The sequence below is a fragment of the Arcobacter siniprincipis (SeqCode) genome, assembly GCF_048571125.1.
In the GTDB taxonomy this organism is placed as follows: Bacteria; Campylobacterota; Campylobacteria; order Campylobacterales; family Arcobacteraceae; genus Arcobacter; species Arcobacter siniprincipis.
The window spans coordinates 2302008-2359678 of sequence record NZ_CP182343.1; the positions used below are offsets into that span (position 1 = coordinate 2302008).

General features: G+C 27.4%; 61 protein-coding genes and 4 tRNA genes (2 of these 65 cut by a window edge). 28 read left to right on the forward strand and 37 right to left on the reverse strand.

The features are described 5' to 3' along the window. On the forward strand, positions 1 to 322 hold the end of the coding sequence (locus ACNI3D_RS11635) for a TRAP transporter large permease (RefSeq protein ID WP_129100695.1). Its footprint begins 962 nt before the window's first position; 322 of the gene's 1284 nt are visible here — the last part of the coding sequence; the start codon falls outside the window, past its left edge; it ends in the stop codon at positions 320 to 322. A 71-nt stretch (positions 323 to 393) separates the two neighbouring features. Here ACNI3D_RS11635 and ACNI3D_RS11640 read toward each other — a convergent pair whose 3' ends face one another. Then, complete coding sequence (locus ACNI3D_RS11640; protein ID WP_419767131.1) at positions 394 to 1878, reverse strand: cache domain-containing protein; 1485 nt, start codon at positions 1876 to 1878, stop codon at positions 394 to 396. A gap of 126 nt (positions 1879 to 2004) precedes the next feature. Between ACNI3D_RS11640 and ACNI3D_RS11645 the strand changes: the two genes are divergently transcribed. After that, entirely contained in the window at positions 2005 to 2688 is a 684-nt protein-coding gene (locus tag ACNI3D_RS11645; RefSeq protein WP_129100696.1) for a response regulator transcription factor, read from the forward strand. Here the strand turns inward: ACNI3D_RS11645 and ACNI3D_RS11650 are convergent. Beyond that, positions 2677 to 3462: an EI24 domain-containing protein gene (locus ACNI3D_RS11650; protein WP_419767132.1), complete on the reverse strand. Its 786-nt coding sequence runs from the start codon at positions 3460 to 3462 to the stop codon at positions 2677 to 2679. The genes ACNI3D_RS11645 and ACNI3D_RS11650 overlap by 12 nt on opposite strands. A gap of 9 nt (positions 3463 to 3471) precedes the next feature. Then, positions 3472 to 4347, reverse strand: a complete 876-nt coding sequence (locus tag ACNI3D_RS11655; RefSeq protein WP_129100698.1) for a radical SAM/SPASM domain-containing protein — start codon at positions 4345 to 4347, stop codon at positions 3472 to 3474. A 138-nt stretch (positions 4348 to 4485) separates the two neighbouring features. On the opposite strand from ACNI3D_RS11655, the gene ACNI3D_RS11660 reads away from it, so the two are divergent. Further along, positions 4486 to 5757 (forward strand): DEAD/DEAH box helicase, encoded by a 1272-nt coding sequence (locus tag ACNI3D_RS11660; RefSeq protein WP_419768995.1) that lies wholly within the window; start codon positions 4486 to 4488, stop codon positions 5755 to 5757. Between the two features lie 3 nt (positions 5758 to 5760). Beyond that, positions 5761 to 6090: a hypothetical protein gene (locus ACNI3D_RS11665; RefSeq protein ID WP_419767133.1), complete on the forward strand. Its 330-nt coding sequence runs from the start codon at positions 5761 to 5763 to the stop codon at positions 6088 to 6090. Between the two features lie 12 nt (positions 6091 to 6102). On the opposite strand, the gene ACNI3D_RS11670 is transcribed toward ACNI3D_RS11665, so the two are convergent. From ACNI3D_RS11670 to ACNI3D_RS11685, 4 genes are read right to left on the reverse strand one after another with little or no spacing between them, the layout of a single operon-like run. Next, on the reverse strand, positions 6103 to 6621 hold the full coding sequence (locus ACNI3D_RS11670) for a 3'-5' exonuclease (RefSeq protein ID WP_419767134.1): 519 nt from the start codon (positions 6619 to 6621) through the stop codon (positions 6103 to 6105). After that, entirely contained in the window at positions 6618 to 8543 is a 1926-nt protein-coding gene (locus ACNI3D_RS11675; protein ID WP_419767135.1) for an EAL domain-containing protein, read from the reverse strand. The genes ACNI3D_RS11670 and ACNI3D_RS11675 overlap by 4 nt, the downstream gene beginning before the upstream one ends. Further along, entirely contained in the window at positions 8533 to 9000 is a 468-nt protein-coding gene (locus ACNI3D_RS11680; protein ID WP_419767136.1) for a hypothetical protein, read from the reverse strand. The genes ACNI3D_RS11675 and ACNI3D_RS11680 overlap by 11 nt, the downstream gene beginning before the upstream one ends. After that, a complete protein-coding gene (locus ACNI3D_RS11685) occupies positions 9000 to 10895 on the reverse strand; it encodes a TonB-dependent receptor plug domain-containing protein (protein ID WP_129100704.1) in 1896 nt (631 codons plus the stop codon). Before ACNI3D_RS11685 ends, ACNI3D_RS11680 begins: the two co-directional genes overlap by 1 nt. A gap of 183 nt (positions 10896 to 11078) precedes the next feature. On the opposite strand from ACNI3D_RS11685, the gene ACNI3D_RS11690 reads away from it, so the two are divergent. The 3 genes from ACNI3D_RS11690 (at position 11079) to ACNI3D_RS11700 (ending at position 13503) form a co-directional block, all read left to right on the forward strand. Continuing rightward, complete coding sequence (locus ACNI3D_RS11690) at positions 11079 to 11642, forward strand: DJ-1/PfpI family protein (protein WP_419767137.1); 564 nt, start codon at positions 11079 to 11081, stop codon at positions 11640 to 11642. A gap of 67 nt (positions 11643 to 11709) precedes the next feature. Further along, positions 11710 to 12441 (forward strand): IclR family transcriptional regulator, encoded by a 732-nt coding sequence (locus tag ACNI3D_RS11695; RefSeq protein WP_375724295.1) that lies wholly within the window; start codon positions 11710 to 11712, stop codon positions 12439 to 12441. Between the two features lie 75 nt (positions 12442 to 12516). After that, positions 12517 to 13503, forward strand: a complete 987-nt coding sequence (locus ACNI3D_RS11700) for a hypothetical protein (protein WP_419767138.1) — start codon at positions 12517 to 12519, stop codon at positions 13501 to 13503. Positions 13504 to 13507: 4 nt separating this feature from the next. Here ACNI3D_RS11700 and ACNI3D_RS11705 read toward each other — a convergent pair whose 3' ends face one another. Continuing rightward, positions 13508 to 14611, reverse strand: coding sequence for an ion transporter (locus ACNI3D_RS11705; protein ID WP_419767139.1), 1104 nt, complete (start codon positions 14609 to 14611; stop codon positions 13508 to 13510). 732 nt (positions 14612 to 15343) lie between these two features. Between ACNI3D_RS11705 and ACNI3D_RS11710 the strand changes: the two genes are divergently transcribed. Further along, complete coding sequence (locus ACNI3D_RS11710; protein WP_419767140.1) at positions 15344 to 15751, forward strand: NUDIX domain-containing protein; 408 nt, start codon at positions 15344 to 15346, stop codon at positions 15749 to 15751. Positions 15752 to 15922: 171 nt separating this feature from the next. Further along, a complete protein-coding gene (locus ACNI3D_RS11715; protein ID WP_164969755.1) occupies positions 15923 to 16888 on the forward strand; it encodes an HD-GYP domain-containing protein in 966 nt (321 codons plus the stop codon). 8 nt (positions 16889 to 16896) lie between these two features. On the opposite strand, the gene ACNI3D_RS11720 is transcribed toward ACNI3D_RS11715, so the two are convergent. From ACNI3D_RS11720 to ACNI3D_RS11730, 3 genes are all read right to left on the reverse strand, one after another. Next, a complete protein-coding gene (locus ACNI3D_RS11720; protein WP_419767141.1) occupies positions 16897 to 17355 on the reverse strand; it encodes a DUF2780 domain-containing protein in 459 nt (152 codons plus the stop codon). Between the two features lie 58 nt (positions 17356 to 17413). Then, positions 17414 to 17749: a hypothetical protein gene (locus ACNI3D_RS11725; protein WP_419767142.1), complete on the reverse strand. Its 336-nt coding sequence runs from the start codon at positions 17747 to 17749 to the stop codon at positions 17414 to 17416. A 122-nt stretch (positions 17750 to 17871) separates the two neighbouring features. After that, positions 17872 to 19122: a uracil-xanthine permease family protein gene (locus ACNI3D_RS11730; protein WP_419767143.1), complete on the reverse strand. Its 1251-nt coding sequence runs from the start codon at positions 19120 to 19122 to the stop codon at positions 17872 to 17874. A gap of 131 nt (positions 19123 to 19253) precedes the next feature. Between ACNI3D_RS11730 and upp the strand changes: the two genes are divergently transcribed. Further along, positions 19254 to 19877, forward strand: coding sequence for a uracil phosphoribosyltransferase (gene upp, locus ACNI3D_RS11735; RefSeq protein WP_129100715.1), 624 nt, complete (start codon positions 19254 to 19256; stop codon positions 19875 to 19877). Between the two features lie 42 nt (positions 19878 to 19919). Continuing rightward, positions 19920 to 20780, forward strand: coding sequence for a DUF808 domain-containing protein (locus ACNI3D_RS11740; protein WP_419767144.1), 861 nt, complete (start codon positions 19920 to 19922; stop codon positions 20778 to 20780). A gap of 23 nt (positions 20781 to 20803) precedes the next feature. Here the strand turns inward: ACNI3D_RS11740 and ACNI3D_RS11745 are convergent, their stop codons facing one another. The 3 genes from ACNI3D_RS11745 to ACNI3D_RS11755 are packed head-to-tail and all read right to left on the reverse strand — an operon-like array spanning position 20804 to position 24976. After that, positions 20804 to 22354: a DHA2 family efflux MFS transporter permease subunit gene (locus tag ACNI3D_RS11745; RefSeq protein ID WP_419767145.1), complete on the reverse strand. Its 1551-nt coding sequence runs from the start codon at positions 22352 to 22354 to the stop codon at positions 20804 to 20806. 14 nt (positions 22355 to 22368) lie between these two features. Further along, positions 22369 to 23502 (reverse strand): HlyD family efflux transporter periplasmic adaptor subunit, encoded by a 1134-nt coding sequence (locus tag ACNI3D_RS11750; RefSeq protein ID WP_419767146.1) that lies wholly within the window; start codon positions 23500 to 23502, stop codon positions 22369 to 22371. Further along, a complete protein-coding gene (locus ACNI3D_RS11755) occupies positions 23489 to 24976 on the reverse strand; it encodes an efflux transporter outer membrane subunit (protein ID WP_419767147.1) in 1488 nt (495 codons plus the stop codon). The genes ACNI3D_RS11750 and ACNI3D_RS11755 overlap by 14 nt, the downstream gene beginning before the upstream one ends. Positions 24977 to 25082: 106 nt before the next feature. Here ACNI3D_RS11755 and ACNI3D_RS11760 point away from each other — a divergent pair, with 106 nt between their 5' ends. Then, positions 25083 to 25691, forward strand: coding sequence for a TetR/AcrR family transcriptional regulator (locus tag ACNI3D_RS11760; RefSeq protein WP_419767148.1), 609 nt, complete (start codon positions 25083 to 25085; stop codon positions 25689 to 25691). 45 nt (positions 25692 to 25736) lie between these two features. Here ACNI3D_RS11760 and ACNI3D_RS11765 read toward each other — a convergent pair whose 3' ends face one another. The 15 genes from ACNI3D_RS11765 to ACNI3D_RS11835 all read right to left on the reverse strand — a co-directional run bounded on the left by ACNI3D_RS11765 (position 25737) and on the right by ACNI3D_RS11835 (position 37131). Further along, complete coding sequence (locus ACNI3D_RS11765; protein WP_419767149.1) at positions 25737 to 26579, reverse strand: hypothetical protein; 843 nt, start codon at positions 26577 to 26579, stop codon at positions 25737 to 25739. After that, a complete protein-coding gene (locus ACNI3D_RS11770) occupies positions 26566 to 27528 on the reverse strand; it encodes a hypothetical protein (protein ID WP_419767150.1) in 963 nt (320 codons plus the stop codon). Before ACNI3D_RS11770 ends, ACNI3D_RS11765 begins: the two co-directional genes overlap by 14 nt. Continuing rightward, positions 27516 to 29201 (reverse strand): OmpA family protein, encoded by a 1686-nt coding sequence (locus ACNI3D_RS11775; RefSeq protein ID WP_419767151.1) that lies wholly within the window; start codon positions 29199 to 29201, stop codon positions 27516 to 27518. Before ACNI3D_RS11775 ends, ACNI3D_RS11770 begins: the two co-directional genes overlap by 13 nt. Positions 29202 to 29440: 239 nt before the next feature. Further along, positions 29441 to 29529, reverse strand: a tRNA-Ser gene (locus ACNI3D_RS11780). An 83-nt stretch (positions 29530 to 29612) separates the two neighbouring features. Then, positions 29613 to 29689: transfer RNA gene (locus ACNI3D_RS11785), tRNA-Gly, on the reverse strand. 39 nt (positions 29690 to 29728) lie between these two features. Then, positions 29729 to 29805, reverse strand: a tRNA-Ile gene (locus ACNI3D_RS11790). 15 nt (positions 29806 to 29820) lie between these two features. Next, a tRNA-Ser gene (locus ACNI3D_RS11795) sits at positions 29821 to 29910 on the reverse strand. A gap of 102 nt (positions 29911 to 30012) precedes the next feature. Continuing rightward, the gene (gene pyrF, locus ACNI3D_RS11800; protein ID WP_419767152.1) at positions 30013 to 30699 is read right to left on the reverse strand and encodes an orotidine-5'-phosphate decarboxylase; all 687 of its coding nucleotides are present in this window, start codon (positions 30697 to 30699) and stop codon (positions 30013 to 30015) included. Then, positions 30699 to 31097 carry a transcription antitermination factor NusB gene (gene nusB, locus ACNI3D_RS11805; protein WP_129100730.1) on the reverse strand — a complete coding sequence of 133 codons (399 nt, stop codon included), beginning with the start codon at positions 31095 to 31097 and terminating at the stop codon, positions 30699 to 30701. Before nusB ends, pyrF begins: the two co-directional genes overlap by 1 nt. 1 nt (position 31098) lies before the next feature. Next, positions 31099 to 31569 carry a 6,7-dimethyl-8-ribityllumazine synthase gene (gene ribH, locus ACNI3D_RS11810; RefSeq protein ID WP_419767153.1) on the reverse strand — a complete coding sequence of 157 codons (471 nt, stop codon included), beginning with the start codon at positions 31567 to 31569 and terminating at the stop codon, positions 31099 to 31101. Positions 31570 to 31600: 31 nt separating this feature from the next. Continuing rightward, positions 31601 to 32401: a 3-deoxy-8-phosphooctulonate synthase gene (kdsA, locus tag ACNI3D_RS11815; protein ID WP_258238663.1), complete on the reverse strand. Its 801-nt coding sequence runs from the start codon at positions 32399 to 32401 to the stop codon at positions 31601 to 31603. Beyond that, on the reverse strand, positions 32398 to 34089 hold the full coding sequence (locus tag ACNI3D_RS11820) for a potassium channel family protein (RefSeq protein WP_419767154.1): 1692 nt from the start codon (positions 34087 to 34089) through the stop codon (positions 32398 to 32400). Before ACNI3D_RS11820 ends, kdsA begins: the two co-directional genes overlap by 4 nt. Positions 34090 to 34133: 44 nt before the next feature. After that, entirely contained in the window at positions 34134 to 34511 is a 378-nt protein-coding gene (locus ACNI3D_RS11825) for a DUF6394 family protein (protein WP_129100734.1), read from the reverse strand. Then, positions 34498 to 36240, reverse strand: a complete 1743-nt coding sequence (locus ACNI3D_RS11830) for a glutamate synthase-related protein (protein WP_419767155.1) — start codon at positions 36238 to 36240, stop codon at positions 34498 to 34500. Before ACNI3D_RS11830 ends, ACNI3D_RS11825 begins: the two co-directional genes overlap by 14 nt. A 9-nt stretch (positions 36241 to 36249) precedes the next feature. Continuing rightward, positions 36250 to 37131 (reverse strand): DMT family transporter, encoded by an 882-nt coding sequence (locus ACNI3D_RS11835; protein WP_419767156.1) that lies wholly within the window; start codon positions 37129 to 37131, stop codon positions 36250 to 36252. Between the two features lie 122 nt (positions 37132 to 37253). Between ACNI3D_RS11835 and murA the strand changes: the two genes are divergently transcribed. The 3 genes from murA to ACNI3D_RS11850 all read left to right on the forward strand — a co-directional run bounded on the left by murA (position 37254) and on the right by ACNI3D_RS11850 (position 40343). After that, a complete protein-coding gene (gene murA, locus ACNI3D_RS11840; RefSeq protein ID WP_419767157.1) occupies positions 37254 to 38519 on the forward strand; it encodes a UDP-N-acetylglucosamine 1-carboxyvinyltransferase in 1266 nt (421 codons plus the stop codon). A gap of 78 nt (positions 38520 to 38597) precedes the next feature. Next, positions 38598 to 39719 (forward strand): DUF5644 domain-containing protein, encoded by a 1122-nt coding sequence (locus ACNI3D_RS11845; protein WP_419767158.1) that lies wholly within the window; start codon positions 38598 to 38600, stop codon positions 39717 to 39719. 9 nt (positions 39720 to 39728) lie between these two features. Further along, the gene (locus ACNI3D_RS11850; protein ID WP_129100739.1) at positions 39729 to 40343 is read left to right on the forward strand and encodes an HNH endonuclease; all 615 of its coding nucleotides are present in this window, start codon (positions 39729 to 39731) and stop codon (positions 40341 to 40343) included. On the opposite strand, the gene ACNI3D_RS11855 is transcribed toward ACNI3D_RS11850, so the two are convergent. Further along, the gene (locus ACNI3D_RS11855; protein WP_419767159.1) at positions 40344 to 41216 is read right to left on the reverse strand and encodes an AraC family transcriptional regulator; all 873 of its coding nucleotides are present in this window, start codon (positions 41214 to 41216) and stop codon (positions 40344 to 40346) included. Positions 41217 to 41338: 122 nt separating this feature from the next. Between ACNI3D_RS11855 and ACNI3D_RS11860 the strand changes: the two genes are divergently transcribed. After that, positions 41339 to 42022, forward strand: coding sequence for a hypothetical protein (locus ACNI3D_RS11860; protein ID WP_419767160.1), 684 nt, complete (start codon positions 41339 to 41341; stop codon positions 42020 to 42022). A gap of 3 nt (positions 42023 to 42025) precedes the next feature. Here ACNI3D_RS11860 and ACNI3D_RS11865 read toward each other — a convergent pair whose 3' ends face one another. Continuing rightward, complete coding sequence (locus tag ACNI3D_RS11865; RefSeq protein ID WP_419767161.1) at positions 42026 to 43432, reverse strand: type II secretion system protein GspD; 1407 nt, start codon at positions 43430 to 43432, stop codon at positions 42026 to 42028. Positions 43433 to 43494: 62 nt separating this feature from the next. Beyond that, complete coding sequence (locus tag ACNI3D_RS11870; RefSeq protein WP_419767162.1) at positions 43495 to 44076, reverse strand: YigZ family protein; 582 nt, start codon at positions 44074 to 44076, stop codon at positions 43495 to 43497. A gap of 14 nt (positions 44077 to 44090) precedes the next feature. Between ACNI3D_RS11870 and tlyA the strand changes: the two genes are divergently transcribed. The 12 genes from tlyA to darH all read left to right on the forward strand — a co-directional run bounded on the left by tlyA (position 44091) and on the right by darH (position 54256). Further along, positions 44091 to 44813 carry a 23S rRNA (cytidine-2'-O)-methyltransferase TlyA gene (gene tlyA / locus ACNI3D_RS11875; RefSeq protein ID WP_129101842.1) on the forward strand — a complete coding sequence of 241 codons (723 nt, stop codon included), beginning with the start codon at positions 44091 to 44093 and terminating at the stop codon, positions 44811 to 44813. Next, on the forward strand, positions 44810 to 45637 hold the full coding sequence (locus tag ACNI3D_RS11880) for a bifunctional riboflavin kinase/FAD synthetase (RefSeq protein ID WP_419767163.1): 828 nt from the start codon (positions 44810 to 44812) through the stop codon (positions 45635 to 45637). The genes tlyA and ACNI3D_RS11880 overlap by 4 nt, the downstream gene beginning before the upstream one ends. Before the next feature lie 36 nt (positions 45638 to 45673). Then, entirely contained in the window at positions 45674 to 46384 is a 711-nt protein-coding gene (gene cmoA, locus ACNI3D_RS11885) for a carboxy-S-adenosyl-L-methionine synthase CmoA (RefSeq protein ID WP_419767164.1), read from the forward strand. 11 nt (positions 46385 to 46395) lie between these two features. Further along, a complete protein-coding gene (gene bcp, locus ACNI3D_RS11890) occupies positions 46396 to 46902 on the forward strand; it encodes a thioredoxin-dependent thiol peroxidase (protein WP_129101846.1) in 507 nt (168 codons plus the stop codon). An 8-nt stretch (positions 46903 to 46910) separates the two neighbouring features. Next, a complete protein-coding gene (locus ACNI3D_RS11895) occupies positions 46911 to 47987 on the forward strand; it encodes a plasminogen-binding N-terminal domain-containing protein (RefSeq protein ID WP_419767165.1) in 1077 nt (358 codons plus the stop codon). Further along, positions 47974 to 49362 carry an FAD-binding oxidoreductase gene (locus ACNI3D_RS11900; RefSeq protein WP_419767166.1) on the forward strand — a complete coding sequence of 463 codons (1389 nt, stop codon included), beginning with the start codon at positions 47974 to 47976 and terminating at the stop codon, positions 49360 to 49362. Before ACNI3D_RS11895 ends, ACNI3D_RS11900 begins: the two co-directional genes overlap by 14 nt. Before the next feature lie 9 nt (positions 49363 to 49371). Then, a complete protein-coding gene (locus tag ACNI3D_RS11905) occupies positions 49372 to 50163 on the forward strand; it encodes a YihY/virulence factor BrkB family protein (protein ID WP_419767167.1) in 792 nt (263 codons plus the stop codon). Between the two features lie 90 nt (positions 50164 to 50253). Beyond that, a complete protein-coding gene (locus tag ACNI3D_RS11910) occupies positions 50254 to 50649 on the forward strand; it encodes a hypothetical protein (RefSeq protein ID WP_419767168.1) in 396 nt (131 codons plus the stop codon). Positions 50650 to 50779: 130 nt separating this feature from the next. After that, positions 50780 to 51727, forward strand: a complete 948-nt coding sequence (locus tag ACNI3D_RS11915) for a dialkylrecorsinol condensing enzyme (RefSeq protein WP_375724329.1) — start codon at positions 50780 to 50782, stop codon at positions 51725 to 51727. Next, the gene (locus ACNI3D_RS11920) at positions 51728 to 52873 is read left to right on the forward strand and encodes a beta-ketoacyl-ACP synthase III (RefSeq protein ID WP_129101852.1); all 1146 of its coding nucleotides are present in this window, start codon (positions 51728 to 51730) and stop codon (positions 52871 to 52873) included. After that, on the forward strand, positions 52873 to 53280 hold the full coding sequence (locus ACNI3D_RS11925) for a DarG family dialkylresorcinol biosynthesis protein (RefSeq protein ID WP_419767169.1): 408 nt from the start codon (positions 52873 to 52875) through the stop codon (positions 53278 to 53280). The genes ACNI3D_RS11920 and ACNI3D_RS11925 overlap by 1 nt, the downstream gene beginning before the upstream one ends. Beyond that, positions 53264 to 54256: a BtrH-related acyltransferase DarH gene (gene darH / locus ACNI3D_RS11930; protein ID WP_419767170.1), complete on the forward strand. Its 993-nt coding sequence runs from the start codon at positions 53264 to 53266 to the stop codon at positions 54254 to 54256. The genes ACNI3D_RS11925 and darH overlap by 17 nt, the downstream gene beginning before the upstream one ends. Here darH and ACNI3D_RS11935 read toward each other — a convergent pair. The 5 genes in view from ACNI3D_RS11935 to ACNI3D_RS11955 are tightly spaced (at most 1 nt apart) and all read right to left on the reverse strand, a layout consistent with a single transcriptional unit that may run on beyond the window. Continuing rightward, positions 54253 to 55092: a hypothetical protein gene (locus ACNI3D_RS11935; RefSeq protein ID WP_129101855.1), complete on the reverse strand. Its 840-nt coding sequence runs from the start codon at positions 55090 to 55092 to the stop codon at positions 54253 to 54255. The genes darH and ACNI3D_RS11935 overlap by 4 nt on opposite strands. 1 nt (position 55093) lies before the next feature. Continuing rightward, positions 55094 to 56242: a beta-ketoacyl synthase N-terminal-like domain-containing protein gene (locus tag ACNI3D_RS11940; protein WP_129101856.1), complete on the reverse strand. Its 1149-nt coding sequence runs from the start codon at positions 56240 to 56242 to the stop codon at positions 55094 to 55096. After that, a complete protein-coding gene (locus ACNI3D_RS11945) occupies positions 56242 to 56493 on the reverse strand; it encodes a phosphopantetheine-binding protein (RefSeq protein ID WP_129101857.1) in 252 nt (83 codons plus the stop codon). The genes ACNI3D_RS11940 and ACNI3D_RS11945 overlap by 1 nt, the downstream gene beginning before the upstream one ends. Beyond that, entirely contained in the window at positions 56490 to 57653 is a 1164-nt protein-coding gene (locus tag ACNI3D_RS11950; RefSeq protein WP_419767171.1) for an ABC transporter permease, read from the reverse strand. The genes ACNI3D_RS11945 and ACNI3D_RS11950 overlap by 4 nt, the downstream gene beginning before the upstream one ends. After that, positions 57653 to 57671: the final stretch of an ABC transporter ATP-binding protein gene (locus ACNI3D_RS11955; protein WP_419767172.1), read on the reverse strand. It continues 842 nt past the right edge of the window; only the last 19 of its 861 coding nucleotides appear in the window; its start codon lies beyond the right edge, outside the window; its stop codon occupies positions 57653 to 57655. The genes ACNI3D_RS11950 and ACNI3D_RS11955 overlap by 1 nt, the downstream gene beginning before the upstream one ends.

Sequence of the window (57671 nt, forward strand, 5' to 3'; positions counted from 1 at the left end):
TCTTTTAATTATCGCTGGGTCATTTATGGAACCTAGTGCAATTATTATGATTATGGTACCTTTATTACTTCCAGTTGCTGTTGCACTTGGAATTGATCCTATTCACTTTGGTATTGTTATTACTATCAATATGGAGCTTGGAATGGTTTCTCCACCTGTTGGTTTAAACTTATTTGTTACATCAGGACTTACAGGAATGTCTATAAAAGATGTTATAGTTGCCACTTTACCTTGGACATTGACTATCTTTGTAGGACTAATGCTGGTTACTTATATACCAGAAATTGCCCTATTCTTACCAAATTTGATGTATGGTGGATGATAAATAATTCAATAAAACAAAAAAGGGATAGAAACTTTTCTATCCCTTTTTTTATGTGAATATTTTCTTAATTATTTAGGAACAGTAATTACAAATTTTGCACCATTTTTTGTATTACGAACTCTTAGTTTACCTTTCATATTTTTGTCAATAATTATTTTTGACATATATAGACCAATACCTGTTCCATCACTATCACTTTTAGTTGTAAAATAAGGTTCAAATATTTTACTTTTTGGATTAACTTTTACGCCACCACCATTATCTTCTATATACAAAAGAACATAATCACCCTGTTCTTCAGCATAGATTTTAATAATTGGATTTTCAATATTATTTTGGATTAAAACATCTTTTGCATTTGAAATTATATTTAATAATACTTGTTCGTATTCGTTGAGAAATGTATTTAATTTTAAATCATCTCCTACATCGATTTGAACATTTATGTTATTATATTTCAAGGCTGATGATATTATGGTCATAACTGAATTGATTGCATCTTTTAAATAAAACTCTTCTTTATCTTTTGTTGGCATAAAGAAATTTCTAAAGTCATCAATAGTATGAGACATATAATCCAATACAACTTCTGCTTCTTTAGATTTTTTATCCATTGTTTCTTTATCTAATTTATCCATACCATGTTTAAATTTTATGTTCATAAATATTGAAGAGAGTTCAGATAGTGGTTGTCTCCATTGGTGAGCAATATTTGATATCATTTCACCCAAAGCAATAAACTTAGATTTTTGCACAAGTAATTGTTCATGCTCTCTATTTTTTTCTAACTCATCAGAAACTCTTTTTTCTAAAGTCTCATTCAACTCAATTAGTGCATCAGATTTTGCTTTCACTTTTTCCCTATACTCTTTAAAAAAGTCATCAATTCTTTCACTTAGAAGTATAGTTAAAACAATTCCTATAGATAAAAATAGTACAAATAATAATACAGTTTGTATTATTTGAGTTTTAACCCTACTTTTTAAATCTTCTTTTTTCTTAGCAATATCTTTTTCAATGTCATCGGTATAAACTCCAACAGCTATAACCCAATTCCAAGTTGGATAAAGTTTAAAATAGGTAATTTTTTGTCTTACTTGATCAGAAGAGAATTTTTTATATACATATTGGGTAAAAGATTCCCCTTTAACCTTTATATCATTTAAAAAATCTTGTCTAAATTTCTTTCCATTTGCATCTTCATAATTTGCTGAAATAACTGTTCCTACAATATCCAATCTATTTGGATTGACTAATAGTTTTGCAAACTTATCACCCCCATTAAAATCCAAAATTTCATATACAAAAATATAATTACTTCTTTCCCTTTCAAAGGAAATATTATTTAAAAGTCTTATTGTCTCTTCTTTTAATTCTTCTTCTGTGCTACCGCTTTTCGTAGCATTGTAATTTATAATATCAATTACAACATTTATCTCTTTTTTTAGAAGAGCTTTTTGATGTGAATAGTAATCATGAACAAACTTATTTAACTCCATATCAAAGTCAGCGTAAGTATTTTTTACATAAAAATATGATATAAGAGTTATCATAGTTGTCATAATAACTATAAATATATATATGATTATTCTGGATATGTTTTTTTCGGTTACAAAACGCAAATTTACTCCATTTTTTTAATTATATATTTTAACATATCTTTTATTACAAGGTATCCTATGGATTATAATCTAGTAAACCAACTTAGAAGTTTCACTTTACTTTATGCCGAAGATGAAATTGGTATTCAAAATAATATTTTTGAGATTCTTGATTGTATGTTTAAAAACATATATCTAGCAAAAGATGGAGAGGAAGCTTATAAGCTATACTTAGAGAAAAAACCTGACTTAATAATTACAGATATTAAAATGCCAAAAATGACAGGACTCGAACTAGTCAAAAAAATCAGAGAATCTAATCCAAAGGTGCGAGTAATAATTACTTCTGCACATACTGATTTAGAATATCTTTTAGATGCAACAGAACTTCATTTAGTAAAATATATAGTAAAACCAATAACAGAAGAGAAACTAAGCCTTGCATTAAGAGCTTTTATAGATAGTTTTGAAAATAGCACTATTTTCAACCTCATACCTTTATGGGTTTATGATGAGAGTAAAGCATTAGTAAAAGGTCCAAGTGAAGAGTTTATACTTACAAAAAAAGAGAATATCTTTTTAAAAATGCTTTTAGTAAAGGGTAGAATCATCACTTACCATGAGATTGAAAATATTCTTTGGGAAGAGACTTCGGTTATGACACAAAATGCCCTAAGGCTATTTATCAAAAATTTACGGAAAAAACTCCCTAAAAATATATTAAAAAATATTCAAGGCACAGGATACAGATTAAATATCTAATCCATTTTGTCTTATTTTTTTCAACTCTATAAAATATCCATTTGATAAATATACTATAAAAAATACAGCAGAAAAAAGTGCTATAAAAGGTATCATTGACATAAAATATAATATCAAAGTTCTAAATCTAAATAGATTTTTTTTACTAGTATATATCTCAAAATATTCCCTAGAACTCAACATTGTAGATGTAACATCAAAATTCAAAAGCTTATGAAAAAAGTAGTAAATAGGTAAATTAAAAGCAATAATATTTACTAAAGGTATAAAATACAAAGGAATAAAAAGTATAAATAATAACATCATCACAACTAAACTTTTAAAAGCAACCCAAAGTGGAGAAATAAGTGAGCCATGACCTTTTAATACTAAATCAGGATAATGCCTTTTTCGTAAAGTCTCTATAATCATAGGAGTTAAAAATCCAATTATTATCAAAGTTGTAAAAATAGAAAAAAACAATATAAAAAATGTACCTACAGTAAAAAGTAAAAATCCAGCTAACCAAGCAGTTACAGAATAGTGTAAAAGAAAAGTTAAAACATTGACTACCCAAACATAAAAAAATGGAGCATTTGGATCAACTGTAAATTCTTCTCCATTTTGTACTTGAATAATCACTTGGTCAAGTGAAGAGAGACTATAATCTGCAAAACCCATAAATATAAGAATCATAACAACAACTGTCACCAAAAGAGGAATAATAGCAATTTTTAATATTCCAGGGGTAAAAAAATCTTTTAAACTTCTTTTTATCAATTCTACTTCATTCAATCCAAATCCTTATTTATCAAATCTCGTTCTAAAAGAACATTTTTGGCAAAGTTCTTCTAAAACTATACCTTTTTTAAAACCATCTTTTATATCATGTACTCTTTTTGATTTTAAAATATTTTCCAAACCATTTTCAAAAACATTTCCTAAATCTATACAGGCATCTTTATCCAAACAGCATGGAACAGCTGTTCCATTTGCTAATATTCCAAAATGAGAGTCCAAACCATAACAAAAGCCCTTATCAGAGACAAATTCATTTTCCAAACTTGGCCACTCAAAATAATCGTCAAAATTGAAAAATATCTTCCTTGCAACTCTTATATTTTTTGGTTTTGCCACATAAAATTCATCAATATTTAAAGTCAAATCAAAGTATTCAAAAGCTTTTTCAAAAACTTTTCTATTGAACTCTTTTGCACTTTTTTCTTCATCAAAATTCCAGATTCTCAAATTTATGAAAAATTCAACTTCTTTTTCCAAGGCATATTTACAAAAATCAAAAATAGGAGTTAAATATTCATCTAAACTCTTTTTATGAGAGTTTCCATTATATGAATTAATTGAAAAATTTATTTGTTTGATTGCACTATTACACAATGTTTCAAATTGTTCTTCTTTTAAGTTATATGCAGTAGTTGTAAGATTGACTTTTAAACCATGTTTTTTACTTATGTCCAAGTATTGATTTAAATTTGATACAACTAATGGATCACCAACTACATGGTATGCTAACTCTTTTGTAACACTTGAAAGTTCACTATTTATCTTTTCAAACTTATCTAAACTCATTGTTGTACTTGGTAAGTTTTTTGGAGGACAAAATGAACATTTTAAATTACAAATATTAGTTATTTCTATATGGACTTTTTTAAACTTTTTTATGTTTTACCTTTAAATTAATTATTGATTTAGCAATACAATTGAGATATTATACACTATTTGATATAATCACACTTTTAAAATATAAAACTAAAAGGAATAGTTATCAAAACTTTCAACACAATAAAACTTTGTTCAGAAATTTTAAAAGCTCTTGAAGAAGAAGGTTATGAAAAACCAACTGAAGTTCAAGAAAAAGTAATACCTGTATTACTTAAAAATAGTGATGTAATTGCAACTGCACAAAGTGGTACAGGTAAAACTGCTGCCTTTGTACTTCCTATTTTACAAAAACTTTTTGAAACAAAAGATAATGATTCTACAAATAAAAGAGTTCTTAGAAGTTTGATTTTAGTTCCTACACGAGAATTAGCAAAACAAATAGAAAAAAGTATCTCACATTATGGAAGATATTTAGACATAAAACAGACTATTGTTGTGGGGGGATTAAGTCATAAAGAGCAAATTAGAAAAATAAATGCTGGAATTGATGTACTTGTTGCAACACCAGGAAGACTGCTTGACCATATAAAAACAAAATCTGTAAACTTATCAAGTATAAATAATATAGTTCTTGATGAAGCTGATACTATGCTTGAAATGGGATTTTTAAAAGATATTGAACTTATCTTCTCAGAATGTGCAAAAACAAGACATATAGGAATGTTCTCTGCAACTATCAATCAAAATATTAAAAAACTTGCAAAAGAGTTTTTACATAAACCAGTTGTAATAGAAGTTTCTTCACAACGATCAAGTGTAGATATAATTGAGCAACAAATATATTTAATGGATGAAGATAAAAAAATAGAGTTTTTATCATATCTAATTGGTTCAGAAAATTGGGAACAAGTTTTAGTATTCGTAAATACTAAACTAAAAGCAGATGAGATAACAAAACAGTTCAATTTAGATGGACTAAAAACAGCTTGTATCCATGGAGATATAAAACAACCCGTTCGAGCAAGAGCCTTAGAAGGGTTTAAATCAAAAACATTAAGAGTACTTGTAGCAACTGATATTGCAGCAAGGGGAATTGATATAGAACTATTACCAAATGTAGTGAATTTCGAGTTACCTGAAACAACAGTTGATTATACACATAGAATAGGAAGAACAGGACGAGCTGGAAACCCAGGAGTTGCTACAACACTATTATGTGTAAAAGAGTATGTACAAATGGCTGAAATAGAAAAAGAGCTAATAATAAATATACCAAAACTTACACACGATGAATATGAACTAAATGAGAAACAACCAAGAGTTGCAAGATTTAAAACACAATCACTTAGTCAGAAAAAAGGTTTAAGAGATAAAAATAAAAAACCTAAAGACAAAGCTCAGTTACCAAAAAAAGTAGCAAAAAAGAAAAAAACAACAAAAAGAGACGCAAATAGGACGTTTGGGAGATAAGATATGATGGATATGATTTTAAATGAAAATGATTTAGTAGTAGGTGCAAGTTTTGAAAATGGAACAATTCAAGACTATGTTGATGAAGCAAACACTTATGGACTAATAAGAATAGAAGATACTACAGTAAATTGGTTTTTACATAACCAAGATGATGCAAGTGATGAGATGCAGGAATTATATGAAAAAGTAACTGCTAGTGAAAACCATTATATCAAAAATGATTTTGGTGAAGAGGTTGTACTTTTTGATAAAAAAGGAACTGTTTCATTTGAAGATTTTATTGAAAAAATAGATAAATACTTAGATGTTGAATTAGTAAATGCTTTATAGCATTTTACTAATTTAGATTTTCATTCTTTTTAGTATCTCAAAAGTTTTACTAACATCATAAGTAGCACTATGATGTTTATTTTCATCAAACTCAATACCATAATAAAAACACACTTCATCTAAAGTTGGATTTTTAATTTTGGCATTTTTATTTAAAGCTTTTACAATATGCTTATTCTCTTTCATTGTACAAATATGATTTTTAAAATTTACAATTTGTCTTAAATGACGAAGCTCAAAACTAATATTGTGAGCAACCAGTGTTTCTGCTCCACCACAAAACTCTACAAACTCTTCATCTTCTTTAAAATAAGAAGCATAAGAGGAGTTTTGTCTTATTTTTAATATAGATTCAGGGGTAAGTTTATGAACCTCATAAGAGTATGGATTTACAGGATAACGAGAGAGATAGTATCTATGAAATTTATCACGAACTATATATTCTCCATTTACTACCTCTAATTTTACAGCTGCTGCTTCTATAACATCATGTTCGTTATGGCTATTTGTTTCAAAGTCTAAAATTATCATCTAACAACTAAATCTTTTGTTTCAAAAGAAGAAGGAATAGAGAAATAAAAACCTTGAGAGTATTCTATTCCTAAAGACTCTATTTTATCAAAAATCTCTTTGCTACTAACATATTCAACTATTACTTTTATATTGGCTTCTTTTGCAAAGGCTACAATACTTTTTACCAATAAAAAGGATACATCATCTTCAAGTATTCGTTTAATAATATTTCCATCAATTTTTATATAATCAGTTTTTATTTCAGTAAGATAAATAAAGTTTGAATATCCACTTCCAAAATCATCTATATAAATCTTATATCCCAACTCTTTTAACATAGATAGGTTTTCTTTTGCATCAAGACAAGTCATAATATCTTCATTTTCAACTAACTCTAAACCCAACCTGTTTGATACGCTTCTATCTTCTGCATAAGTTATTAAAATACTTAAAATAGAATCATTTATTATATCTTGGGGATTTAGATTAACATTGATTTTGATTTTTTCATCTTCTAAAAGTCTTTTATAACAAATATCTAAAACACATTTTGTAATATTTCTTAAAATAAATGTACCACGAATAGCAGGTAAAATCTTATCAGGGGTAATTATTGTCCCATCTTTATCTACTATTCGTAAAAGTGCTTCATAATGTGATATCTCTTTTGTTTGTGTATCAACAATCCCTTGATAAAAACAAATTACTCTATTCTCATCCATTGCCTCATTTATTTCGCTAATAGACAAACAATTAGCAATTTGATCTTCATTTTCATCATAAATTTCAATAGTATTTCTACCTTTGTTTTTTGCACTATATAAAGCAATATCTGCTAGCTTAAAGGCCTCTGAAAAAGTTTTTGATTTAAAAGGAACAAGATTAACTCCAATAGAAACAGTAATATTAATATAATTTTCATTATTGATATAAAATTTATTTTTCTGGATATTTTTATAAATTCGCTCTATTATGTTTAAAGCACTAGCATGGTCATTTCTTCTCGCTTTTGCTAAAATAACAAACTCTTCTCCTCCATACCTAATAACAATATCTTCTTTAGTTCTTGTAGATTTTAGAATTATTTTTGCCACATCTTTTAATATCTTATCTCCAATATCATGCCCATAAGTATCATTTACTCTTTTGAAAAAATCTATATCAAGGGTAGCTAAAACATAATCATTTAAATTAATAAAATCTTCTGATTCTTGTAAATAGTTTCTATTATAAACATTTGTTAACTTATCAATATAAACTACTTTTTTCATAACACTATATTTGAATGTCTGAATAATTAAGATTATTAAGAAAATAAAAGTAATAAGAATAATTCCAATAATTACATTTTTGATTACAGTAATCATCTCATTGATATCTTCAATCTTATTGATTGAAAAATCTATTGCTAAAATAAGTTTCACTTCACCATTTTGAATAATAGGTACAAGGTATGTAATTGATAATTCATGCAAAAGTTTGTGCATTATTAATTGAGGTTCTTTAGTCTTATATAAATTAAACCACTTTTCACTTTCTATATCAAATTTTTGATTTATTGTAGCTTTTTCAGCAGGCTTTGAAGCATCAACTAAAAATCTAAATATACCTTTTTCATCTTTATATAAAAGGTATGCATATTTTATATTCTTTGTTAAAAGTATTTTTAGATGTTCTTCTATTCTCTTTTGCAATGCAAAATCTTTTTCTATGTATTTAACATAATCTTCATTTTTAGCATTATTTAATATTCTTTCTATTGAAGTAGCATCATTTCTGGCAATAGAGATAACATCAAAAATAGAAATATCAACCATTTTCTTTTCAACTTTATTCTCTAATATCGTAATTCCATATAAAAGCAAAAGCAAAAGGGAAGAAATGAATGCAGTTAGAAGTATAATCCTTAAAGGATTTTTTATAAATAACTTATCTTTCATCAAAATCTTCCACAAATTGGTCATAATCTTTTGGTAGTTTGATGTGTTCTTTGGTTAATCTTGCTTTTATAAAAACAATATTAGGTCTACTTTTATTCCAAAAAAATGCTCCGAAATATTTTCTATTGGAAAGTAATTTTTTATAGTTATTAGTAAAGAATAATTTGTTTTCTTGAGAACAACTATTAATATCTTCTTTATTATTTTTAACGAAAACAAAGTTTGAATTTTCACAAGTTTTAGTCAAAAGAAAATATTTAGAATAAACTCTTTTTTCCATATTAGTTATATTTGGAATAAAAAGCCTAATATCTTCATTTAAAGAACTTTTTGCAATTTTTGCAATAATTTTTGCTTCTAATTCAATCTCTTTATCATATTCATTGACTAAAAAAGTATATTGAGAAGAAGAAAATAAAGATGAAATAATACTTAATATTAAGATTAGGCTTTTCATTAGAATACCCATTTCAGTGTCATAGTAACACTTCTTCCATAATCTTTAAGTGCAAAGTCTTTTTTTGTACTTACATCATAAAAAAGAGATTGAGTTGATTTATTAAAAATATTCTCACCCTTTAAACTCAGACTTAAATTTTTAGTTACATTATATGTACTACCAATACTTACATCATAGGCACTACCAACATGAACATCTTTATAAGAATATGAACTTTTGTAGTTTAATGAAGTAAAATACTCAAACCTTTTATACTCTCCCATATACTTAATGTATCCACCGTCTTGTGAATTATTTGCAATCTCACTCAAACTTGTTAAATAATAATTAAGTTTTATTTTATCTTGGTTTGCAAAATTATACTCATAATCAAATATCCAACCATCAGTTGTAATTTTGTGATCAACATTTACAAAACCATAAGAAGAAAGATATATAAAATCTTTTATAGTAACATGATCATATGTTATTCCAAATTTTGAGTTATCTGTAGTAAAAACACCTTCAAGAGTGTAGAATCTGTACTTTTGCTCTTTTAATTCTTTGTTAGAAGGTAAAGCAAAATCTATACTATAAAAATCTTGAGGTACAGTTGTTATTGTATAAAAACTTTTTAGACCAAAATTTTTATAAGGGGTATAAATAGTTCCTATTCTATAATTACTATTTGTAGAATCTTTTAAAAATCCTTTTCTTTTGTATTTATCATACTTTGCATTTCCTATAATTATTAAATCATCTTTTATTTTATAATCATCTTGAAATAACACAGAATAAACACTCTCTTCATTAAAGTTGTTAAACTCTCCTACATCAATAGAAGTATTTGAATTAATAAGAGTTCTATTATTTACTTCATACTTTTTATTTTCCATGCTTAGTGCAGCTAAAAAGTTATTGTTTTTATAATTAAATGTTTTTGATAAATATGCATTTGTTTTTGTTAGCTTTAAATCTTCATTATATTTTGTAATATTTTGTAAAGGAGAAAAAAGATAAGGAATAATTGTAATGCCTTCCTTATTTTCTTCTTCATATTTTCTATTATTTTTCCCAATTGAAAAATTAAATTTTATTGATTTATCATCTAAAAAATATTTGGTAACATCTAAAAAATAGTTTTTTGAATATATTTCACCACTGTTTGGAGTTATATCTTTTGAGAATCCCATATAGTTATCTTTTCTTAAATCACTATACCCAACATTGATACTTGTTGTTTCATTCTTTACATCTAAGTAAAGATATCTCCTATGAGAATCATTTGAAAGTTTTCTGTCTTTATAATCGGACTCATCTCTTATTTTTGTATTATTTAAATATATTAAATATGACCAATCTGTACCTAATTGAGATGAATAAGTAAATCCATTTGAATTTGTATGATTATTAGAAATTTGAGAAGTAATTTCAGCACCATTTTCTTTTTCAGGATTTTTAGTATAAAGTCTTATAAAATATACTCCACTATCATTTCCAAGAGAAAAAGAACTTTGTCCATAATATATCTCAACATGATCAATAAAATCTAAAGGTAAATCACCCCAAATAATAAAGGGTGATTTAGTTTGAGCTGAGCTTATTTCATGGTCATTTATAAAAAACCTAAAAAATCCACTAACAGTTGTTTTACTTCCTGCAAGGGATGGATTAGATACTCCATATCTATTTTTATTTAGTGTAAAAAGGGGAAGTTCTTTTAAGATATCACTTAATTTATGGTATTGCATAAGTTTCATCTCTTTTTGCGAATAAATACGAACATGCCCCATTTTCTCATCTACAGTTTGCAATGAGTTTTCAGTGGTTTTTTCATATTGATCAAGTAAAGATTCTAAAGTACTTGAAAATAATGTTGAAAGAAATAAAAAAAGCAATAATAATATTTTCATCTAATACCTAGTTTTGTAGTCATATACGCACATAAAGCCAAATTTTAGCCAAAATAAATTTAATTGTTTATTTAAAACATTTAATGTTGCATAATATGAAACTAGAAATAATTAGTTTCATTTTAAATTCTAAATTAAAACTTTATGATATATCATTTATCAATAATAAAAAGGAGAAATATTATGTCAAAAAAAATATTGATTATTGCTGGAGATTTTGTTGAAGATTATGAATTAATGGTACCATTTCAAGCTCTTTTGATGTTAGGACACACTGTTGATGTTATTTGTCCAGATAAAAAAGCAGGTGATCAAATAAAAACTGCAATTCATGATTTTGAAGGTGATCAAACTTATACTGAAAAGCCCGGTCATAAATTTACATTAAATGCCTCTTTTGATGAGATAGATGAGAATAGTTATGATGCACTTCTAATCCCAGGAGGAAGAGCGCCTGAATACATCAGATTGTATCCTAGAGTTTTAGAAATAGTTCAAAACTTCAACTCAAAAAATAAACCAATTGCTTCTGTTTGTCATGGTATTCAAGTATTAGTTGCTGCTGGAATAGTCAAAGATAGAACTTGTTCTTGTTATCCAGCTTGTGCGCCAGACCTTACTACAAATGGAGGAACATGGGCTGATATTGGCTTTGAAGATGCTATCGTTGAAGGTAACTTAGTAACAGCTGCTGCATGGCCAGCTCATCCTAAATGGCTTGCAAAATTCAATGAACTTCTAGCTTAAATTTTAAAATAACAGAACTACTAAAAAAGTTCTGTTATTTGATATAATAAACAAAAAGAGTTTTATTATGTCAACTAACAAATCTTTTACAAAAGGTTTACAAGTTTATAAAGAAATCATAAACTATGATAAACCTATTTTAGCAAAACAACTATGCAAAAAACTAAACATCGAAAAAAGTACTATGTCAAGGCTTCTTAAAACTCTTCAAGAAGAGGGTTTTATCACTCACTTAGAAAAATCAAATGAAATCATAGCTACAGATATAACAAAACCAACAAACTCAAAAACAAGAATAGAACTTATAGTAAAGAAAACAAACTCTCTTTTAGAAGAGATATATTCAAATACAAATGAATGTGCATATTTGGGTATTTTTGATAACTACAAGGTTTTATATTTAAATCAATTTGATAACTCAGATAGGATAATTAAAACAAGAAATAAAATAGGACTACAAGCTCCTTTGCATACAAATGCTTTAGGTAAATCAATCTTAGCTTTTGGAAACTTTGATTTAGAAAAAGTAAAATTAAACTCATATACTCACAATACTATTACAAGTCTAAAGAGTCTAGAAGATACTTTAAAAGAAGTTAGAGAGAATGGTTACTCTATTGATGATAAAGAGTATCAAGATGGTATGAGATGTGTTGGTGTTCCGTTATTTAATCATGAGAATATTTTGATTGCTTCAGTTGGTATTTCTGGTACTAAGGATAGATTGACTTTAGATAAGTCCCATGAATATGGGAAAATGATTTTGGATATTGTTAGTAGGTATTCTATTGTTTTATGAGACTAATAATATCTTCGCTTACTTATTAATTGAAATAATTATATAATTATTTCATATTAAATAAAAGGAATAGTTATGGGTTGGAGAGGAAACTTAAGAACAATAAATTCTACTTTAAATAAAATAGATAGAGAATCAAAACGTAAGCAAAGAGAACTAGAAAAACGTCACAAAAACAAACAAAAAATAGAAGAATTGGAACAGGCTAAATATGATGTAGAAGTCTATGAAAACTATATAGAGCAAATACAATCATTACATAAAGAAGGTTCAGAAAAAATTAATTGGATTGCATTAAAAAATGAACAAGCTCCACAAGAACCCAAATTAATATATACAAAACAACAAGAAGCAGAATCTATTTTTAATAACTTTAAACCTAACTTTTTTCACAAAATATTTAATAGAGTAGAAAAGAAGAAACAATCTTTGTTAAAAGAGATTGAAAAATCTAAAATATTAGATGAACAAAATTATGAACAAAAAAAACTTACATATAAAAAAGAATATACTGATTGGAAAGAGCAAATTGAATTAGCAACTAAAGTATTAAACAATGAAGAAAAAGCTTTTTTAGATGTAATACAAGAACTTAACCCATTTGAAGAAATCAATAATCTAGGAACTAAGTTAGACTTTAAATTAGATAAAAGATATTTGTACATTGATTTAAATGTCCATAGTCAAGATATTATTCCAAATGAATCCAAATATTTACTAAAAAGTGGTAAATTATCATCAAAAAACCTGACAAAAAGTTTATATCATGAGATATACCAAGATTACGTTTGTAGTGCAATATTAAGAGTTGCAAGAGAAGTATTTGCATTACTTCCTATTGATAGTGTAATCATTACAGCAGAAGACGAATTATTAAATAAAAGCACAGGACACAAAGAATTATTACCTATTGTTTCTGCTTTAATTTCTAAAGAAATATTTGAGGATTTAAATCTTAATTTAATTGATACATCTGATTCAATGACAAATTTTATACATAATATGGACTTTAAAAAAACTACTGGGTTTAAACCCGTAAATAAAATTAATTTAGAAGAATAAAGTTTTACTTATATTTATAGTTTTTATTAAATAATTCTAAAGTATCTAATCGGACATCAATAAAGGAATCATCTGTATATTTTAATGGACTATCCATATCTTCAATTAAATAATACATTCCTCCAAGTACAAATACTAATAAAACAGAAGAAATAAATCCTATTAAACCAGGAACAACTAAAATTACTGTTAATGTGTATAAAATTGTCACAATTTTTAGAAATTTTTCATAATTTATAGGTGTTTTAGCTAAAGTTCTATGTAATAAATATGCAACATCTCTATGAAATCCTGCTGTATTTGGACCTCCAATTTTATTTTCTTCTAGCTTTTCCTCTAATTCATCAGTAAGAGTAATCATTTCTTCAACTTTTTTTTCTTTCTTTTTTTCTGATACTGAATATTTTAAAGTTTCTTCTAATTTACTACTCCATTTATATAAATCTTTTTGTACATTTATATTATTTTGCATATCCCTAAGAGAACCAATAATCCTACATACTGCATCTTCAATTTGATATATTCGTGAATTAACAACTTTAAGTTTTGTTCCTAAGAGAACAGCTAAAGAAAAACCTACCACTGCTATAACAATTGTTAAATCCTTACTATTTATCCACCAAGATTCATTTTCAAAAAGTACAATTATTCCTTTATATGCAATTGCAGAAGCAATATAAGGAACAAGTTTCCCAATAATTCCATTTAAATTTCTAAATAAACGAATTACCTTTAATATTCTAAATATCCTAAACAATTTAAATGCTCTTATCCAGAGTGCTCCACCTAATGATGGGAAAAATATTAAACTTATTAATTCTGGTACTACAGATAATATATCTATTAAACCATATATACTAAATATATACTTAGTTTTATTTTTTACAAATATTAATCTAATCAAAAGTTCAATGGTGAAAAATAATAAGATAAAATTATTTAAATAATTAAAATACTCTTCATAGTTTTGAAAGAATAATCCATTTTTAGTTGAAATTATTGCATTTAGGATTGATACATAAATTAATATTATTAATACATATGAAAAATATTGAGCAATTTTTGTTTTAGGGTTATCAAGAAAATCAATAATTTTGTTATTAGTCATTCTTATCCTTTTTATATATACTATTTTACTATAAATAAATTACTATTTCGTATAAAATAACTCTTTTTGTGAATTTTACATTCTCTTGAAGACTTAGCAGTCTCCGCTTTCTTACTTTTGTATTGACGAAAAGTAAGCAAAAACAACTACGGCTGCGAAGCCAAAGGTTCCCTCCCTTATTATTTTTATTTTTTCTGCTTGCTAAAACTCATTTATTAAAACTTGCGTTTAGCAACTTTTAAACATTCAGACAGTTAGCAATCTTGTCTAGAAAAAAGAAAAATAAACGCTCGGCTTCTGTAGATGTAGAAAGAAATCTCTTTGGTTGTTTATTTTCTTAGAAGTTTAAACTATTTTGTGTAAATCAGAGTAAATAAAAGCAAAGAATCTAAACAAATCAAAAATGCAAATGTCATTATCCCACCTTTTATTTCCAACATTTGCAAAAGCCGAATGTTTATTTCTCTTTTCGGAAAAGACTTGCAACTGTTTGAATATAATAAATATGCTATAGAGCATATTTTTATATAAGTTTTGCAAGAAAGGAAAGATAAATAATAAATAAGGGAACCCGAAGGGCTTTGATACGGTTGGTGGCTTTTTGTTTTACTTTTTGCCACCAAAAAGTGAAGAAGCGAATACCTTTAGGTATTTATGAGAATTAAATTTTTCACCTATTAATAGTTTATCCAACTTTTGATATACTAGAAAAAATATTATAGAAAGAAAACAATGATAAAAACACCTTATTTAACAGTTGATGGCATCATAAAACTATATGATGAAAAAGAAAACTTTAGAGGAATCGTTTTGATTGAAAGACTAAACAGACCACTAGGAATGGCTATTCCTGGTGGGTTTGTTGATATTGGCGAAACAGTTGAAAATGCAGTAGTTCGTGAGATGAAAGAAGAAACCTCACTTGATGTTACAATTGAATCACTCCTTGGAGTTTACTCAGACCCAAAAAGAGATGAAAGATTTCATACGGTATCAATAGTTTTTATATGCAAAGCCTATGGAGAACCTATAGCTCAAGATGATGCAAAAGAAGTATTTATATATGAAAAAGACAAAATACCACTTGATAAATTGGTCTTTGACCATAAAAAAATCATTAATGACTTTTTAAAGAAATAATAGATGAATGTCAAAATAAAAATTGGATAATTAAATTATAATTAACAATTTGATAACTAAGTAGATTATATAATAATACATAATAAAATTATTTTTTAATATAAGTTTTATTTTTTTTAGACTAATATAGATGAATTAATACCATAATTACTAAGTGAGTTTAAAATGGGCATGAATGAATACATAACAAATAAAGAAAAATATTATCTTATTAATAAAGAAATAATAAATGAAGGTGTTGAATTTTTCTTTGATTTATATGGGAAAAACTCAAAAGAAGAAAATGTTTCTTTAATCTCTACAAAAAGTAGAAAACTTATTCTTCACGATATTGAAAATCTGTCTGATTACAGATATCTGTATGTTCATGAAAATGAAAGAAAATTTTATGAAAATTATTATAATGATTTTATGAGCAAAAAACTCATACCAAAAAATATGAAAAATTTTTATGAAGAAGTTGGAAATACTGTAAATAATATATTTGAAAATCCTCAAACAATAAAAAATGTAAAAGAAGTAGAAATTATAGTAAATGATATGGTATCTACAATTTTACAAGATAGTTTTTCAGTAAGTTCATTTATAACTATACTTGCAAGTGATTACTATACGCATACTCATTCATTAAATGTAAGCGTTTATGCCTTATGCCTGGGTAAACATATGGGCATGAATAAAAAAGATTTAGAAAACTTAGGAATATCTGCCTTACTTCATGACTTAGGGAAAACTCAAATTAGTGACAAAATCATAAATAAAGAAGGTATTTTGACTGAACATGAATTTAATGAGGTTAAAAAGCACCCAATGTATGGATGGGCAATGGCAAGACAATTAGGAATTACAAATAAAGAGATATTATCAGGTATTAGAAATCATCATGAAAGAGTTGATGGTTTCGGATATCCAGATAAGCAAAAAGCTGAACACATGAGTATTTTTGCAAAAATAATTGCTGTATGTGATGTTTTTGATGCCTTAACCACCAATAAAAGTTATAAAAACTCAACAGGCACATTTAATACCCTTGTTATGATGAAAAAAGAGATGTCAAAACATCTAGATGGTAATGTTGTAAATCACTTCATTGGAGTATTTAAAGAAGAAATGAATAAAATACAACAACACAAATAATAATTAAACTATAATAAGCCTTTTAAGGCACTTGTTAAAAGAGTAGAAGAATCAACACCCCCTACTTTTTGTACATACTCAATAATTAATGGTACAAATTTACTAACCATATTAGAATCCATTCCCAAAGTTTTAAATGCAGTTTGTACAGATTCAGCTGAACTAATTTTATTCAATAAACTATCTGTCAATGAAGAAGTATTTAGATTACCTAAAGCTGGAACATCTTTTAACAAACCCGTATAATCCGTATCAGAAATTTGGTTTTTTGCATATTGTAAAATTGTTGCTGTTCCTGTTGTAGCTTGAGTTGGTGTTATGTTCATATTTTTTGAGATAGAGCTTATTAAGTCATTTTCACTTGTTTTTGAAAGTTCGTTAGAGATCATATTTTTAACTTGGTCAAACATTCCAGCATGAGAAAATGTGACAAGTAGAAACATTATAGATAATAGGATTTTATTCACTATTCTTCCTTACTTTTTAGAAAATTATACCATAAGAAATTATTAGTTCATCTTTTATTTAAGTAAATAGTTTAGTACTTTTATGAGAATTAGTTTTATTGCAAGTAGGACATATATTATGAAATTTCGATTCATCTTCTTCACAAATAACACAAGGATAAGTTAAAGAGGGAGAATCTTTAAATAATATCTTTTTTGATATAAATTTATTTGCCATATATGCAACATTTAAGATAGGGTCATTTTGTAGTTTCTTTAAAGTTTTTTGAGAAGTATTTGTATTTCGAGCCACTGCTCTTCTTACTTTATAATTAGAAGATTTCGAAAGTTTTTTTAACTCTTTTGGGTCAATACTTTTCTTAGCTTGAAGAGCTTCTTCAATAGATTTTTTCACTTTTTTCTCCATTATTTTTATTAAGAAAAAATTTTACTTTAAGATGGTTTCAATATAGCGACAGAAAATAAATGAGTTAATAATTTTATAGAAGATGATAAAAGGAGACTTTCTCCTTTTATCTAAAGAATATGGTCGTCTTTTCTTGGTTGCGGTAATATAAGATTTAAAAATATACCAGTAATAGCTCCAAGTCCAATTCCTGAAAATGAAACTCCACCAAAATTAAATGTCATTCCTCCAATTGCAAAAACTAAAATCATAGAAACAATAACTAAGTTTCTAGGACAGTTAAAATCAATATTAGCTCTTACTAAAGTAGAGATACCAACGCTTGCAATAATTCCAAAAAGTAATAGCATAACTCCACCCATAACTGGAACTGGAATAGTAGCTAGTATTCCACCTAATTTCCCAACAAATGCTAAAATAATAGCAGCAATAGCAGCCCAAGTCATAATTGCAGGATTAAATGCTTTTGTTACTGTAACTGCTCCTGTAACTTCTGAATATGTAGTATTTGGTGGACCACCAAACATTGATGCAACAGAAGTTGCTAAACCATCTCCTAAAAGCGTATTTTTTAATCCTGGCTTTTTAAGATAATCCATTTTTGTAACATTTGAAATAGCTAGCATATCACCAATATGCTCAATAGCAGGTGCAATTGCAATTGGTAAAATAAAAATAATTGCTTGCCAATTAAACTCAGGTGCCGTAAAGTTTGGCATAGAAAACCAAGAAGCTTTTGCTACAATTGAGAAATCAACTACTCCAAAAAATATTGAAACAAAATAACCCACTAAAATAGCACCTAAGATAGGAATCAGTTTGAAAATACCTTTTCCCAAAAGTGATATAAATACCATAGTAAAAAGAGAAATCATAGAGATAATAATAGCTGTTTCAAAGGGAATTAAAACAATCGCTCCATCTCCTGTTTTACCCATAGCCATATTTACTGCAACTGGAGATAAAATAAGTCCAATAGAGATAATAACAGGTCCCACAACAACTGCCGGTAAAAGTTTATGAATGAAATTATCACCTTTTAATCTAATAATAAAACTAAGCACAACATAAAATAGTCCAGAAGCAACAAGTCCGGACATAGTTGCAGCTATTCCCCAAGTTTTTACCCCATAAGAAATAGGAGCAATAAAAGCAAAAGATGAAGCTAAAAAGATAGGTGGAACTGTTTTTCTATTTACAAGTTGAAATACTAAAGTACCAAGACCAGCAGTAAAAAGTGCAACATTTGGATCAAGTCCTGTCAAAATTGGTACAAGTACAAGTGCACCAAAAGCAACAAACAAAAACTGAATACCAAGAATAGAATCCTTGATTCTAAAATTATAATCTGTGGGTTTCATTTATCCTCTTTATTTAAATAATTTTGTTATGGTAACCAAATAATGGTTAATATTATGTAAACCACTGTTTAGGATATAAGCAATTTTGCGATATAATCCTGATCAAATAATAAAATAAAATAGGACAACATATGTATAAAGAAAGTACTAATATACTAGTAAAACATCTAATAAATAGATTAAGAGATGTAAGAACAGCATCAAATGAATTTAGACTTACAATTGAAGAGATTTCAAGAATAATTGCAGCTGAAGCCTTATCTGATTTTAATACAATTACACAAAATATAAACACATGGCAAGGTCCTTTAGATGTTCAAATGATAGAAGTACAAAAATTAGTATTAGTACCAATTTTAAGAGCTGGTGAACCTATGCTTACAGGTATTTTAAGAACTTTACCATATGCAAGAAGTGGATTTTTAGCTATGAAAAGAGATGAAGAAACTGCCTTATCAAAACTTTTTTATGAAAATATCCCAGAAATCGAAGATAAAACCGTTCTTTTGTTAGATCCAATGGTAGCAACTGGTGGTTCACTTATAGATGGAATTTCTTATTTAAAAAGTAAAGGTGCCAAAAGAATCATCTCTTTAAATATTTTAGGAGCTCCTGAGGGTATAAAAGCTGTTCAAGAAGCTCATCCTGATGTGGATATCTTCATAGCACAGATAGATGAAAGACTTGATGATAACAAATACATAAGACCAGGTCTTGGTGATGCAGGAGATAGAGCATTTTATACTCATGAATAAAATTTACTTTTTTAAAAAATAATTTTAAAACAAAGGCTAATAATGGCTTCAGGTATATTTGCTCTCTTAGATGATATTGCTGTTTTAGCGGATGATGTAGCAGTTACAACTAAAATTGCTACTCAAAAAACTGCTGGAATTTTGGGTGATGACTTGGCAGTAAATGCCCAAAAAGCAATAGGTTTTAGCCAAGAGCGAGAACTAAAAGTAATTTGGGCAATTATAAAGGGTTCTCTAAAAAATAAAGCTATAATACTTCCCTTAGCCTTTTTATTAAGTGCTTTTGCAGCTTTTATTATTCCTTATATTCTTATTTTTGGTGGATTATATCTTCTTTATGAAGGTGCAGAAAAAATAGAAGAATATTTTCATAGTAAACTACATAAACACCACAAAATAGAGATAATTGAATCTACAAGTGATAATATTTTAAAAATAGAAAAAGATAAAATAAAATCAGCAATATTAACTGATTTTATTCTTTCTATAGAAATTGTTATAATCTCTTTAAGTACTGTATTAAATGAAACCTTACCCTTGCAAATTTTTGTGACAAGCTTTGTTGCAATAGTTGCCACTTTTGGAGTATATGGAATAGTAGCACTTATTATTAGAATGGATAATATTGGATTTTGGTTGATTGAAAAAAACAAAGTTACAATAGGAAATTTTTTAATTGCCCTTATGCCAAAAATAATTAAGTTCTTAGCTGTTGTTGGAACTTTTGCCATGATTTTAGTGGGAGGAGGAATTCTTTCACATAATATTCATCCAATAGAAGAAGTTTTTTTTGAAAATATTCCTCTTATTTTAAATCATTTAATAGTAGGTTTTATTGTAGGTTTTTTACTTTTAGTTATTATCAACATATTAAAAAAAGTTTTTAAAAGAGCTAAAAATTAAATGTATTTAGCTCTTTTCTTTATCTAGTGACCGCCAGTTGTTTTTGGTATTTTCACTGGTTTGGGAGCTCCCCAAATCATAAGAGCTGCTAAAACAAATACCACTGAAAGAGTAATCATAACTTGATTGGTTGCCAACATTACACTTTGTTTATTTATCATCATATTTATTGTCTGATTAATCAAATCCGTACTCATTCCTGTATTCTCCATTGCCATTCTTATACTATTATCACTATCTGTAATGGCTACCAAATTAGCATGATTTTCAATTGTTTTATTACTCCAGGCAGTTGCTACAAATGATGTGGCAAAAGCTCCTGAAAGTGTACGAACAAAGTTCAATAATCCAGCTGCAGAATCCACCTCATTTTTTTCAACACTTGAAAGGGATAAACCCATTGCAGGAATAAAAAAGAAAGGTAGTCCAAATCCCATAAACAATAGAGGCAACATAACATCAATAAATGCCATATCTGTATTTGCAATACCTCTCCAAAAAGTCATAAGACCAAGCCATAAAACACCTACAAAAACCAATTTTCTAGCATCTGTAGTAGTTGCAGCTTTTGCCACAAATGGAGCGACTGTTAGCCCAGCAATTCCTGTCCAACAAGCTGCAAGACCAGCTTGCGTTCCTGTATATCCCATCAAAGTTTGAAGCCAAAGAGGAGTTAAAACATTGGCACCAAAATATGCACCAAATGCCAAACTTACAGTTAGTACACTAATGGTAAAGCCCCTATGTCTAAAAACTTTTAAATCAACAACAGGATGTTCATCATAAAATTCCCAAATTATAAAACTAACAAAACTTATAAAAGAGATAATTGCTAATATTACTATTTTAGTTGAACTAAACCAATCAAGATCTTTACCTTCATCTAATACTAATTGTAAACATACAACCCAAATAATTAATAAAAACAATCCAGTCACATCAATAGGTTTTTTAACTAAAGGTTCAACATAATCTTTCAATAATTGCCAAGCAAAAAAACCACAAATAATAACAATAGGTGAATTTAAGAAAAATACCCAAGGCCAGCTATATTCATCACAAACATATCCTCCTACTATTGGTCCTAAAACAGGAGCTACAAGTGTTGTCATAGACCACATTCCAATAGCAACACCTGCTTTTTCTTTTGGAAAAAGTCGTAAAAGCAATGTTTGAGAAAGTGGCATCAAGGGTCCACCAGAAAATCCTTGAAATACCCGTGCAACAACTAATAAACCCAAAGAATCTGCAAGACCACAGACTATAGAAAAAAGCCCAAACATAATCATTGATACCACAAATACTTTTACTGCACCAAACCTAAGAGCAAACCAACCCGTTAGAGGTACTGTTATTGCTTCACCTATTGCATAAGCTGTGATTACCCAAGTACCTTGAGATGCTGTTGCTCCTAGATTTCCAGCGATATGAGGAACTGATACATTTGCAATAGTCATATTTAAAACTGCAATAAAATTTGCAGTTGTAAGCATAAGTGCAGCAACCCAAAACATTGTAGGGGATAATTTAAATTCTCCTATAACTTCTTCAGAAGAAGCTTTATCATTTTGCATAATAGACTCTCATTTTATTTTTGATTAAAAGTATTTATTTCTACATCCATTGAAAGACCTACTTTTAAAGGATGAGCTTCCAACTCTTCAGGAAGTAGTTTTATACGAACTGGTACTCTTTGAACAACTTTAATCCAATTTCCCGTAGCATTTTGTGCAGGGATTAAAGAAAAAGCAGCTCCTGTTCCACCAGAGAAACCTTCTACTTCACCATGATATGTAACATCATCTCCATAAATATCTGCATGAACAATAGCCTCTTGACCAACTTTAACTCTTCTCAATTTTCCTTCTTTGAAATTTGCATTTACATATATATTATGAGTAGGAACAATTGATAATAAAGGTGTTCCTTCTTGAACTCTTTGTCCAAGTTCTACTTGTCTTTTGGCAATTATTCCACTTATTGGTGCTTTAATAATCGTACGATTAAAGTTTACAATCGCTTGGTCTAATCTAGCTTTTGCTAAAAGAACTTCTGGATTGTTTTCTACACTTACATTATCAATTCTTGTTGCATTTTGGTTTCTTGAGCCAACTGCAGAGATAATATTTGATTTTGATTGTTTTACTTCAGCTATTGTTGCATCTAAATTTGCTTTTGCATTTTCATAAGCATTTTTTGCTTTTGTTAATTCATCTTCTGAAACTGCACCAGATGAGATTAGATCTTCTCTTCTTTTTAAATCTATTTGTGCTCTTTTTAAATCAGCTTTTACAGAACTCAATTTGGCATTCATTCTTATTTCATCTGATTTTCGTGCTTCAATTAAAGCATTTAATCCATTATCGTTTGCCATATACCCTTTTACACGACGAATTGCTAAACTTAAATTTGCTTTTGCTTCTTCTAGAGCTAAAGAAGTATCTGTTTGATTTATTTTTACTAAAATATCACCTTTTTTTACAACTTGAGTATTTGTAACAAGTACATCACTTATTGTACCACCAACAGAAGGTGTAACTTGTGCAATTTCCACATCTGTGTATGCATTATCAGTTGAAACATAGTGTGAAGCATAAAAATACCAATACAAACCAAAAATTGTTCCTATTAAGACAAACAATACCAAAAAAATCGAAAGTACTTTTTTTCTTTTACTTTGATTTTTCTTTACTTTTTCATTGATTTTTTTATTTTCTTCCATTATTATTTCCTTTTTCATTTATAGGTAATTGTGGGTTATATCCGCCTCCAAGTGCATACTTAAGTGCTATATCCAAAGTAAGTGCTCTGATTTTTTGATTTATTAAATTTCTTTTTGTATTTATAAAATTTTCTTGTGAATATAAAACTTCTAAATAATTACTAAGTCCACCTTCATAACGCTTTGTTTTTATTTCATATGCTTCTTGTGAAGAGTTTAATGCTTCTTGAGATTTTATAAGCTGTTTTGTCAATGCTCTTTGACTAATACCAACATCTGCAACTTCTTTTAAAGCTTGAGTTAGAGTTTGATTATAGTTTGCAACTGCTTGTTCATATATACTTGTATTTTTTCTCAAATCACCTTTTAATCTTCCTGCTGTGAAAAGAGGCAATGAAATAGCAGGCCCCACTGAGCCCATATAAGAATCTTTTTCATGAAGTAAATTCAATCCTAAAGATTGCAATCCAATAAATGCAGAAAGATTTATATTAGGATAAAACTCTGCTTTTTTCTCTTGTATTAAATACTCTTTTGATTCTACTTGCATTTTTGCAGCTATTATATCTGGTCGTCTTCCCAATAAATCAACCGCTAAATTATTAGGAAATCTAAATTCTTTTTGATAAAAATTAATTGTTGGACGAGTTATTTTAAGACCTCTATCAGGTCCAGCTCCCATTAGTGCCGCTATTTTATTTCTTTGTAAAGAGATTTGTTCATCTAGTAATAAAACATTTTCTTGTGCATTTGCTAATAAAGTTTTTGCATCATCAACACTTGATTTATTTTCAAGTCCATTTTCATATCTTTGATTTAATAAAACTAATAATTTATTTTGAACTGTTAAATACTCTTTTAGTTCATCTTTATTTGCAAATAATCGTGCTAACTCAGAATAACTACTTGCTATTGCACTAGAAAGAGTTAATCTTGTTTGTGCAAGTTCTGCTTTCATAGCTTCTACATTTGAGATACTAGCAGCTATAGTTGCACGATTTTTACCCCAAAAATCTAACTCCCAAGAAAAATTTAAAGTAGCTTGTCCATAATCATTCCAACCTTTTGGAGTAACAGCTGGTGGTGTAATATAGTTATAACTATGTTTTTCTTCTGTTACTTGTGCATTTGCACTTATTTGTGGTAAATTTAACGATTTTGTAACCTGAGTATAAGCATCTGCTTCTTTTAATCTTGCCATTGCTGAAATTATATTTGGTGAATCACTTAAGGCTTCACTAATCAATTCATTAAGTTGTTTATCATCATAAATTTTCCACCAGTTCATTTTTGGCCATTGTGCATTATTTTTATTATCAAATGATTCTTTTATTTTATACATTGATATTGAGTTTGGTTTAATTAACTCATTATTTTTAGGAATTGGAGCACAACCACTTACCATTATACTGAGTGTTGTCACTGTAGTTATTATTTTATAATTTGATATTAAATTAACAATTTTTTTATTCATTTATACCTTTCTTCAAAATTGTACTGTACTGTACTGTTCATTTAAAGGAATATTATCTTTTTAAATGTTAAGATAACTTTAAAAAATCTATCTAAAAGAAATATTAATGAGAAAAAAAACAGAAACAAAAAGACAAACAATAATCAAAGCTGCAACAGAAGTCTTTAGAGAATTTGGTTTTGAAAGAGCTTCTATGTCAAAAATTTGTGCTCGCGCTGGTGGCTCTAAAACAACACTATATAACTATTTTCCTTCAAAAGAAGAACTATTTTTTGAAGTAATTTCTATCTCAAATGAAGAGGAATTTCAATTTGTATACGAAACGATCTCTGAATCTGCTAAAATTGAAAATGCATATGAACAATTATGTGAATTTGGGAAAAGACAACTAGCTTTTTTATATTCACCAAAATTAAGAGAATTAAGAAAACTAACAATAAGCCAATCAGGAATAACAGACTTAGGGAAAATTGCTTACAATAATAGAGTATTAAAAGGTCAAAATATTATTTCTAACTTCCTAGAAAAAACTATACAGTTAAATAAAATTAAAAGAATAGATACAACTATTGCAGCAAAGCACTTATGGGGACTAATAGAAGCAGAATTAATCTATCCATTTCTTTTAAATATTGACATAGAATATTCAAAAAAAGAGATGGATGCAATGGCAATAAGAGCTGTTAATCTATTTATGGATGCGTATAAGATTTAAATACTATTTAATTTTGTGTATTCTATTTTAGAATACACATCAAAATCAATATTCTAATGTATAATCCATATTGTACGATCTTAACCCATGAGGTCTACCACCAGAGGAAACAAAGTATTCATCCCAGAAATCAGCTAAGTTATCCAAAACATCAGAGTCTCTATTGTCTTCTTTAGAACTATTTACTTCAACAGAACCCAATCCATACACATATATTTCTGAATCATTAAATGCAGCTAATAAATTTCGCTTTTTAACAAGCTCAAGCTCTTTATTTATATCTAAAAGTTTCACTAGACCATTTTTATAAAATGAAATATGTTTTGAGTTTTCTAGCATATCAGACATAATAACAACAACTTTTCTTTTTGCTTTAGAATATCTAATATTATTTTTACTATATATTTTTAGATTTCTAAGAATTTCAGATTTGGAAATATTATCTTCTTTTTTTCTTGTACCTTTTTCTAAACCATTTTTTATTCCATTATATGTAAATATTTTTACCTCATTTAAGCAATGAGTTATTTTTTTTACTTTACTTCTACTAATATCATCTTCTTCATTATTTGTAAGATCAGAATAAATATAGTAACTCCCAAAATTTTCATTTTTTGAATCTTTACCATATTCAGTAAAACTATACACATTAATCTTAGTATTAGATTTTATAAAAGGAGATATTTTTTTTAAAACTGTATCCTTGTCTTTTTGACTAAAATATGTTGATTTATCAATCAATAAATAAACTTCTGTGGAATAAAAATCATTCTTTAAATACTTATTATCAACACCAATAGATTCCCTACAACTTTGTGGGCTTGCAAGTACCGATGAACAAAAGATACTTATTAGCATTAATCCAAGAATAAATCTATTTCTTATCATTATCACTACCTTTTTTATAATTTTTACAATTAAGATATGCTAATTTACTCTCTTTCCCAATAAATCCCCAATTCATACCAGAAAAAATGCCTATTACTTGAATTCCTAAAAACATAAACATTAAAATTACATAAGTAATTAAATTAGACCTTCTTTTTGATTCAATAATTCCTCTATTTTGAACATCTGCATTATCTTTTGAAGTATCAATTAAAAATGATGGCAAAGATTTAGTATCTTTATTAAAACTTGCCTTTGCTTGCTCCTCAAATGCTTGTGATTCTCTCTTTTCTTTTGTTAAATAAGTCTCTTCTCTAACTTTATAAGCTCCAACAGCAATTACAAGTATTAAAAGAGAAGTAAACATAGGTAGATACCTTTTTCTAACAAACTTGCCCTTTTTAATCTCAGGCTCAGTTCTTGAGTAAATCGAAGTTGCCCTACTATTTAAATCATCATCTTTATTAGTATTTTCAATTCTTAGATGTGGGATAGAATCAAATTCAACATCTTTTTTACCATCAAAATAACTCTCCAAGGTATCTATTTTTTTATTATAATAAATTTGTTCTCCTGTAACATGAGTTAAAGGAACCAAGATACTAGCAATTAACACAGCACCTAAAACACCAGCAACTCTTAAATCAGAATTACTTGCATCACTTAATATATAATCACTAAAAATATATGCAAACCCCATTGCTTCAATAACAACCGCAAATATTAAAACAATTAGAATAAATAAAGGCATAGGCTTACGCTTGTATTCTTCAACCTTTTCTAAATAGTTTCTACTCTTTTCATATAAACTCTTATCATTGTGAGATATTTTTCTATTTTTAAGTAAGTTAAGAACTATTGCAGCAATTAATAATCCAGCTAAAAGCAGAATCCAATATGCTAATTCTACTCCCGTTTTATCATATATTAAATCCATCATTTCATCCATGAAAAAAATCCTTCCTTTTTATCCTCTATATTTTTATTTGCTCTTAAAAGAGTTAAATCTACATCTTTCTTATAATACTTACCATTTAGTGAATAATATACATTTGCATGGGCTACTTCATTTTTTTCATCACTATAAGCAACATCCATACATTCAAAGTTACTATTACTATTTTTTATAGTAGGATAAATTCTATAGATAAATCCCCTATCTCCTTGTCTTGTTACAACTTTAGTTGACATACTAAGAGTAGGATTATTATTTCCTTTTTTTATAAAATTTAAATTAGGACAAGTAATAGGTTCAACATTATTTACCGATACACTAATAGGAGATAAAGAAACAATGTTTTCACCTAAATCTCCATACCATTGAGTACCATCTAGCCAAGGAATTTGTGTTACAACTTTTTCTATTAATACTTCACGTCCAGTCTCAAAATTCTTTACAGTACCTTTTTCTTTAAACGAATCTTCTAAACAACTTGAATAAAATTTCTCTTCTGTCCCTGCATATGCTTTAGTAACAAGTGAAAAGCTAGTATCTTTTAATGGCATACCAACTACTTTTTCAAAAGATTGTTCCATTTTAGCTTGTTGAAATCTTTCTCCACCACTTAAGACTATTCGTTCATTTTTATTTTTAGCATAGTACAGAAAGTCATTTTCTCTACATTGACCTTTATTATCAGAAACACCATTTCCAATAGCATAAAGTTCATTACCTTTAAAATTGGTAGTTCCAATTTCAATAGAACTTGAACCAACTTTATTATTCCCTTTTCCACCAGCAATAGGTTTTACATTTATATTTACATTTTTCATAGTACCCATACCAGACAAAGGTAGATTGGAATTTGCAAGTTCAGAAGAATTTTTAATCACAGGTTTATTTTTTGCTAACTCTTTACCTTTTATAATAGCACCTTTATTTGACTGCCCTATTTTTTCTTTATTAAACATATTTCCATTTGCAGGTTTCATATAAGCATATCTAGCAATATCTTTTTCAGTAGGAGCTTCAACTATTTCAACTCTTCTATTTTTACCTTGTCCTGTACTTGTTTTATTAGTAGCAATTGGTTTTGTTTCTCCCAAACCATAAAAATAAATATTTTCACCTTTAACACCAGCATCTTTAAATATTTGGGCAACTGTTTTTGCTCTTTTTTCAGATAAATTATAATTATAAGAATCTGAACCTCTATCATCTGTATGACCGATAATTAACACTTTTTGTCCCGACTTTGCATATTGTTTAGCAATTTCAGTAAAATAACCTTTTGCTTTTGGATTTAAAATATTAGATGCAGTATTAAATTGATATTTGTCTTCTGTAATAAAAGCTTGTCCAATTTTATCGCCATTTTCAGCTTTCACATCTTCAAAATAAATAGGTATTTTTTCTTCTTTTGCGATTTTTTCAATAGCTGTTCTTCTTTCATCAATTTCAGACCCGATAAAGTAACCTATAGTCCCACCAATTATAGCTCCAATTAGCACACCTTTTTTACCACCAATTTGTTTTCCAATTACCGCACCAGCACCAGCACCAACACCTGTCCCACCAATTTTACCAAGGTTCTTATTTACACTGTTCTGAAATTCAGTTGTGGAGCAACCCGTTAAAAGAATTGAAGCACACAAAGACAAAGTTATTATTTTTTTCTTCATTGAATACCTTATAATTTATGTTAATTATTTAAATTATATTTAAATTGTTTTTAAAATATTAATAAATAACTATTATATTTGTACATTTTATAAATATTTGTATTTTAATTATTAAAAAATAATATTTATATTTTAAAGATTGGTTATTAATATTAAAAGTAAGTACATATATTAAAGATTGTTCAAAATTTTTCAATGTAAATTCACATAAGAAGTGCAATATTTAAGAAGTTATAAAGTGGCAGATAGAATGGGATTTGAACCCATGGTAGATATTATCTACATATGCCTTCCAAGCATACTCTTTCAACCGCTCAGACACCTATCTACAATATGATTTATTAGTTTTTTTGCAAAAAAAAAGTCAAGATTTAAAACTTCAAAAGAAATCTTAAATCTTGACTTTTTTTATGGAGCGGGAGACGAGACTCGAACTCGCGACAATCTGCTTGGAAGGCAGAAGCTCTAGCCAACTGAGCTACTCCCGCATATAAAACTTCTAAACACCATAAGATGGTACTTAGAAGTGGTGGGTCTACTGTGACTCGAACACAGGACCACTCGGTTATGAGCCGAGTGCTCTAACCAACTGAGCTATAGACCCTCACTAATTCAATAGTGGCGGACAGTGAGAGATTCGAACTCTCGGTACCGTTGCCAGTACGCATCCTTAGCAGGGATGTGGTTTCAGCCACTCACCCAACTGTCCTTCTTTGAATTAGGACTGTGATTTTAGACAAATAAAGTTAAAAAATTGCTTAATTTTTGACGATTTTATATTAATTTTTGAAATTTAATCACTAAAAAGGTTTTAAATATTTTCTAAAATCTTTTTAACTACATCATTTGGATTTTCTTCTTTATATATTGGCCGTCCAACTACAATAAAATCAACAGAATTTTCTTTTGCAAATGGAATATCAGCAACTCTTTTTTGATCTCCCGCATCTTCACCAAAAGGCCTAATACCAGGACAAAGTGTGATAAAATTCTCTGAAGTATTCTTTTTAATATCCGCACTTTCAAAAGCAGAACAAACAACTCCATCAATACCAGCATTAAATGTGTCTTTTGCAAACTGTGTCGCTTTTGTTGTTATGTATTCATTGTAAATAGATCTAAAACTTTCATTATCAAAAGAAGTCAAAGCAGTAACAGCTAAAACTAAAGGTCTATTTGGAATATCTTTTATTCTATCCATTACAGTTTTCATAGCATCTATTCCAGCACTTGCATGTACATTAAACATATCTACAAGTCCTAAGGCTGTTATTTCTTCTGCTGCATCTGCCATAGTATTTGGTATATCATAAAGTTTTAAATCCAAAAAGATTTTAAAGTTTGGATTTATCTCTTTTATCTCTTCTAAAAAATATTTACCATCTCTTATATATGTTCTAAATCCTACTTTTAACCAAACATCATAATCTTTTACTTTTTTTACTAATTCAAGATTTTCATCTGCACTTGGTAAATCCAATGAAATACATAGTTTCATTAAGCTTCCTTAGTAACTTTATCTAATACACCATTTATAAATTTTGGTGCACCATCACTTGCTAGTCTTTTTGATAATTCTATTGCTTCATTTATTATAATAGCTCTATCAAGTGTTTCAAATAGTATTTCATAAATAGCAAGTCTTAAAATAGATTTTTCTACAGAACCTATATCTTTTATAGTTCCTTGATTAAGATGAGATTCAATGTGCTCATTAATAACTGCATAGTTATTTACTACACCATTAAATAAATTTAAAGCGAACTCTTTTTGTTTATTTCTTATTTTCTTATCTTCTAAAATTTCATCAACGAATTTTACAATCCCCTCATTACCTAAATCATATGCATAAAGAAGCCCTATTACAGACTCTCTTGCTTGTGTTCTTGTTGCCAATCTATTTTCCCATCTCTTTATATAAATCTAACATTTCAATGATAGTAACCATAGCTTCAGAACCTTTGTTTCCCACTTTACTTCCAGCTCGCTCAATTGCTTGCTCAATAGTATCAGTTGTTAAAACACCATTTGCTACAGGTTTACCTGATTTGATACCAACTGTTGCGATACCTTTTGTAGCTTCAGCAGATATATAATCAAAATGAGGAGTTGCTCCTCTTATTACTGCACCTACACAACATACAGCATCGTATTTGTTTGAAGCCAATGCTTTTTCTAGGGCAAAAGGAATTTCAAATGCACCAGGAACTAAAACTAAATCAAGGTTTGCTTCATTTCCACCATGTCTAATAAAGGCATCTTTTGCACCTTCAACTAATCTATCAGTAATAATATGATTAAATCTACCATTTATAATAAGCACTTTTTCGCTACCGTCAAGTCTTAATTTACCTTCAATAATATTCATTTAAATTTCTCCGAAAATTTTATATAAGGGGCTAATTATATCCTAAAGCCCCTTGGATTGCAAAAATCTCATTTATAGTCTTGTATAAATCTTCGATTTTTAACATATTTGGACCATCACTTTTTGCAACACTTGGGTCTGTATGTGTTTCAAAAAAGAAGCCATCAACACCAACAGCTGCGGCTGCTTTTGCCATAGATGGAACAAAAGCAGAGTTTCCGCCTGTTGTTCCTCCTGTACTTGGTATTTGAACAGAATGAGTTGCATCAAAAATAACTGGTGCATACTCTTTCATTAGAAGTAAATTTCTCATATCAACTACAAGTGCTCCGTAACCAAAGGTATTTCCTCTTTCACAAAGCCATACATTATTATCAAGAGAATTTTGGTAACTAACCTCATCAACTCCTCTTGTTTTTAGTATCTTATCAATTGGATGTCGCATAGCATCAGCTGCTAAAAACTGACCTTTTTTTACGTTTATTATACATGATGTTTTTGCAGCAGCTACAAGTAAGTCTGTCTGTCTACACAAAAATGCAGGTATTTGTAATATATCCATAACTTCAGAAGCAGGTGCTGCTTGATGTGACTCATGAATATCCGTTATAAGTTTATATCCAAACTCTTTTTTTATCTCTTCAAAAAGTTTCAATCCATCATCAAGCCCAGGTCCTCTATATGAATCCAAACTTGTTCTATTTGCTTTATCAAATGAAGCTTTAAAATAAAATTCTACTCTTTTATCTTCACTTAAAGGCTTCAATTTTTCAGCTATTCTAAATACTGTGTCTCTATCTTCTAAAACACAAGGTCCAGCTAAAACTTTCACTTTAATATCCTTCTTAAAATTGTTCTTTTTTCTTTTCCACTATAAGCATAATAAAATTCATAAATATTTTGTGCGATATATTGCATATCATCTCTTGCATATTTATCACAAGCAAAAAGTATTTTATCATCTTTTTCTAAGGGCATATCCCAATCAGGGATTAAATACTTTTCACCACCTCTTATTAAAGCTAAGGGTACTACATTATTATTTAACTCTCTATTATGCAAAGATGTTCTAAATATCTTTAATTTTATCTCTTCGCCATTATCTAGATGCTTATAAATTTCTGGGGCATCATAATTATCTATTTCAATTGATTCCAATAAAGGACTTTCATCTATAGTTTGAGTTAATCTTTTTACTAAACTTGAAGCCCAAGCTTCATCTTTAGTTATCATTTCTTGAATAAACATGTCTGATAAAGGATTTATTAAAGCATTTGTTGTTTTATTAATTAAAATATTTGCAGGTAAAAAGACATGGTCAATTCTAGAGTTTTCAAACATTGAGACATAACCTAATTCATTCTGTCTTGCTATTGTAATTATTTTTGGGTTTAATCTTTTAGCACTACTTAAAATAGATAAATTAGTTGTATCATCATTTGTCGCAGCAATTATAGCAACACTTTCAAGAATTCCAGCTTTTGTAAGCGCTTTTTTATCATCTGCGTCACCAATAATTATTCTTGAAACACTATCTTCTTTATAATTAACAAGTTTTTTTTCATCAATTTCAATAAAAACTAACTCTATTTCATTATCACTCAATCGATTATGTAAATAATTTCCCATACGACCAAAACCACAAATTATGTATCTTCCCATTGGGAAATTAGGAGTTTGAGCATTCAAATTATCTAGTTTATAAATCCATTTTTCTAATTTTAAAATATTTGGTGCTTTGAAAGCTACATCAATTTCTTTTGAAATAATAGAAAAAGGATTTGCCACAATGTCAACTCCAATATCTTCAAGGTTTTCACCTTGATTTTCAGTTGTTGCTTTTACTACAAGTTTTATATTTCTATTTAAAAGTTTAGACATAACTGCAACTTTTAAATTTAATTTATCATCATTAAATAAACACACTAATCCCCTGCAATTACTTTTTTTAATTCCTGCTTCTTCTAAAGTTTTTGGTGAACTTACATCTGAAAGTAATACTGGCACATAAGGCGTAAAATTTTCTAAAAGTAAATCATTTACCCTATTTTCATCTGATTCTATTACTACAGTTCTTATGTCATAGCTTAAAGCTTTTTTTATAATTTCCGAAGTGATATTGTTATATCCTAAAACTATAATAAAACTTTGTCTTATCTTTTTTACATTTCTTTTAAACTTATTTCTTCTAAGTTCTTCTAATAAAATCTTATCTTGCAACAAAGATACAAGAGTACCTATGCCATAAAACCAACCTAATACTGTAAGATAAATTGAAAAACTAACCCACATTCTTTGAGGATAAGTAAACTCATATGGTGTTTCACCAAATCCAATAGTTGTAGCAGTATATGTTATGAAATAATAAGCATCAAAAATTGACATATGATAAACATTACCTTTATTATCAACTCCATCAATTAATAAAAGTCCAACTATTGCAATAGTGTATGTTACAATTATCACAATAAAAGGCATTCTCATTCTAAGAAGAACTATCCACAATGTACTATTTGCCAAAATTTAACCTATCGTTTTCAAAGAAACTATCGTTTTCAAGGAAACTATCGTTTTGATTTTAATGTATCTCCCACATAAAGAAGCACAGAAACAATATTTGCTAATAATGCCCCAGCTGAAAGAGATACGATAGTTGTACTAACTTCAGAAGTAACTATACTTGCATATGTAGCTATTGTCCAAACAGAAGCTGCAGATATCAATTGTATATCTGCAACAAGTGAAGTTGCTAAAAGTACAGAACCAACTTGAGTTCTATCACCCAATTTAAGAACTGTTGCAATTACATTTATAATAATTGCAGCAAAAAGTTCATATTTACTATGGTGAGTCATAGTATCTAAGTCACCATACACAAATCCAAAGTTTACGGTCATTGCTAAAATTATAAAAAATCCAGAAATAACTTTATCCATGTTCATGATATTCATCCTCTAAATCTCTACCGATTTTTAATTTTCTTTTAAATACATCATCCATATTATCATAAACTTTTGCATCTTTATCTATAAACATTATTCTATGTTTATTTAATTGTCCTACATTTTTAAGTCCCATAATTGCTAACATACTTTTTACACTTTTTAGTAAATTTTTATGATAGTTTGCTACTTTTTTAGCTTGTTTGTGCACAAAATATTTTTTTCTTTTAGATTTATTTTGAGTAGCAAGTCCAACGGGGCAATCATGACCTGTCGTGCCAGAACAATATCTAGCTCTAATACATCCAGCACTCATCATAAATCCCCTTGCAATTTGAATAAAATCAGCACCTAAAGACATGATTATTATAACATCATCAGGAGTTAAAACTTTTCCACTAGCTACAAGTTTAATCTTATCTCTAACTCCATATTCAGATAATACTTTATCTACTAAATAAATAGAATCTTTAATATCAAGACCTACTCTTTCCATTGTTTCAATTGGAGCAGTAGCACTTCCTCCACTTCCTCCATCAATAGCAATATAATCAGGATATGAATCTTTTCCTTCATCTATTCTTTTTTTAATCTCTTTAGCATAAGGTTCGATATTATCTAAATCAGAAATAACAATTTTTACTCCAACTGGTTTTTCAGAGATTTGTTGTAATTGTCCAATGAAATCAAAAAGTTCTTCAATAGTATTTGCATAAGGAAATCTATTTGGTGAAAAAACATCTTTATATGCTTCAACACCTCTATAATAAGCAATTGCAGGAGTAACTTTATGACCAGCTAGTTTTCCACCTGTTTGTTTTGCACCTTGTGCCATTTTTATTTCTGTCATACGACAAAATCTCATAACTTTTTCATATCTTATAGGGTCAAATTTACCAGCTTTATCCCTAGCACCATACAATCCAGAGCTTATTTGGAATGTGATATCAGGTAAGTCTGTTGGAACTTCTTTTGGAAAAGACTCTAAAGGAGCATCCCAGTTTATTCTGTGAAACAGTGATGATTGTAAATCAAATATATAAGTTTCAGCTTCTGGGTCTTTCCCAAATACTAATTTTCTATAAACATCAGCCGCAACTGCTCCATTAAAAAAGAATTGAACTACATCTTTTATCTTTTTTTCAAACTTTGTTCCGTGTACAACTTTCATATAATCAGCTTTGTAATTTTGATGTGTTACAAAAAAGTTTGATGTTACACTACCTTCACCTGTGTTTATAGGAAATTGTCCTTCTAAAGCTCCTTTAGCAAATGCTCTTGTTCCTTCAGGAGAAATAGAACCATCACTCATAGCAGATCTTCCAATTATAGATTTAGAAATAAAAGGCTTTTTCCTTCTTGGACCAAAAGTTACTTCAAATCCCCCTTCAATCTCATCTTCATTTAAAACTATATTGGCATGTCTTATCATAAACTTAGGATATGGCAAAGGTTGACTTGGAGAAAATGAAGCATAATTAGGTAAATCTCTACATGCCTTATTAAGCCAGTCTAGTTTATCTTTTGACTCATAAAACTTTTCATCACCAAAGTATTGTCTAAATGGTTCCCTTGCTTCTTCTAAAACAAATCTCAATCTTCCAATAATTGGATAATTTACCAATAATTGATGTTTTCTTTGAACATATTTATCATGTATATACCAAGCAAATATTACAAGTATAATAATACTCCATTCTATTGTTGAAAATTCCCAATCAAAACTCACATTTTCTCCTTATTTTTTACTTGAAGCTAAAACTCCACTAATAATAATTAAAATTATACCTAATGATATCCAAATATCAGGAAATTTGTCCCCTAATATTACACCTAGAATTATTGCAAAAATTAAATTACTATATGAAATTGTTCCTACTATTCCAGCTTTTGCAACCCCATAAGCTTTTGTCATATAAATTTGAGCAAATGTAGCAGTTATTCCCATAAGAGTTATATATAACAAATCATTTAGATTTGGCATCGTAAATTTCCCAAACATAAAATCAAAAGTACTATTTGAATAAAAGTTTGCAATTACCATCAAGATAATAGGACCTATTGTTCCTATTGTCATAAATGACAAAACTATAACCCTAGTATCATAAAAAGTTCTCAGTTCTCTAACTGAAGTGTATGCTAATGCAGCACCTACTCCTGAAAAAATACCAAGCCAATCTGTTTTATCTAAAGTACTTCCATCAAACTTTGTAATAAAAAGTATTCCAATAAATCCAATAAATACCCCTATCCATCCTCTTAATCCTAATTTTTCTTTTATGAAAATATATGCAAAAATAGCTGTAAATATTGTAGAAGTTTTAGAAAAAGTCATAGCTTCAGCAAGTGAAATATTTGAAATATTGTAAAAAAATGTAAGCAGGGCTAAAAAACCAACAAAACCTCTGAAAAATAGTAATAAAGGCTTTCCACCTATTTGCTTTACTGGTTTTTTGTATAAAGAAATAGTAATTAAGACTACTCCAAATATATTTCTGAAAAATACAACTTCAATTGAACTCATGGAAGAACTTAATTCTTTGGCGAAAGCTCCCATAAAAGCAAATAAAAGTGATGCAAAAAGCATAAACTTTATGCCTTGTATTGTTTGAGTGTCCATTATAATCCTAGGATGTAAAAACCGAATTTTAATTAATCTTTTGTTAAAATCCGGTTATTCTCAATAAGTAATAAATAGTTTTAATACATTTAAAAATACAGAACTAAACCAATAGGAACAAAATGAAATATTTAAAAATACAATCTTCTAAAAATCTTCAAGGTGAAATAAAAATATCAGGGGCTAAAAATGCCACTTTACCTTTACTTGCATCAACTATATTATCAAATAATCAAATCAATATTGGAAATCTTCCAGATGTAGTTGATATAAATACAATGCTAAAGTTACTAGAAATGCTAGGAGCTGATTATTCAAAAGACAAAAATAAAATAAAAATTTCAACACAAAATCTAAAAGAGACAAAAGCAACTTACGATATTGTAAAAACAATGAGAGCATCTATTTTAGTATTAGGACCACTACTTGCAAGATTTGGGCATTGTGAAGTTTCTCTTCCTGGTGGTTGTGCTATTGGGCAAAGACCTGTTGATTTACACTTAAAAGCTATGGAAGCATTGGGTGCAACAATAGAAATAAAAGCTGGATATATAAAAGCAACTGCACCAAATGGATTAAAGGGTGCAAAAATTGTTTTTGACAAAGTAACCGTGGGTGGAACAGAAAATGCAATTATGGCAGCAGCACTTGCTGTTGGTAAAACACAAATTATCAATTGTGCAAAAGAGCCTGAAATAGTACAATTATGTGAAGTTTTGAAAAATGCAGGATTAGATATAAGTGGAATCGGTAGTTCTGATATTACAATTATGGGTACAAATAAAAAACTTTTGGAATTTAAAGATTTTGATATAATTCCTGATAGAATTGAAGCTGGAACATATTTATGTGCAGGAGCAATTACAAATTCTAAATTGACAATTACTAATGTAGAACCTTTACATTTAGAAGCTGTAATATCAAAACTAGAAGAGATGAATTTTAAAATTGAAACAACACAAAATGAAATCACTATTTTTCCAAGTGATAACATAAAAGCTGTAAATATAATAACAACAGAGTATCCAGGCTTTCCAACTGATATGCAAGCTCAATTTATGGCTCTTGCAACTCAAGCAAATGGGACAAGTACTATTGATGAAAGATTGTTTGAAAACAGATATATGCATGTAAGTGAGCTTTTAAGAATGGGTGCAGATATCCATCTTAATGGAAATATAGCAAGTATAACCGGTACTCCAAATAAGTTAAATGGTACAGATGTTATGGCTACAGATTTAAGAGCTAGTTCTGCTTTAGTTTTAGCAGCACTTGTGGCAGAGGGGGAAACAAATATTCATAGAATTTATCATCTAGATAGAGGATATGAAGATTTAGAAGGGAAATTAGTAAAAATAGGTGTCAATATCAAAAGTTTTAATGAATAATTATTATTTTCAACTAATAATTATTATTTTATAAGAGATATTTGACTAAAATCACTTGTATAAAATTAAGGTACGATTATGAAACTTGAAATTTCTTTATTTAGATTTGACTGTAAATCAGACTATTTACCATATTACACAAAACATTTTTTAAATGTTGAGGAAAATAACACACTCTTGACTGTTTTAAATAAACTCAATAGTGAAGATGAATTCTCTTTTGAAAATAGTCCAAATAGTTATTTTGTTGTAAATGGTATTTACATGAGTGTAATGACTACTTGCAAACAAATAAAAGATATTTTTGGAAGTGATATAAAAATAGAGCCTCTAAGTATAAGAAGAGTAAATAAAGATTTTATAATCAATGAAGATGATTTTACTTCTAAAATTTCAATACTAAATGAATTTATAACTACAGATTTACTAGCTACTCACATTGATAAAAAAATAGAAGAATTGTATTTATCGTATAAGGTATATTTTTATGCTTCAAATACTTTAAATATGGAACACAACTATATAGGAGATGCTATTGTTTTATTAGCTTCTGATTTAATAGAAAGATTTCCTCAAAAAGAAAATGCTATATTACATGCAATCAAAAAGTGTGAATACGGAATAGAGTTTCATACAAGCCTAAGAAATAGAATTTTTAACTTTGACCAAAATATTGAAGATAAAATTGTAAATTTAAAAAATAAACTAAATATTTCAAAAACTATTGATAGACAAAACTTTAAATCTTCTATATCAAAAACAATCAATTTTGGTACATTTAAAAAAGCACAAGAAATAAAACATGACTTCAAAGACTTTAATTTGGCGTATTTAAAAACAGAAGATTCACTAGATAAATCAAACTTAATTTCAAAACTTAAAGCAAAAGTACTTGACTTAGCATCTTTAAATCAAGATTTAGCAAAAGATACTTTTCACTTAAATCCAGAATTAACTTATAAATTAACTTCAACTTTAATGCTTGATGCTTATGATAGTGGAGCTGATTTTATAGTTGTAGATAATGATCAAGATTTTTACCTATTAGATTTTAATAGAAAAAATATGGAAAGTGTAATAGGAAGAGAAATCAATCTTCCAGTTTTACATATAAATGAGCTTGAAAACTTAGCTATTGGGGAACATGATTTAGCAAAAACTACTTTAAAAAATCATACTTTAGACCCTAAAATAATTTAGCTGTTAATTATGATTCTTGGTTTAGATTATATAATCGTATCATCAATCATAATTGCTTGTATATTGCCTTTTTATATCTATAGAAAAAAAATATTTAAAAAATATTATACTAAAAATAACATTTCTTTTTTTGTACATGAGATAACTATTTACTTAAAAAACAGATATCCAAAAGTAAATTTTGATTTTTCAAGAATTAATTTAATAAGCAAAACAAACCCTTACGACCAAGCAAGAATATTGATTTTGGAAGAAATGACAAAACAGTTTATAGAATTGCCATATGAAAAAAGAACTCAAAGAAACATACCAAAAGATCTATTGTGGGCAAGTTATGAAAAAGAATCTATTCCTAAAAATAGTACTCCGAATAATCTTCTTAGAAGAAAAAACTTCGTTTTAAAAAGAGATAATTATAAGTGTAATAGATGTGGTAAAAGTATTAAAATAGATACTTCTATGTTATTACTAATAAAAGATTTAGACCAAGGGGGAACTTATCATTTTGAGAACTTGAGTATTTTATGTAATGATTGCAATAAAATAATAAACTCTCAAGCTCCAGAAAAACTAATAAAAGACTTGAGTATTTTTAATATACTGATGAGAAAATATATAAAATAATCAATAGTTTATAGATACATAAAAACTCAAATCAAACTCATTTTCTTCATTTAAAAAGTTATTCTTTCTATATATTACATATGAGGGTTTAGTTGTAGTTTCATACTCACTTTTAGGAAGCCATTCATGATAAACCCAATGTATAAATTTAAGAATATCACCCCTTTTACCTACTAAATCAAATTTGGCATAAACACCCTCTGATATCTTAAAATTTGGGAGTCTATCACTTTTTATATTCTTATCATCTGTTACAATACAGGCAATATATTGACACTCATTTAATGGTGTAATAGTTGGATTATCATGAAATAGTGCTATTTGTTGATAGTTTTTTATATCATTTGATAAAATCCAAGTTTGAAGCTTCTGCCAGGTCTCTTTTATATTTGCATTGTAACCATTGTTTCTTATGTAAAAACTCTCAAAAAATGGCATCTTTACGATACTTGGTGTCATATCACTAAAATCTGCAGTAGATTCCATTGCTTTTTGTGATTGTTGTAAGATTTTGTGTGAGTAATCTTTATACCCTGTACTTCTCCACTCTTTGGGAGTCATTTCAAATCTCTCTTTAAAACTTTTTATAAATGAAGATTGAGAAGAGTATCCACACTGATTTGCAATATTTGATATAGTAGAGTATTTATTTGTCAAAAGTAGATTTGATGCCTTTTGAAGCCTTATAGACTTGATACTCTCATAAATATTTTTTCCAAAAGCATCTTTGAAAATTCTATGCATATGGAATTTACTAACTTTTAGATCAATACTTAACTCTTCTATGTCAATATGTATATCAATATGAGTATAGATATAATACATAATATCATTAGCTATTTTTGTTCTTTTTTGCAATGTATCTTTTTTCATAAAATATTATAGCACTTTTAAACTATAAAATTAGCACAAAATGATTATAAACAAAGCACAAAAAAAGAAGAAGTAATAATTTTTTTTTCCTAAAATAGATAAATCTAAAAATTAGGGTGTTTATGGATAAGAATGATCAATTAAAATTAGTCTCGAAGTATTGTAACTCTTTTAATTTAAAAAAGGTAAAAGTTGATACTTTATTATTAATAGTTCATATGCTTTTAAGTGATTATGAAAAAATTGAAATAAAAGATAATACTATAAAAAAAAATCTTTTAATAGATAGTCAAGATATTGATTTCATAAATAAAAGTATTCATGAGTTAAAAAACTACTTAGAATCAAATATTATTGTAAGTGAAACTTTACTTTATATATTTAGAAATAAAAATCTATCTCCTACATTTTTAAAACTTTCAAAAAATCTTGAACCGATGCGAGTTTATTATCAATATTTAACTTCAATATTCTCTAATAAAATAACAAAAGGTTCTTTTTGGATACCAGAATTATTAGCTTTTTCATTAATACATTATTTTAAAAAAGAACAAGAGAAATCCTTTTTTAACCATACTCTAATTCAAAATTTTCCAACTGAAAAATTTTTAAATATTTATAATCAAAATAATATCAAAATAAAAAAACAACTCTCGAAGGAAGAACAAGTTAATTTATGGAAGATTAAGACAAACCTAGATGAGATGTATGATTTGTCTGAATATATGATAGAAAAATACTTGGAATTTAATTATAAAATAAATGATAAAAGAGTCTCTAAAACAAGAATTAAAAAGAAGAAATAAGTATCACTTATCAACATTATTATATATTTTTTCTAATACATTCGAAGAACTGCTTTTATGCACACTACTTTTTTCTATTTTTTTGTTTTCAAGCTCTTTTATTAAACTGTTTACATAAATATCTTCTAAACTTTGTAAATAATCAACCTTACTTTTTATAATACTAAGTGTTGAATCTTTTGGGACGATATATGGTGTTATAATTACTACAAGATTTATCTTATCATTTATATATTTTTCATTTTTAAATAAAGTACCAAGTATTGGAATATCTTTTAAAACGGGAAGCCCTGATTCTGCTTGAATTTTTTTAGATTTTATTAATCCTCCGATTATTACACTTTCTGCATTGTTTAAAATAGCCGTTGTAATAACTTCTTTTTTTGATGTATCTATATTCTCACTAGTGTTTGATTCTTTTGCATCTTCAAGAACCGCATTGATTTGTAAAATAATTTTATTATTTGTTATTCTAGGTTTTACTTTTAGTCTTAAACCTATCTCTTCTCTTTTAAATGATTCTGTTGTTCCTGAAGTATTTGTTGTCTGTCCTGTTTTGAAAGATTTTGTTTCACCAACATAAATAGATGATTCTTTATTATTTATACATAAAATTGAGGGCTCTGATATTACATCTATTGCTTGGTTTTGTTTTAGGAAATTTATTGTGGCCCCTAAATTTAATCCCTTTGATAAAGAATTTAAGTCAAAACCAAAAGTTGAAAATTCACTAAAATTAATTGCAATATTTTTTAAACTATTAAAAGAACTAGAAAAAGTACTAAGATTTGTAGAACTATATTTATTAAATCCATTTAACCCATATTCTAGTCCCACTTCTTTTGTCTTAGTTTCACTTATTTCAACAATTTTTGCTTTTATATAAATTTGAGGATATGAAATATCAATTTTTTTGATAAATCTTTTTATATTTTCTGTATCACTTTTACTTCCTACTACTATAATAGAATTTGTATCATTTTCTACTGTCATAATTGGATTTATATTTGATTTTTTATTTGAATAAATGGTATTTAAAACTTTTAATATATTTTGAGCTTCAAGATTTTGAATAGGTATTATTTCTACTTTTTTTTCTTGTTGATTCAATGGTCTATTTTTATTTTCAATTTTGAAAATAGTTCCTTCATCTTTTAAAACATAACCTTTTTTCAATAAAGTAAATTTTAAAAGTTCTAAAAGCTTTTGCTTTTTTATTGATTTATTTGATACAAAATCAACTTTTCCTTCAATCTTATCTAAATAAAAAATATTTTTATTCAATTGCTTAGAAGTGATTTTTATAAACTCTTCAATGGATAAATTTTTAAAATTTATATTTATGTACTCGTTATTGTTTGCCTTTAACCCCATTGTAAAAATCAATAAAATAAAAATTATAATCTTCAAATTGTCACCTTTAATAATTATACATATTATTATATATTAATTATTTAAAAGTTACATTAAAATTATAAATTTATAGCTAATTTAGTATTTAGAGGTAAATCTTTTTCAAAGATTTCAAAATCTTCTTTTGTAGATTCTAAATGTAGTTTGATATTCAAATCAAACTCTTTATTTATAATATTTATATTTTGATTACTAATTAAATACTCTAACTTCGATAAATCAGAATATTCACAAGTTAGTATTCTCTGTTCTAGTTTTTCATAAGTTTGTAGTTGTGAAATATTAATCACACTATTAACAGCATCACTATAGGCTCTTACTAATCCACCTGTTCCAAGTTTCACTCCACCAAAATATCTTACAACTATCACAAAAGTGTTTATTAGTTCATTTCCTGCCATTACATTTAAGCAAGGTTTCCCACTTGTACCTTTTGGTTCTCCATCATCACTACTATTTTCAATAATTTGATCAAATTCATTTAAATACCTATAAGCATAAACAAAATGTCTAGCTTTTGGATGCTCTTCTTTTAATCTTTTCATTACATCATTAAACTTTTCATACGGAGCTAAAAAAGCAAAAAACTTTGATTTTTTCTCTTCAAAAACTGAACTAAACTCTTTTTGAACATATTTCAACTATAATTCCACCCATGAGATTAGATTTATTTTTAACAAAAGCTTTCAACATACAAAGTAGAAATAAGGCGCATGAACTTATAAAAGCAAATAAAATAAAAATAGATGGTGCCATTATAACAAAACCATCTTTTAATGTAGAAGATACACATAAAGTTGAAATACTAGAAGATACTTTTTATGTCTCAAGGGCTGCATATAAATTAAAATACTTTTTGGATGAAATTGATTTAGACCTAAATGATTTAACAGCTTTAGATATAGGTTCTAGCACTGGTGGTTTTACCCAAATACTTCTTGAAAATGGTGTTAAAAGTGTAACTTGCGTTGATGTAGGTTCAAATCAACTCCATGAAAAAATAAAACATGATGACAAAATTGAGTTTTATGAAAACTGTGATATTAGAGATTTTAAAAGTGATAAAATTTTTGATATCGTTACTTGTGATGTTTCTTTTATAAGTTTACACAATATTATAGATGATATAAATAGATTATCAACAAAAAATATAATAGTACTGTTTAAACCCCAATTTGAAGTGGGTACAAATGTCAAAAGAGATAAAAAAGGTATGGTAAAAGATAAAGATGCCATAGACCTAGCTCGTAGAAAGTTTTTAGGAGTAACTGTTCTTTTAAATTGGAAGCTAATTAAGAACTCTAAAAGTAAATTAGAAGGGAAAGATGGCAATATTGAAGAGCTGTTTTACTTTCAAAAAGCACAGGTAGAAAAATGAAAAAAGACAAAAAGAGTATAACATCTATTGCAATTGGAGGATTTGATGGGATGCATATAGCCCATCAATCTTTATTTAACAACTTAACTTCAAATGGTGCAATTATTGCAATTGAGACAGGTCATGCAAATATGACACCAAAAGAACAAAGACAAAAATATACAACTTTTCCAATATTTTATTATGAATTAAATGATATAAAAGACTTAAGTGGAAAAGAGTTTATAGACCTACTAAAAGATGAATTCCCAAAGTTAAAGAAAATAGTTGTTGGCTTTGATTTTTGTTTTGGTAAAAACAGAGCTAACTCTACAGAAGAGTTAAAATCACTCTTTAATGGAGAAGTTGTTGTTGTAAATGAAATAAGTGTGAATGATATTGCAATACACTCAAGAATAATCAGAGAATACATAAAAAACGGAGACTTTGAAACAGCAAATACACTTCTTGGAAGAAAATATGAAGTAAAAGGAACTCAAATAAAAGGTCAAGGCTTAGGAAAGTCAGATTTTGTACCAACTATAAACTTAAATATTCAAGACTACCTTCTTCCAAAAGAAGGGGTTTATATAACTAAAACAATAGTTGATGATATAAGCTATCCATCTATTTCTTTTATTGGTCACAGAATTACTACAGATGGTAACTTTGCAGTTGAAACTCATATTTTAAATAAAGATATTACAGTACATAATAGTAACATCTCAATCAAATTTCATAAAAAACTAAGAGATAATCAAAAATTTGACTCTTTTGAAAAATTAAAACAGCAAATAATAAATGATATAAATGATTGTAAAATCTATTTTAATCTTGCTTTATAAAATGATTATTAATAATCATTTTGATAGAATATCTACATGATAGATAAAGTATTTAATAAATCAATTAAAAAACAATTTGAATTTGACGAAGAGGTTGCATCTGTATTTGATGACATGCTTAATCGCTCAGTTCCATACTATAAAGAGATGCAAAGATTAACTATAAATTTTGCCCTAAATTTTTTAGAAAATGATTATAAAGTTTTTGATTTAGGTTGTTCAACAGCATCAACCCTAATAGAGCTTAGTAAACATTGCAATAAAAAGTTAAATTTAATTGGTATTGATAACTCACAAGCTATGTTAAATAGAGCTTCAAATAAAGCTAAAGCTTTTGGAGTTGATATTGATTTTATTTGTGGAGATATTCATGATGTAGATTTATCAAATGCTAACTTAATTATATCTAACTACACATTACAATTTATACGACCTTTACAAAGGGAAAAACTTATAAAAAAGATATATGACTCTTTAGAAAAAAAAGGAGTTTTTATTTTTAGTGAAAAAGTAATTTCATCAAATAATGTTTTAAATAAACAATGTATTGATGAGTATTATGAATTCAAAAAAACACAAGGTTATTCAGAATTTGAAATTTCTCAAAAAAGAGAAGCTTTAGAAAATGTTTTGATACCATATACAGAAGATGAAAATAAAAAAATGATAAAAGATGCTGGATTTACCCATTGTGAAACACTTTTTAAATGGGTTAATTTTGCAACATTTATAGCAATAAAAGAATAAGGAATTATAATATGTTAGAAGTAAATTCAATAGCACCAGATTTTTGTGCACCAAATCAAGATGATGTAGAGATTTGTTTAAGAGATATAAAAGGAAGCTGGATAGTTTTATATTTTTATCCAAGAGATAATACGCCAGGTTGTACAACTGAGGCTTGTGATTTTACAGCTTCTATGCCAGAATTTGACAACTTAGATGCTACTATTTTAGGAGTAAGTCCAGATACTCCCGCAAAACATAGAAATTTTATAGAAAAACAAAATTTAAACATAACACTACTTGCAGATGTTGAGAAAAAAATGTGTGAAGATTATGGTGTATGGCAACTTAAAAAATTTATGGGTAGAGAGTCTATGGGAGTAGTTAGAACTACATTTATTATAAATCCAAAAGGTGAAATTGCTGCAATTTGGGAAAAAGTAAGTGTAAGAAAAAAGAAAAAAGTGAATGGCGAAACAATTGAAATTCTTCATGTAGATGAAGTAAAAGAAAAATTACAAGAGTTACAAACTAAATAAGGAAAAAAATGATAAATAATAAATTATTACTACTTGGAGCAACACTTTTAGTTGCAAATAGTTTAAATGCAGAAACTACAACTTGTTATAAAAAATCTTGGGAAACTCCATCAACTATTGAAACTACTAAATTAGATGGTGGTGAGTGTAAGGGTGAAAAATCATTAAAAGAGATGAAAAGAGCTGGTTGGTATATAAAAGATATTGAAATTAAAACTGCAAAAAAAGGTTTAGATTATACTTATATATTAAGTGATATAAATCCTGTAGTTATTGATAAAGAATTAACTTCTAAAAATGACATTACAACTGCTTTAGATATTCAAACTCAAAGTAGCAAACTTTATGATGTGACAAGTGACCATGCAAAAATAAATATTGGAAACTTAAAAATTGGACAAAGTGGTGTTATTCAACATACATACAAAGATGGTAATTCTCTTATTATATCAAGTGCTTATGTTGAAAGTTCAAATGCAAACTATTCAACTGTGAAATTTATTCCTTTTTTAGATTTAAAACAAAATGCAATTCCAACATCAAATAGAACTGTAACAAATAATGATACATTTATCTTAAATTTTATGTATGATCAAAGTTTATTAATTACACCAAATATTGATGCATTTAGAGCAACAAGAGGAAAATTTACTAAAAATAACTTTGTACACTCAGATATCTTTGGAGCATATTTAAAAAGTGAATATAGACCTCTTCCAACTCAAAAGATGATTCAAGAATTTGCACTTTCTCAAAATATGGGAACTATATTTATAGTAATAAAATCAAATTTATATATCTTAGATAGTAGAACTTTTACACTTTTAAATAAACAAACTATTCCAAATGTTTCAAGTAAAACACAAATGCCATTTTATACAAGAGTTGAAAAAATTGAATCAAATATTTTCACATCTGATATATGGAGTTGGCTAGACTTCTCTGCTATTACAAAGTTTTTAAATGATGATAGAACAGAAGAAGAAGTTTTATATGGTGATTTAGCAACTAAGAAAAGTAAAGATCAAATAGATTATAATTCATATTATACAAATGTCTTAGGACTAAATAATGATAAAAAATAATCACTTAGAATACTTTATTTCAATTGTAGGCAAAGAAAATGTCAAAAGTGACAAAGCACATTTAATAGCGTATTGTTATGATGCTACTAAAGAGAGATTTGAGCCAGATGCTGTTGTTTTTCCAAGACATGAGCAAGATGTATCAGATGTATTAAAATATTGTAATGAAAATAAAATAGTAATAGTTCCAAGAGGTGCAGGCTCTGGTTTTACAGGTGGAGCACTTCCTTCTGAAGGTGGTATTATTTTAAGCCTTGAGCGACATATGAATAAACTACTAGAAATTGATATGGAAAACATGTTAGGAGTTGTACAACCAGGTCTTATAAACATGGAATTTCAAAAAGCAGTTGAAGAAGTAGGTTTATTTTATCCGCCAGATCCAGCAAGTGAGCACTACTCTACTTTGGGTGGAAATGTAAGTGAAAATGCTGGTGGAATGAGAGCAGCAAAATATGGTATTACAAAAGATTATGTAGTTGCTTTAAGAGCTGTTTTACCAAATGGTGAGATTATAAGAGCTGGTAAAAGAACTATTAAAGATGTGGCAGGATATAACACTGCTGGTATTTTAATAGCAAGTGAAGGAACACTAGCAATTATTACAGAAATCACGCTTAAACTTATTCCAAAACCAAAATTCAAACAAACATACATGGGTGTTTTCCCTGATGTAAATAAAGCTATGAATGCTGTATTTAAATCATTAGCATCTGGAGCAAATCCAGTTGCAATGGAGTTTTTAGATGCTTTAGTAATAAAAGCGTTAAGACAAAAATTTCCACAAGTAAGTCTACCTGAAAATGCAGGTGGAATTTTAGTAGGTGATGTTGATGGAAGTAGCCAAGCTGAAGTAGAAGAACAATTAAAAACTTTAGAAAACTCTTTTGCCCAATATGGTTCAACTGAATTTATTATCGCAAAAGATGATGAAGAAGCAGCTAAATTATGGTTTGCAAGAAGAAATGCAAGTCCAGCAACTGCAATATATGGAACTAAAAAACTTAATGAAGATATTTCAGTTCCAAGAAGTAAACTACCAGTTGCCTTAGATGAAATATATAAAATCGGTGATAAATATGGTTTCAATGTTCCTTGTTTTGGACATGCAGGAGATGGAAATATCCATGTTAATGTAATGGTTAAAGATAAAACAAATGAAAAAGAGATGCACGATGGACATAAAGCCATTGAAGAGATTTTTCAACTAGTAGTTGATATGGGAGGAACTTTAAGTGGAGAACATGGAATTGGTCTATCAAAAGCTCCTTTTATGAATATAGCATTTTCCCAAGCAGAACTTGAACTATTTAAAAGTATCAAAAAAGCATTTGACCCAAATAATATTTTAAATCCACATAAAATGGGTTTATAAAGTGAAATAATGAAAGAAAATAGTAAAAAGCTATTTGCAAAATTAATAGAAGTTTTAGATTCATTTTTTAATGATGATACAACATATTATGCCGCAAGTCTTAGCTTTTTTACTATATTTTCAATTCTTCCAATTTTTGCTTTAATTATAGCAATAGTTTCAAATTTAGAACAATTTAACGATTATGTAGACTTATTTATAAACTACATACTAAACCTAATCAATCCATCCCATTCTCAAAACTTTGCCCAAGAGTTTAAAAACTTTATAGCCAACTCAGATAAACTTGGGAATATAGGTATTATTTATATGTTATTTGTATTTACAATGTTTTTTAAAGATTATGAATATATTGTAAATAAAATTCATAAAACAAAAAGAAAATCAATTTATGCTTCTTTTTTCTTTTATCTTTTATTTATTACTCTACTTCCAGCAGTTTTTGCAGGATATATAATTTTAACAACATTTTACAATAATACAATTTTTGATTTTTTATTAACTCTACTGTTAGGATGGAGTTTGTTCTTTGTATTATTTAAATTAACAGTTAATACATACATTAGTGTAAAAGCAGCACTTATATCTTCATTTTTTACTTTGGTAGTCATATCAATAACAAAAAACCTATTTATCTATTACATCTTATACAATCAAACATATACAACCCTATATGGCTCAATGGCAACACTTCTTTTTACTTTTCTTTGGATTTATACCTCATGGATAATTTTTCTATATGGTGTAAAACTTTGTCATAATTTAAATATAAAAGAATTAAATAAATTAGCAAGTAAATAAAATTATTTTTTATTAATAACTGATTTATTAATTATATTATAATAGCTACAATGATATAATCATAAGATTTAAAAAAACGCAGGAGATAAAATGAAGAATATTTTAAAAGTATCAAGTGTACTATTTTTGGCATTATTTTTTTTAGCAGGTTGTAGAACAGCTTCTATTTATAATGTTAATAATGATCCAATAGAAGTAAAAGCATCTATGGATAAAGTTTATAATGCAATTAAATTTGCAGGTGCATCAAAAGGTTGGATTATTACAAAAGTTAAACCTGGATTAGCAATGGGAAAACTTAATGTTAGAGCACACCAAGCAATTGTTGAAATACCTTATAATGAAAAAACTTTCTCTATAAATTATAAAAGTAGTTTAAATTTGAAATATGATTCAGAAAAAGGATTAATTCACAAAAGATATAATGAATGGGTAAGATATTTAGAAAATGCGATCAATCTACAATTATCAATGTTAGAAAAATAATTTCTTTAATGTAATATAGTTTTAAAGACTATATTACATTAATAATTACGAAATAACAACTTCTCTTATTCATTTTTAATAAAAAAAATGATATTTTATCATAATAAAAATAATCTTTCAGGCATCTACTTTGAATCAAAAAAAAGTTTTAGTAATTTCTTATTCTCAAACTGGACAATTAAGTAATTTAGTCAATAATTTCACAAAACCTTTATTTGAAAATAAAAATATTGAAGTTATTTATAAAAATATTGAACCAAAAAAACCTTTTCCTTTTCCTTGGTCTCTTATGACTTTTATGGATAGCTTTCCTGAGTCTGTTTATCTTGATCCTTGCGAAATAAATGAGTTTGAAGATGATTCCAATGATTATGATTTGATTATACTTTCTTATCAAGTTTGGTTTTTATCACCTTCTATTCCTATTTCATCATTTTTAAAATCTTCTTGGGCAAAAAAGAAATTTAAAAATAAACCTGTAATTACTCTGATTGGCTGTAGAAATATGTGGATAATGGCGCAAGAAAAGATGAAAAAGATCTTAATAAACCTTGATGCAAAATTAATAGATAATGTGGTACTTATTGACAAAGGTAACTCTTTAGAGACATTTATCACAACACCTAGATGGATGCTAACTGGTAAAAAAAATTCAATTTTTGGATTAAGTAGTGCAGGAATTGATGAAAATGAAATAAAAAAATCTCAAAGATTTGGGAAAGCACTAGTTGATGCTTTAATGAATGATAAAGAAAAAGAAAATAAAAGTTTACTTTATGGATTAAAAGCAGTTGTTGTAGATACAAAACTTATCAAAAGTGAAAAGATAGGAACCAAAAGCTTCACTATTTGGGGTAAACTAATAAAAAAAATTGGTAAACCAGGTGACATAAAAAGAAAACCAATTGTAATGTTGTACTTAATATTTTTATTATTGATGATAATAACAGTAGTTCCTATAAATATGATAATACAATCGATTTTAAGAAAAATAAACAAAGATGCAGTTATAAAAGAAAAAGAACTATATGAATTACCTTCGGGAAGTAGTGATGAAAGAATAAAGGAATATCAATAAATGTCAAATGTTTATATAAATAACATTCAAAAATTTATGCCAAATGAACCTGTAGATAATAAAGATATAGAAGAATATTTGGGCTATATTGGTGGTAAAAAATCAAAAGCAAAAAATATAGTTTTAAGAAGTAATGGAATAAAAAAAAGATTTTATGTTTTAGAAAAAGGAACTCAAAAGCCTTTATTTACAAATGCACAACTTTGTTCAAATGCAATAAATAAGTTAATTGATGAAGATTTTACTTTAAATGACATTCAATGTTTAGCTTGTGGAACTACTTCACCTGATCAATTAATGCCTGGACATACTTTGATGGTGCAAGGAGAATTGGGAATAAGTGGAATTGAAACAATATCAGCTTCTGGAATTTGCCTAAGTGGAATAAATGCATTGAAATATATCTATTATGGAATAAAAGCAGGAGATCTTACAAAAGCAGTTTCTTGTGGTTCAGAAGCATCTTCTCCAATCTTATGCGCTAGAAACTTCACAGAAGAATCAAACCATCAATTAGAAGAGTTAGAAAGAAATGCAGGAATAGCATTTGAAAAAGATTTTCTAAGATGGATGCTTTCTGATGGTGCAGGAGCTATGAGAGTAGAAAACAAAGCAAATAAAAATAAACTTTCTTTAAAAATTGAGTTTATTGATGTCTTATCATATGCTGGAGAAATGCCTGTTTGTATGTATAGTGGACTAGAAATACTTGAAAATAACTCTATTAAATCATGGCGTGCTTATGAGCAAGAAGAAGTTATGAAAAAGTCATTATTAAGTGTACGACAAGATGTAAAACTTCTAAATGAAAATATCGTTGAATACACAGTAATAAAACCTTTAATTAAAATAATTGAAAAACGAAAAATCAATCCAGAACAATATGATTATTTTTTACCACACTATTCTTCAACATACTTTAGAGATAAATTATATGAAGGATTAAAGAAAGCAAACTTTGAAATTCCATATGACAAATGGTTTACAAATCTAGTAACACATGGAAATACAGGGAGTGCTTCTATGTATATCATGTTAGAAGAATTATTTAATAGTGATAGATTAAAAAAAGGTCAGAAAATCCTTTGTTATATTCCCGAAAGTGGAAGATTTTCTACTGCATTTATGTCTTTAGAAGTTGTTTAATGAAAAAAATTGATGTTCCACAAGAAAATAATTCTACACTAGATGGACAAAAAAAAGTTATGTATGGAACAGATGACAATGGAGAATTTCAAAGAATAAATTATGCAAGTAGTGTAGAAGAATATGCAACTATTACAGCAGTAGAAGAGTATAAAGAATTAGAAAAAGAGTGTTTAGAAGATATTCAAAATAATATTGCATCTCCAATTAAATATTACATGTATAAAAATAGAATGGATTTACCAACCCTAACAAGTGCAGTAGATATGTTTTCTTTTAGAGTTAAAAGACATCTTAAAATGAAAATATTTAAAAAATTAAAAGATGATACAATTAAAAAATATGCAGATGCTTTTAATATTGAGATTGAAGACTTAAAGGATTTTAAATATGACAGAAAACTTTAAACATTCTCAATTTGCACATTGTGAAAGTGGAGTTGTTTCTACTTTATTAACACATTATGGATTAAAAATTAGCGAACCAATGGCTTTTGGAATAACAAGTACTCTATCATTTGCTTTTTTTCCTTTTATCAAAATAAATAATCTTCCATTGATTGCGTATAGGGATTTACCTAAGAATATTGTAAAAAAAATTGAAAAAGTTCTAGGCGTTACAATTTTCAAAAAACAATATAAAAATCTTTTAGAAGCGAATTTAGAACTTACTAAAATAGTAGAAGATGAAAAAAAACTTGTAGGTTTACAAACTTCCGTTTTCTATCTTCCATATATGCCTGAGAATATGAGATTTCATTTCAATGCACACAATCTATTAGTTTATGGGAAAGTTGGCAAAAAATATAAAATCTCTGATCCTGTTTTTGAAGATGTGGTTGAATGTAGTGAAAAAGATTTAACAATTGCTAGATTTGCAAAAGGAGCATTTGCCCCTAAAGGATTTATTTATTATCCTACAAATATTCCTAAAAATATTGATTTTACAACAATATTAAAAAAAGCCATTAAAAAAAATGCAAAAGCAATGCTAACACCCTTCCCTTTTGCTGGAATTAAAGGAATGAGAAAATTAGCAAAATCAATAGAAAAACTTCAAAAAAATACGGATCAAAGATATATTAAGAATTATCTAACTCATATAGTGAGAATGCAAGAAGAAATAGGAACTGGTGGAGGTGGATTTAGATTCTTATATGCTGCATTTTTACAAGAATCAAAAAAATATAATTTGGACAATGAAAAACTTCAAAAAGCTAGTGAATTAATTACTCAATCAGGAGATACACTTAGATTTTTTGCTTTAAAATGTGTAGAATCTGCAAAAAAAACAGAAAAATTTAATAGTAAAGAAATTTCAGTTATTCTAATAAAAGCTTCAACTTTAGAAGAAGAAGCTTTTAAAATATTGAAAACGATTTAAATAGATTTAAAAAAGAAAAGATAAGCTCTTTTCTTAGAATCTAAACTTATATAAATAGATGATTCCTCTTTCTCTTCTAACAGATCAATAATATCAGCAACACTGTAAGTCCCACTAAAATTATCTTTATTTTTATATATTAAATCTTCAGCTATTTCTAACTCACTCATATATTTTTTTGCAAATTGATTCAATCCTACAATTTTATAATCAATAATTTTTAAATATTTATTTAGTTCTTCCAGATTTACAAAAAAATCAAAATGCTTTATTTTGGCTAAAGAATCTGTCTTATCATTATTGATATAAAGCCAAGATGAGTTATCTTTTGAATCTAAATTATACAAGTTATTTATAATTGAATTATGATTTAAAACATTAGAGAGGGATTCATCTACTCCTCCAATCAATATTTCATCTACTTTTTTAAAATAAAAATCAAAATATGCTAATTCAAATGCTTTTTCAAAAGATAAATCTTCAGATGTTATATTTATATTATTTCCAATTGTTTTTAATGCTTGAGAGATAAGAAATCCAGTATTATTTGTATTTACATTTAAAAAGTCAAAAGGCATAACCATAGAATCATCACTATTTATTTGATTTAACACTTTTATCAAATCTTCAATACAGCCATATTCACTTGCAAGGTAAATAGATAAGTTATCTTTATATTTTACATTATTTAGTGTCTTTATTGCTCCATAAACAGACATAACATTAAATTTTGAATTACGTCTTAGATTCAAAGTAGAAATCTCTTTTAAATCTTTTCTATACTCTTTTGCAGATTTATTTTCATTTACCTGTTTATAAATACTTTTTATATACATTTTAGCTCTCATTACTTAAAACTATAGAAGTATTACTTCCACCAAATCCTATAAAATGAAAAAGTACAGTTGCTTTATATACTTGCTTACTTTTTAATAAAGGAGTAAAATCTATATTATTATACTTCTCATAGAAATTAATTGTTTTTGGTAAAAAAGCATTTTTAATACTTTCACATAATAAAACAATTTCATTAGTTCCACAAGCACCTAAAGTATGTCCAATATAAGGTTTCAAAATCACAACATCGGTTTTTTTCTTATACTTTTTAAATAGTTTATCAATAGCAATAACTTCAGATAAATTTGAATTTTCACTTCCTGTTGCATGTGCTTTTAAGCAGGTGAGATTTTCTATTGATAAATTGGCTTTTTTTAAAGCTTCTTCCATACAAGAGAGTGTCACTTCTCCATTTGGATTAGAGCTTGTTACAGAATAATTATCAAAGTTACTATTTGATGATACTATTTCAAAATCATTTTCTTCTTTTCTTTCTGATTCCAAGATAACAGCAGAACATGCCTCACCTAAAATCAATCCATCACTATTTATATCAAAGGGTTTATATTCTCCTGACTTGCTTAAAAGCATCAAAGATTCAAAGCCTCTATAAGTCGTATAATTAAAAAATTCAAAACCTATGACTAAAGCTTTTTTTATTTTATTATTTTTTATTAAATCGCTTGCATTACAAATTGCATTTGCGCTTGAAGTACAAGCCGTTTGGATTATTGTTGCTTTATATTTTGAACTAATTAAATTTTCAATAAAATTACCAATTTCTCCATATCCAATATTTCTAATCTCTTCTTTTGATTGCTCATTTTTATACTTTAAGTGTTGTTCTTCTACTATAGATATTGACATTGAAGTTGAACCTAAAAAAATATGTAAATCTTTTGTTTCTTCATTTGACAACTTTGCATCGTCTATTGCTTTTAGTACTACTTCTTCTAATATTGAATAAAACTTCTCTTCATTTGATACGAAGTTTTTCTTTATTTGATAATATTTTAATTCTTGAAAATTATCTTTTAAATATTCAAAATAATTATCATCTGTAATTTCTTGGATTTTTTTAACAGAATCATCTTTATTATTTCCAAGTGCAGAAATAATTGATGAACCTGTTATATAAACTTTATTCATTAATTCTCTTCAATATATTTTGCTAAAGTATTAATTGAAACCATTATTTTTCTAAGTTCTTTACTGTCTGTTGTTTTTATTCCATACTTTTTATTTAAAGCCATAGATATTTGAAGTGCATCCATTGAATCAAGTTCTAATGCAGACTCAGGATCAAATAAGATATCATCATCTTTGATATCTTCTATTTCACACTCCTTTTCACACTCTTCAATAATTAACTTTTTTAATTCATATTTTAAATCACTCATTGATTATTTCCTTTTTTTAATATCATGTATGCTAAAAGTAAAAATGTTATAGCAAATATTACCAAATACAATATATAAATTTTTATGTCACTAAAACTTCCACCCCTAACAAAAATTTCTAATAATCCTTCCAACCCCCAAGACATAGGAGAATAAGATGATATATCTTGCATAAATTGTGGCATCACAAATTTAGGAACCATAATTCCTCCAAGTGCTGCTAAAACTATATTTGTAACTCCTCCAATAGAAGTAGCTTCTTCTGTTGTTTTACTAGTATTTGCTATAAATAAAGCAAAACAAATTGCAGCGAAAGAAATACCACTACTCATACAAAAGATAAGTAAATAATTCCCACTTATGACTAAAGAATCACCACCAAATAAAGGAACAATAAATATCCCTACTAAAATCATAATCACAACTTGAATTTGATTTAGAAGAAAATATGGGATAATTTTACCAATTAGTATTGGAAATAAAGATACATTGATACTTCTGATTCTTGAAATCGTACCAAAATTTTTCTCATTTATAAAAGTATTTGAAATAGGTATCAAAATAAAAAACATAGAAAAAACAAGCCAAGCTGGAACACTTTGTTGTACTGAACTTGGTTTCAATCTTGGTTTATTGCCTTTATAAATATAGGTATTATTTATTTTATCACTTAGTACTGAAAGTGTCCTAGCATCAATTTTTGATTTTACAAAATAATCTTTCATAATACTTTTTGAAATAATTTCTGCTATACTATTTTTTAATATATAAAAATACTCTTTTTTTATACTTGATTTACTAAAAGTCTTTATCTCAAAATCTTTAACATTGCTATTTATTTTTGATTTAAAATTTTTATCAATATTTACAATAAAATCATAATTCTCTTTATATATTAAAGTATCAAAAGATTTATTTTGTACCAAACTTGCAGAAAAATATTTACTTTTATTTAACTCTTTTACAAATTCTTTTATATCACTGTTTTCAGAACTTACTACTGCAACTTTTAATTTTGTTTCAAAACTATCTGAATATGTATTTTTTAAAGCCAATGACATTATCAAAATAAAAAGTGCTGGCATAATAAATAATACCATCAAGGCATGAATATCTCTAAATATCAGTAAAAATTCTTTTTTTAAAATATATTTAAACATCAGTCCCTCAAATCCTCT

Excerpts from the sequence above, each read along its gene's own strand:
- ACNI3D_RS11640 (WP_419767131.1), bottom strand. The coding sequence starts at position 1,878 with ATGATAACTCTTATATCATATTTTTATGTAAAAAATACTTACGCTGAC.
- ACNI3D_RS11645 (WP_129100696.1), top strand. The coding sequence starts at position 2,005 with ATGGATTATAATCTAGTAAACCAACTTAGAAGTTTCACTTTACTTTAT.
- ACNI3D_RS11665 (WP_419767133.1), top strand. The coding sequence starts at position 5,761 with ATGATGGATATGATTTTAAATGAAAATGATTTAGTAGTAGGTGCAAGT.
- ACNI3D_RS11670 (WP_419767134.1), bottom strand. The coding sequence starts at position 6,621 with ATGATAATTTTAGACTTTGAAACAAATAGCCATAACGAACATGATGTT.
- ACNI3D_RS11675 (WP_419767135.1), bottom strand. The coding sequence starts at position 8,543 with ATGAAAGATAAGTTATTTATAAAAAATCCTTTAAGGATTATACTTCTA.
- ACNI3D_RS11680 (WP_419767136.1), bottom strand. The coding sequence starts at position 9,000 with ATGAAAAGCCTAATCTTAATATTAAGTATTATTTCATCTTTATTTTCT.
- ACNI3D_RS11685 (WP_129100704.1), bottom strand. The coding sequence starts at position 10,895 with ATGAAAATATTATTATTGCTTTTTTTATTTCTTTCAACATTATTTTCA.
- ACNI3D_RS11690 (WP_419767137.1), top strand. The coding sequence starts at position 11,079 with ATGTCAAAAAAAATATTGATTATTGCTGGAGATTTTGTTGAAGATTAT.
- ACNI3D_RS11695 (WP_375724295.1), top strand. The coding sequence starts at position 11,710 with ATGTCAACTAACAAATCTTTTACAAAAGGTTTACAAGTTTATAAAGAA.
- ACNI3D_RS11700 (WP_419767138.1), top strand. The coding sequence starts at position 12,517 with ATGGGTTGGAGAGGAAACTTAAGAACAATAAATTCTACTTTAAATAAA.
- ACNI3D_RS11705 (WP_419767139.1), bottom strand. The coding sequence starts at position 14,611 with ATGACTAATAACAAAATTATTGATTTTCTTGATAACCCTAAAACAAAA.
- ACNI3D_RS11710 (WP_419767140.1), top strand. The coding sequence starts at position 15,344 with ATGATAAAAACACCTTATTTAACAGTTGATGGCATCATAAAACTATAT.
- ACNI3D_RS11715 (WP_164969755.1), top strand. The coding sequence starts at position 15,923 with ATGAATGAATACATAACAAATAAAGAAAAATATTATCTTATTAATAAA.
- ACNI3D_RS11730 (WP_419767143.1), bottom strand. The coding sequence starts at position 19,122 with ATGAAACCCACAGATTATAATTTTAGAATCAAGGATTCTATTCTTGGT.
- upp (WP_129100715.1), top strand. The coding sequence starts at position 19,254 with ATGTATAAAGAAAGTACTAATATACTAGTAAAACATCTAATAAATAGA.
- ACNI3D_RS11740 (WP_419767144.1), top strand. The coding sequence starts at position 19,920 with ATGGCTTCAGGTATATTTGCTCTCTTAGATGATATTGCTGTTTTAGCG.
- ACNI3D_RS11745 (WP_419767145.1), bottom strand. The coding sequence starts at position 22,354 with ATGCAAAATGATAAAGCTTCTTCTGAAGAAGTTATAGGAGAATTTAAA.
- ACNI3D_RS11750 (WP_419767146.1), bottom strand. The coding sequence starts at position 23,502 with ATGGAAGAAAATAAAAAAATCAATGAAAAAGTAAAGAAAAATCAAAGT.
- ACNI3D_RS11755 (WP_419767147.1), bottom strand. The coding sequence starts at position 24,976 with ATGAATAAAAAAATTGTTAATTTAATATCAAATTATAAAATAATAACT.
- ACNI3D_RS11760 (WP_419767148.1), top strand. The coding sequence starts at position 25,083 with ATGAGAAAAAAAACAGAAACAAAAAGACAAACAATAATCAAAGCTGCA.
- ACNI3D_RS11765 (WP_419767149.1), bottom strand. The coding sequence starts at position 26,579 with ATGATAAGAAATAGATTTATTCTTGGATTAATGCTAATAAGTATCTTT.
- ACNI3D_RS11770 (WP_419767150.1), bottom strand. The coding sequence starts at position 27,528 with ATGGATGAAATGATGGATTTAATATATGATAAAACGGGAGTAGAATTA.
- ACNI3D_RS11775 (WP_419767151.1), bottom strand. The coding sequence starts at position 29,201 with ATGAAGAAAAAAATAATAACTTTGTCTTTGTGTGCTTCAATTCTTTTA.
- pyrF (WP_419767152.1), bottom strand. The coding sequence starts at position 30,699 with ATGAAACTATGTATTTCATTGGATTTACCAAGTGCAGATGAAAATCTT.
- ribH (WP_419767153.1), bottom strand. The coding sequence starts at position 31,569 with ATGAATATTATTGAAGGTAAATTAAGACTTGACGGTAGCGAAAAAGTG.
- ACNI3D_RS11825 (WP_129100734.1), bottom strand. The coding sequence starts at position 34,511 with ATGAACATGGATAAAGTTATTTCTGGATTTTTTATAATTTTAGCAATG.
- ACNI3D_RS11835 (WP_419767156.1), bottom strand. The coding sequence starts at position 37,131 with ATGGACACTCAAACAATACAAGGCATAAAGTTTATGCTTTTTGCATCA.
- murA (WP_419767157.1), top strand. The coding sequence starts at position 37,254 with ATGAAATATTTAAAAATACAATCTTCTAAAAATCTTCAAGGTGAAATA.
- ACNI3D_RS11845 (WP_419767158.1), top strand. The coding sequence starts at position 38,598 with ATGAAACTTGAAATTTCTTTATTTAGATTTGACTGTAAATCAGACTAT.
- ACNI3D_RS11850 (WP_129100739.1), top strand. The coding sequence starts at position 39,729 with ATGATTCTTGGTTTAGATTATATAATCGTATCATCAATCATAATTGCT.
- ACNI3D_RS11855 (WP_419767159.1), bottom strand. The coding sequence starts at position 41,216 with ATGAAAAAAGATACATTGCAAAAAAGAACAAAAATAGCTAATGATATT.
- ACNI3D_RS11860 (WP_419767160.1), top strand. The coding sequence starts at position 41,339 with ATGGATAAGAATGATCAATTAAAATTAGTCTCGAAGTATTGTAACTCT.
- tlyA (WP_129101842.1), top strand. The coding sequence starts at position 44,091 with ATGAGATTAGATTTATTTTTAACAAAAGCTTTCAACATACAAAGTAGA.
- ACNI3D_RS11880 (WP_419767163.1), top strand. The coding sequence starts at position 44,810 with ATGAAAAAAGACAAAAAGAGTATAACATCTATTGCAATTGGAGGATTT.
- cmoA (WP_419767164.1), top strand. The coding sequence starts at position 45,674 with ATGATAGATAAAGTATTTAATAAATCAATTAAAAAACAATTTGAATTT.
- bcp (WP_129101846.1), top strand. The coding sequence starts at position 46,396 with ATGTTAGAAGTAAATTCAATAGCACCAGATTTTTGTGCACCAAATCAA.
- ACNI3D_RS11895 (WP_419767165.1), top strand. The coding sequence starts at position 46,911 with ATGATAAATAATAAATTATTACTACTTGGAGCAACACTTTTAGTTGCA.
- ACNI3D_RS11900 (WP_419767166.1), top strand. The coding sequence starts at position 47,974 with ATGATAAAAAATAATCACTTAGAATACTTTATTTCAATTGTAGGCAAA.
- ACNI3D_RS11905 (WP_419767167.1), top strand. The coding sequence starts at position 49,372 with ATGAAAGAAAATAGTAAAAAGCTATTTGCAAAATTAATAGAAGTTTTA.
- ACNI3D_RS11910 (WP_419767168.1), top strand. The coding sequence starts at position 50,254 with ATGAAGAATATTTTAAAAGTATCAAGTGTACTATTTTTGGCATTATTT.
- ACNI3D_RS11920 (WP_129101852.1), top strand. The coding sequence starts at position 51,728 with ATGTCAAATGTTTATATAAATAACATTCAAAAATTTATGCCAAATGAA.
- ACNI3D_RS11925 (WP_419767169.1), top strand. The coding sequence starts at position 52,873 with ATGAAAAAAATTGATGTTCCACAAGAAAATAATTCTACACTAGATGGA.
- darH (WP_419767170.1), top strand. The coding sequence starts at position 53,264 with ATGACAGAAAACTTTAAACATTCTCAATTTGCACATTGTGAAAGTGGA.
- ACNI3D_RS11935 (WP_129101855.1), bottom strand. The coding sequence starts at position 55,092 with ATGTATATAAAAAGTATTTATAAACAGGTAAATGAAAATAAATCTGCA.
- ACNI3D_RS11940 (WP_129101856.1), bottom strand. The coding sequence starts at position 56,242 with ATGAATAAAGTTTATATAACAGGTTCATCAATTATTTCTGCACTTGGA.
- ACNI3D_RS11945 (WP_129101857.1), bottom strand. The coding sequence starts at position 56,493 with ATGAGTGATTTAAAATATGAATTAAAAAAGTTAATTATTGAAGAGTGT.
- ACNI3D_RS11950 (WP_419767171.1), bottom strand. The coding sequence starts at position 57,653 with ATGTTTAAATATATTTTAAAAAAAGAATTTTTACTGATATTTAGAGAT.